Origin of the sequence: Streptomyces sp. NBC_01237 (assembly GCF_035917275.1) — a bacterium.
GTDB lineage: Bacteria > Actinomycetota > Actinomycetes > Streptomycetales > Streptomycetaceae > Streptomyces.
The window spans coordinates 2,988,651-3,045,128 of sequence record NZ_CP108508.1 but is presented as its reverse complement, the minus strand read 5'-3'; the positions used below and the strand labels follow the sequence as shown (position 1 = coordinate 3,045,128).

Annotated in this window: 51 protein-coding genes (2 of these 51 running past the window's edge); 27 read left to right on the top strand and 24 right to left on the bottom strand. The window is 71.0% G+C overall.

Translation table 11 applies throughout. From position 1 onward, the window contains the following. Nucleotides 1–1,600 carry the 5' portion of a glycosyltransferase family 2 protein gene (locus tag OG251_RS13395; protein WP_326677387.1) on the bottom strand. The gene continues 164 nt to the left of window position 1, outside the view, so only the first 1,600 of its 1,764 coding nucleotides appear in the window; it begins with the start codon at nt 1,598–1,600; its stop codon lies beyond the left edge, outside the window. Between the two features lie 715 nt (nt 1,601–2,315). Between OG251_RS13395 and OG251_RS13390 the strand changes: the two genes are divergently transcribed. Beyond that, entirely contained in the window at nt 2,316–3,095 is a 780-nt protein-coding gene (locus OG251_RS13390) for a phosphatase (RefSeq protein WP_326677386.1), read from the top strand. A gap of 88 nt (nt 3,096–3,183) precedes the next feature. On the opposite strand, the gene OG251_RS13385 is transcribed toward OG251_RS13390, so the two are convergent. The 4 genes from OG251_RS13385 to OG251_RS13370 form a co-directional block, all read right to left on the bottom strand. Next, a complete protein-coding gene (locus OG251_RS13385; protein ID WP_326677385.1) occupies nt 3,184–4,281 on the bottom strand; it encodes an LCP family protein in 1,098 nt (365 codons plus the stop codon). A 152-nt stretch (nt 4,282–4,433) separates the two neighbouring features. Next, nucleotides 4,434–5,399 carry a cation diffusion facilitator family transporter gene (locus tag OG251_RS13380; protein ID WP_326677384.1) on the bottom strand — a complete coding sequence of 322 codons (966 nt, stop codon included), beginning with the start codon at nt 5,397–5,399 and terminating at the stop codon, nt 4,434–4,436. A 75-nt stretch (nt 5,400–5,474) separates the two neighbouring features. Beyond that, entirely contained in the window at nt 5,475–6,350 is an 876-nt protein-coding gene (locus OG251_RS13375) for an acyl-CoA thioesterase (RefSeq protein ID WP_326677383.1), read from the bottom strand. 19 nt (nt 6,351–6,369) lie between these two features. Continuing rightward, nucleotides 6,370–7,527: an acyl-CoA dehydrogenase family protein gene (locus tag OG251_RS13370; RefSeq protein WP_326677382.1), complete on the bottom strand. Its 1,158-nt coding sequence runs from the start codon at nt 7,525–7,527 to the stop codon at nt 6,370–6,372. A gap of 222 nt (nt 7,528–7,749) precedes the next feature. On the opposite strand from OG251_RS13370, the gene OG251_RS13365 reads away from it, so the two are divergent. After that, nucleotides 7,750–8,091 carry a DUF5713 family protein gene (locus OG251_RS13365; RefSeq protein WP_326677381.1) on the top strand — a complete coding sequence of 114 codons (342 nt, stop codon included), beginning with the start codon at nt 7,750–7,752 and terminating at the stop codon, nt 8,089–8,091. Nucleotides 8,092–8,152: 61 nt separating this feature from the next. Here OG251_RS13365 and OG251_RS13360 read toward each other — a convergent pair whose 3' ends face one another. After that, nucleotides 8,153–8,443, bottom strand: coding sequence for a mycothiol transferase (locus OG251_RS13360; protein WP_326677380.1), 291 nt, complete (start codon nt 8,441–8,443; stop codon nt 8,153–8,155). A 111-nt stretch (nt 8,444–8,554) separates the two neighbouring features. Between OG251_RS13360 and OG251_RS13355 the strand changes: the two genes are divergently transcribed. Then, entirely contained in the window at nt 8,555–9,499 is a 945-nt protein-coding gene (locus tag OG251_RS13355; protein ID WP_326677379.1) for an MBL fold metallo-hydrolase, read from the top strand. A 74-nt stretch (nt 9,500–9,573) separates the two neighbouring features. On the opposite strand, the gene OG251_RS13350 is transcribed toward OG251_RS13355, so the two are convergent. Continuing rightward, entirely contained in the window at nt 9,574–11,076 is a 1,503-nt protein-coding gene (locus OG251_RS13350) for a PucR family transcriptional regulator (RefSeq protein ID WP_326677378.1), read from the bottom strand. A 124-nt stretch (nt 11,077–11,200) separates the two neighbouring features. Between OG251_RS13350 and OG251_RS13345 the strand changes: the two genes are divergently transcribed. From OG251_RS13345 to OG251_RS13335, 3 genes are all read left to right on the top strand, one after another. Next, complete coding sequence (locus tag OG251_RS13345) at nt 11,201–12,697, top strand: sodium:solute symporter (RefSeq protein ID WP_326677377.1); 1,497 nt, start codon at nt 11,201–11,203, stop codon at nt 12,695–12,697. A 385-nt stretch (nt 12,698–13,082) separates the two neighbouring features. Beyond that, complete coding sequence (speB, locus tag OG251_RS13340) at nt 13,083–14,069, top strand: agmatinase (protein ID WP_326677376.1); 987 nt, start codon at nt 13,083–13,085, stop codon at nt 14,067–14,069. Beyond that, nucleotides 14,066–15,748, top strand: coding sequence for a thiamine pyrophosphate-binding protein (locus OG251_RS13335; RefSeq protein ID WP_326677375.1), 1,683 nt, complete (start codon nt 14,066–14,068; stop codon nt 15,746–15,748). Before speB ends, OG251_RS13335 begins: the two co-directional genes overlap by 4 nt. An 87-nt stretch (nt 15,749–15,835) precedes the next feature. Here OG251_RS13335 and OG251_RS13330 read toward each other — a convergent pair whose 3' ends face one another. After that, on the bottom strand, nt 15,836–16,201 hold the full coding sequence (locus OG251_RS13330) for a hypothetical protein (protein ID WP_326677374.1): 366 nt from the start codon (nt 16,199–16,201) through the stop codon (nt 15,836–15,838). Between the two features lie 190 nt (nt 16,202–16,391). Between OG251_RS13330 and OG251_RS13325 the strand changes: the two genes are divergently transcribed. The 4 genes from OG251_RS13325 (at nt 16,392) to OG251_RS13310 (ending at nt 23,352) form a co-directional block, all read left to right on the top strand. After that, nucleotides 16,392–17,351 (top strand): serine hydrolase, encoded by a 960-nt coding sequence (locus tag OG251_RS13325; protein WP_326677373.1) that lies wholly within the window; start codon nt 16,392–16,394, stop codon nt 17,349–17,351. 179 nt (nt 17,352–17,530) lie between these two features. After that, nucleotides 17,531–21,250, top strand: a complete 3,720-nt coding sequence (locus OG251_RS13320; RefSeq protein WP_326677372.1) for an ABC transporter ATP-binding protein — start codon at nt 17,531–17,533, stop codon at nt 21,248–21,250. Nucleotides 21,251–21,391: 141 nt separating this feature from the next. Continuing rightward, nucleotides 21,392–21,763, top strand: a complete 372-nt coding sequence (locus tag OG251_RS13315; RefSeq protein WP_326681246.1) for a hypothetical protein — start codon at nt 21,392–21,394, stop codon at nt 21,761–21,763. Between the two features lie 104 nt (nt 21,764–21,867). Continuing rightward, the gene (locus OG251_RS13310; RefSeq protein WP_326677371.1) at nt 21,868–23,352 is read left to right on the top strand and encodes a S28 family serine protease; all 1,485 of its coding nucleotides are present in this window, start codon (nt 21,868–21,870) and stop codon (nt 23,350–23,352) included. Between the two features lie 48 nt (nt 23,353–23,400). On the opposite strand, the gene OG251_RS13305 is transcribed toward OG251_RS13310, so the two are convergent. The 3 genes from OG251_RS13305 to OG251_RS13295 form a co-directional block, all read right to left on the bottom strand. Next, entirely contained in the window at nt 23,401–24,087 is a 687-nt protein-coding gene (locus OG251_RS13305; protein ID WP_326677370.1) for a hypothetical protein, read from the bottom strand. A gap of 252 nt (nt 24,088–24,339) precedes the next feature. Then, entirely contained in the window at nt 24,340–26,166 is a 1,827-nt protein-coding gene (locus OG251_RS13300) for a glycoside hydrolase family 3 protein (RefSeq protein WP_326677369.1), read from the bottom strand. A 295-nt stretch (nt 26,167–26,461) separates the two neighbouring features. Continuing rightward, a complete protein-coding gene (locus tag OG251_RS13295; protein ID WP_326681245.1) occupies nt 26,462–27,385 on the bottom strand; it encodes a LysR family transcriptional regulator in 924 nt (307 codons plus the stop codon). Nucleotides 27,386–27,487: 102 nt separating this feature from the next. Here OG251_RS13295 and OG251_RS13290 point away from each other — a divergent pair, with 102 nt between their 5' ends. Next, entirely contained in the window at nt 27,488–28,516 is a 1,029-nt protein-coding gene (locus OG251_RS13290) for an EamA family transporter (protein WP_326677368.1), read from the top strand. A gap of 22 nt (nt 28,517–28,538) precedes the next feature. Here the strand turns inward: OG251_RS13290 and OG251_RS13285 are convergent, their stop codons facing one another. Then, complete coding sequence (locus OG251_RS13285) at nt 28,539–29,327, bottom strand: sugar phosphate isomerase/epimerase family protein (protein WP_326677367.1); 789 nt, start codon at nt 29,325–29,327, stop codon at nt 28,539–28,541. 259 nt (nt 29,328–29,586) lie between these two features. Next, nucleotides 29,587–30,651 (bottom strand): LacI family DNA-binding transcriptional regulator, encoded by a 1,065-nt coding sequence (locus OG251_RS13280; protein ID WP_073723426.1) that lies wholly within the window; start codon nt 30,649–30,651, stop codon nt 29,587–29,589. 132 nt (nt 30,652–30,783) lie between these two features. On the opposite strand from OG251_RS13280, the gene OG251_RS13275 reads away from it, so the two are divergent. The 5 genes from OG251_RS13275 to OG251_RS13255 all read left to right on the top strand — a co-directional run bounded on the left by OG251_RS13275 (nt 30,784) and on the right by OG251_RS13255 (nt 36,417). Continuing rightward, complete coding sequence (locus OG251_RS13275; protein ID WP_073723425.1) at nt 30,784–31,935, top strand: Gfo/Idh/MocA family protein; 1,152 nt, start codon at nt 30,784–30,786, stop codon at nt 31,933–31,935. Nucleotides 31,936–31,966: 31 nt separating this feature from the next. Then, nucleotides 31,967–33,115 carry a dihydrodipicolinate synthase family protein gene (locus OG251_RS13270; protein ID WP_326677366.1) on the top strand — a complete coding sequence of 383 codons (1,149 nt, stop codon included), beginning with the start codon at nt 31,967–31,969 and terminating at the stop codon, nt 33,113–33,115. Then, the gene (locus OG251_RS13265; protein ID WP_326677365.1) at nt 33,112–33,945 is read left to right on the top strand and encodes a sugar phosphate isomerase/epimerase family protein; all 834 of its coding nucleotides are present in this window, start codon (nt 33,112–33,114) and stop codon (nt 33,943–33,945) included. The genes OG251_RS13270 and OG251_RS13265 overlap by 4 nt, the downstream gene beginning before the upstream one ends. A 316-nt stretch (nt 33,946–34,261) precedes the next feature. Next, entirely contained in the window at nt 34,262–35,662 is a 1,401-nt protein-coding gene (locus tag OG251_RS13260; RefSeq protein ID WP_326681244.1) for an AAA family ATPase, read from the top strand. Next, nucleotides 35,659–36,417, top strand: a complete 759-nt coding sequence (locus tag OG251_RS13255; RefSeq protein WP_326677364.1) for an HNH endonuclease — start codon at nt 35,659–35,661, stop codon at nt 36,415–36,417. Before OG251_RS13260 ends, OG251_RS13255 begins: the two co-directional genes overlap by 4 nt. A 33-nt stretch (nt 36,418–36,450) precedes the next feature. On the opposite strand, the gene OG251_RS13250 is transcribed toward OG251_RS13255, so the two are convergent. Both OG251_RS13250 and OG251_RS13245 read right to left on the bottom strand, forming a co-directional pair. Next, nucleotides 36,451–36,675, bottom strand: a complete 225-nt coding sequence (locus OG251_RS13250; RefSeq protein ID WP_326677363.1) for a DUF397 domain-containing protein — start codon at nt 36,673–36,675, stop codon at nt 36,451–36,453. Continuing rightward, nucleotides 36,662–37,486, bottom strand: a complete 825-nt coding sequence (locus tag OG251_RS13245; protein WP_326677362.1) for a helix-turn-helix domain-containing protein — start codon at nt 37,484–37,486, stop codon at nt 36,662–36,664. The genes OG251_RS13250 and OG251_RS13245 overlap by 14 nt, the downstream gene beginning before the upstream one ends. 183 nt (nt 37,487–37,669) lie before the next feature. On the opposite strand from OG251_RS13245, the gene OG251_RS13240 reads away from it, so the two are divergent. Then, nucleotides 37,670–38,011, top strand: coding sequence for a hypothetical protein (locus tag OG251_RS13240; protein WP_326677361.1), 342 nt, complete (start codon nt 37,670–37,672; stop codon nt 38,009–38,011). After that, complete coding sequence (locus OG251_RS13235) at nt 38,008–38,367, top strand: hypothetical protein (protein ID WP_326677360.1); 360 nt, start codon at nt 38,008–38,010, stop codon at nt 38,365–38,367. Before OG251_RS13240 ends, OG251_RS13235 begins: the two co-directional genes overlap by 4 nt. A 78-nt stretch (nt 38,368–38,445) precedes the next feature. Here OG251_RS13235 and OG251_RS13230 read toward each other — a convergent pair whose 3' ends face one another. Continuing rightward, a complete protein-coding gene (locus tag OG251_RS13230) occupies nt 38,446–39,687 on the bottom strand; it encodes a DUF2254 family protein (RefSeq protein WP_326677359.1) in 1,242 nt (413 codons plus the stop codon). A 312-nt stretch (nt 39,688–39,999) separates the two neighbouring features. Between OG251_RS13230 and OG251_RS13225 the strand changes: the two genes are divergently transcribed. Together OG251_RS13225 and OG251_RS13220 are read left to right on the top strand one after the other, a co-directional pair. Continuing rightward, nucleotides 40,000–40,185 (top strand): hypothetical protein, encoded by a 186-nt coding sequence (locus OG251_RS13225; RefSeq protein WP_073723417.1) that lies wholly within the window; start codon nt 40,000–40,002, stop codon nt 40,183–40,185. Beyond that, nucleotides 40,175–40,915 (top strand): hypothetical protein, encoded by a 741-nt coding sequence (locus tag OG251_RS13220; protein ID WP_326677358.1) that lies wholly within the window; start codon nt 40,175–40,177, stop codon nt 40,913–40,915. The genes OG251_RS13225 and OG251_RS13220 overlap by 11 nt, the downstream gene beginning before the upstream one ends. A 64-nt stretch (nt 40,916–40,979) precedes the next feature. On the opposite strand, the gene OG251_RS13215 is transcribed toward OG251_RS13220, so the two are convergent. The 4 genes from OG251_RS13215 to OG251_RS13200 all read right to left on the bottom strand — a co-directional run bounded on the left by OG251_RS13215 (nt 40,980) and on the right by OG251_RS13200 (nt 43,534). Further along, entirely contained in the window at nt 40,980–41,546 is a 567-nt protein-coding gene (locus OG251_RS13215; RefSeq protein WP_326677357.1) for a hypothetical protein, read from the bottom strand. A 149-nt stretch (nt 41,547–41,695) separates the two neighbouring features. Then, complete coding sequence (locus OG251_RS13210; RefSeq protein WP_326677356.1) at nt 41,696–42,487, bottom strand: SMI1/KNR4 family protein; 792 nt, start codon at nt 42,485–42,487, stop codon at nt 41,696–41,698. A 178-nt stretch (nt 42,488–42,665) separates the two neighbouring features. Next, nucleotides 42,666–43,022 carry a winged helix-turn-helix domain-containing protein gene (locus tag OG251_RS13205; protein WP_326677355.1) on the bottom strand — a complete coding sequence of 119 codons (357 nt, stop codon included), beginning with the start codon at nt 43,020–43,022 and terminating at the stop codon, nt 42,666–42,668. After that, nucleotides 43,019–43,534 carry a hypothetical protein gene (locus OG251_RS13200; RefSeq protein ID WP_326677354.1) on the bottom strand — a complete coding sequence of 172 codons (516 nt, stop codon included), beginning with the start codon at nt 43,532–43,534 and terminating at the stop codon, nt 43,019–43,021. The genes OG251_RS13205 and OG251_RS13200 overlap by 4 nt, the downstream gene beginning before the upstream one ends. 166 nt (nt 43,535–43,700) lie before the next feature. On the opposite strand from OG251_RS13200, the gene OG251_RS13195 reads away from it, so the two are divergent. The 4 genes from OG251_RS13195 (at nt 43,701) to OG251_RS13180 (ending at nt 49,147) form a co-directional block, all read left to right on the top strand. Continuing rightward, a complete protein-coding gene (locus OG251_RS13195; protein ID WP_326677353.1) occupies nt 43,701–44,315 on the top strand; it encodes an RNA polymerase sigma factor in 615 nt (204 codons plus the stop codon). Then, entirely contained in the window at nt 44,312–45,325 is a 1,014-nt protein-coding gene (locus OG251_RS13190; protein WP_326677352.1) for a CU044_5270 family protein, read from the top strand. The genes OG251_RS13195 and OG251_RS13190 overlap by 4 nt, the downstream gene beginning before the upstream one ends. Nucleotides 45,326–45,408: 83 nt before the next feature. After that, the gene (gene recD2 / locus OG251_RS13185; RefSeq protein ID WP_326677351.1) at nt 45,409–47,634 is read left to right on the top strand and encodes an SF1B family DNA helicase RecD2; all 2,226 of its coding nucleotides are present in this window, start codon (nt 45,409–45,411) and stop codon (nt 47,632–47,634) included. Between the two features lie 214 nt (nt 47,635–47,848). Then, complete coding sequence (locus tag OG251_RS13180; RefSeq protein ID WP_266931154.1) at nt 47,849–49,147, top strand: citrate synthase; 1,299 nt, start codon at nt 47,849–47,851, stop codon at nt 49,145–49,147. A 637-nt stretch (nt 49,148–49,784) separates the two neighbouring features. On the opposite strand, the gene OG251_RS13175 is transcribed toward OG251_RS13180, so the two are convergent. Next, nucleotides 49,785–52,139: a heavy metal translocating P-type ATPase gene (locus OG251_RS13175; protein WP_326677350.1), complete on the bottom strand. Its 2,355-nt coding sequence runs from the start codon at nt 52,137–52,139 to the stop codon at nt 49,785–49,787. A 115-nt stretch (nt 52,140–52,254) separates the two neighbouring features. Beyond that, complete coding sequence (locus OG251_RS13170; protein WP_326677349.1) at nt 52,255–52,563, bottom strand: heavy-metal-associated domain-containing protein; 309 nt, start codon at nt 52,561–52,563, stop codon at nt 52,255–52,257. A 515-nt stretch (nt 52,564–53,078) separates the two neighbouring features. Between OG251_RS13170 and OG251_RS13165 the strand changes: the two genes are divergently transcribed. Further along, nucleotides 53,079–54,128: a zinc-dependent alcohol dehydrogenase family protein gene (locus OG251_RS13165; protein ID WP_326677348.1), complete on the top strand. Its 1,050-nt coding sequence runs from the start codon at nt 53,079–53,081 to the stop codon at nt 54,126–54,128. 12 nt (nt 54,129–54,140) lie between these two features. On the opposite strand, the gene OG251_RS13160 is transcribed toward OG251_RS13165, so the two are convergent. Beyond that, nucleotides 54,141–54,332 carry a helix-turn-helix transcriptional regulator gene (locus OG251_RS13160; RefSeq protein WP_326677347.1) on the bottom strand — a complete coding sequence of 64 codons (192 nt, stop codon included), beginning with the start codon at nt 54,330–54,332 and terminating at the stop codon, nt 54,141–54,143. 243 nt (nt 54,333–54,575) lie between these two features. Between OG251_RS13160 and OG251_RS13155 the strand changes: the two genes are divergently transcribed. After that, nucleotides 54,576–55,106 carry a DinB family protein gene (locus OG251_RS13155; protein ID WP_326677346.1) on the top strand — a complete coding sequence of 177 codons (531 nt, stop codon included), beginning with the start codon at nt 54,576–54,578 and terminating at the stop codon, nt 55,104–55,106. Between the two features lie 59 nt (nt 55,107–55,165). Here OG251_RS13155 and OG251_RS13150 read toward each other — a convergent pair whose 3' ends face one another. Beyond that, nucleotides 55,166–56,092 (bottom strand): sugar phosphate isomerase/epimerase family protein, encoded by a 927-nt coding sequence (locus tag OG251_RS13150; RefSeq protein WP_326677345.1) that lies wholly within the window; start codon nt 56,090–56,092, stop codon nt 55,166–55,168. A 179-nt stretch (nt 56,093–56,271) separates the two neighbouring features. Here OG251_RS13150 and OG251_RS13145 point away from each other — a divergent pair, with 179 nt between their 5' ends. Continuing rightward, nucleotides 56,272–56,478: the beginning of a 5-dehydro-2-deoxygluconokinase gene (locus OG251_RS13145; protein WP_326677344.1), read on the top strand. Its footprint extends 921 nt past the window's final position; only the first 207 of its 1,128 coding nucleotides appear in the window; the start codon lies at nt 56,272–56,274; the stop codon falls past the right edge of the window.

Here is a 56,478-nt window from a genome sequence, read left to right as displayed (position 1 = left end):
CGGTGCGGCCGGCGGGCCGAAGGGCGCCTGGGGCCTTCGCGGTTGCCCCGGTGCGGGACTTCGCCCTCGCGGGCTTCTTCGGGCGCAGTTCGGCCAGCAGGTCGCGGATCAGCGGCACGTTGATCTGGCACTGCACCAGGAGGTAGAGGAGCAGCCCCCAGTTGGGCTCCCAGCCGTTACGGGCGACGGCCAGCGCGAGCCCCGCGGCGGCGGCCCCGTTGGACACGACGAGCCAGACCAGCGAGACGCCCACCACCCGCCGGGCCATCCCCCCGGAGGCCCCGGTGCCACGCGCGCCGGTGGGCACCCAGGCGGCACTGCGGCCCCGCAGGGTGTGCACGAACGCGGTCGCGGCGGCCACGCTCGTCAGGACGTTGGCGCGGATCACCTCCACCCGCCAGCGGGTACGGCTGACGCGCGGCAGCAGCACATGCCAGAGCCAGAGCGGTGCGAGGAGCGGCAGCACGTGCCAGGGGCGGATGTGGTCCGGGAACAGGAACATCATCACCAGCGGCGGCAGCGGCGCCGCGAAGGTGTTCACCGCCGTGGCCAGGTATCCGACGATGCCTTCGTAGAAGCACAGCCGCATCCGCCAGGGCGCCCGCATCCGCCGCAGCACGGGCGTCCCGAGCAGATGGAGATTGCCCATGGCCCAGCGGTACTGCTGGTTGACGAAGGCGGTGAGGTGGTCGGGGGAGGTGCCCTTGGCCACCAGTACCGGCACGTACTGGGTGCGGAACCCCTGTTCGTACAGGGCGAGTCCGGTGTACAGGTCCTCGCTGTGGTCGAGCCGGGCGAAGCCGCCCGCCAGGTCGATCGCGCTGCGCCGGTAGACGGCGTTGCTGCCGCAGCAGATGGCGGCGTCGCTCGCGTCGCGCGAGGGCTGGATCCAGCGGAAGAACCACTCCTGCGCCGACCCGGCGGCGCGCTGGATCCAGTCCATGCCCTCGTCGGTGTCGAAGCACTGCGGGCTCTGCACGATGCCGACGCCGGGGTCGGCCAGGTACGGCACGAGGTGGCGCAGGAAGTCCGGGCGGGGCGCGAAGTCGGCGTCCAGGATCGCGATGAACTCGGAACTGCTCAGGGTGAGCGCGTGGTTGAGGTTGCCCGCCTTCTTCAGGTGCCCCCGGTCGGGCCGTACGACATAGGTGTAGCCGTGCTCGGCCGCCAGCGCGGCGACCTCGGGCCGGTCGGCGTCGTCCAGCACCCAGACGGTCAGCGCCCCCGGCCAGTCCACGGCGGCGACGGCACGGTAGGCGTTGGCCAGCACGGGCAGCGGTTCGCCGCAGGTCGGCAGGTAGAGATCGACGCCGGGCAGCTCGGCGGGCCGCCAGGCGTGCACGAGCACGTCGTGCGACTGCCGGGTCAGCCGGCGCTGACGCAGGCTGTTCAGCGAGGAGAGCAGCAGGGCCACGACGTTCAGCCCGAGAACCGCGAGGAACACCCACAGGGCGGGTGTCCGCAGCGCGAAGGTGAACATCGTCGCCGCCGTGAACACGAAGGCGAGCGAACTGCTGACCAGGACCCAACGCCGTTGTGGGCCGAAGTACCAGTAGAGCTCGTCGTCGGACGGTGGTTGCGGAAGATGACACACGCTCATAAAGCCCCCCACGGCTGCGTATGTGGCAGTTTCAGGTGGCCCACCCTAGTACCAAAGGTATAGACCACTTCTCCGGGAGGGCGGGAACTGGCGGAATCGGACACGGAATTGGCGTGACTCCGGTGGTCCAGACCTCTGTGTGGCTCCATTCGAGCGGCCGGGCCCGTCCGGACCGCGAAGGAGCAGGTCACACGGGGGTGAACAGTCCGGGAAGACTTCCGCCACGGGACACCGGGCCGCGGTATCCGGGACCGGGAAGCCGCCGGAGCCGGGGGCCGGAGGGCCGGGGAGCGACCGGAGCCCGGACCGGGAACCGCCCGGTCCGGCCTGGACCGCGACCGGCCGATGTCCGCGACCGGTAGACGCTCGCGACCGGCGGGCGTCCGCCGCCCCGGTGATCGTCCGATTCCGCCTGGACCGCGACCGGCCGACGTTCCGCCCGGCGCCGGACCAGGTGAGCGCCCGGCGCCGGACCCGGTGGGCGTCCGACGTTCCGCCCGGTGACCGGCCGCCCCGCCCGGCAGCCGGCCGACGTTCCGCCCGCCGACCGCCCGGTGACCGGTCCACCCCGCCCGGTGACTGCTCGGCGCCGGACCAGGCGACCGCCCGGCGCCGGACCCTGTGGGCGTCCGACGTTCCGCCCGGTGACCGGCCCGTCCTGCTCGGCGGGCAGGACACCCGGCGCGCGGCGCGCACCGGACGGCACAATGGGTCCATGCCGATACCCAGCCGCGCCGCCCTCGTCGACCACCTCGTCCGCACGCGTATCGCCGGGGATGTCGCCACGCCCCGCGACAACAACCTCTCCCACTACCGCAAGCTCGCCAACGGCGACCGCCACTACTGGCTGGGCCTGGAGCTCGGCGACCGCTGGTCCGACGAGCAGGACGTCCTCGCCGTCATGGCCGAGCGGTGCGGTGTCAACGACGACCCCGCGCACCGGCAGGGCCAGGACACCATCGACCCGGAGCTGACCGTCGACGGCCTGGAGCGGATGGCGGCCCGGCTGCGCAAGGCGGCCGCGGGCTCCGAGCGCGTCCTGTTCGCCACCGGCCACCCGGGCGGCCTGCTGGACGTGCACCGCCAGACGGCGGACGCGCTGCGCCGGGCGGGCTGCGAGATCGTCCGGATCCCGTCGGGGCTGATGGCGGACGAGGGCATGGTCTTCCAGTTCGCGGACGTCGCCGTGCTGGAGCGCGGGGCGACCCTGTGGCACACGCACTCCCCGGCCCCGATGGCGGCCATCCTGGACGCCACGGAGCAGCAGGGCCGGCCGCTGCCCGACCTGGTCGTCGCCGACCACGGCTGGGCGGGCTGCGCGGGGCAGCGCGGCCTCGACTCGATCGGTTACGCGGACTGCAACGACCCGGCGCTGTTCCTCGGCGAGTCCGAGGGCACCCTCCAGGTCACCGTCCCCCTGGACGACCACGTCACCGACCCGCGCTTCTACGACCCGATGACCGACTACCTCCTGGACGCGGCCGGACTGCTCTGAACCCGCGGGCGCGCCTGCGTACGTGTCCGGGCCCGCACACGCTGACCGATCCCGCTGAGGGCTGTCCCGTAGTCCCTGGCGGGACGGGTCAGCCGCAGCCGATGCGGGAGCCCTTCACGGGCACGAACTCGCCCTGGCGCGCCGTGGTGGGACCGGGCCGGGACGGGAGCGCGGACTTCGCCGAGGACAGGGGCCGGTCCTTCCGCATGGTCGCGAACACGGCGTCCGCCTTCGCCTCGTCCCACGCGAGCGTCGATCCGACACCTTCGATGTCGGCGTTGAAATCCCGGATGGGTACGGAGGCGAATTCGAGCGACGACAGCTTGATGTCGTGCATGTCCTTGGCCAGGGAAACCAGATCCGGCAGCGTGACGGACTTTTCCGTACGGGGCCCGGCGAGCAGCACATCGGCGAGTTTCGCGAGCCGGACCGGGTCGCGCATCGTTCCGTCGGCGCGGAGTTTTTTGATGAAGGCCACGACGAACCGCTGCTGCCGCTGGATACGGCCGAAGTCCGCGGAATTGTCGACCTTGCGGGCGCGGGCGTACTGAAGGGATTCGCCGCCCTTGAGCCGGTGCGTACCGGGGGAGAGGTCGAGCCCGGTCACCGGATCCCGCAGCGGGCGGGCGGTACAGATGTCTACCCCGCCGACGGTGTCGACGGTCTTCATGAAGCGGGAGAAGTCGACGCCGAGGAACCGGTCGATCTTCACCCCGGTCATTTCCTCGACCGTACGCATCGAGAGGTCCGCGCCGCCCTCCGCGTACGCTCCGTTGATCTTCGACGGGTGCCTCCCGTGCCGCTCGCCCGTGCGCCGGTCCTCGTGCGGGGAGAGCTGGGCGAGGGAGTCGCGCGGGATGCTGACGAGACCGGCCCTTTTCCGGTTCGCCGAGATATGGATCAGCATCATGGTGTCCGTGCAGTCGCAGGCGACACCGCCCAGGCGGAATTTCTCCTTTTCCTGCCGTGTGATCGTGTCCCGGCCGTCCGTTCCGACCAGCAGGATATTCATGCCGTGCCCCTGGGCGCGGGCACTGCCGGACCGCGGAAGCGCGTCGCCCGTCCGCATGATGCCCAGAACGAGCAGGGGAGTGAGTGCGGCGGCGGCCAGTGGGACGGGGCGGACCATGCGCCGTTTCGGTCCGGCGGGCGGAAAGGACGGTGTCGGCCGAGGGAATTGGGTCATGGGCGTCGCTCTCCCCGAAAAGTATTCCTGAAGGCTTACATTTTCGGAGAACCGTATGATTTCGCGGACGCGCCCGTGCCGCGCCGCGGGCCGAATCGCCCGTGATGCATGCGATTGGACGCGGTCATCCGCATGCGGTTGCCCGGACGAGGTCACCCGGACGCGCGTGCCGCGCGGGCCCGGCGCTGTTCGGGCCCCGGCGTCGGATCGAGATAGACGCGGCGGATGGACGGAAAGCGTTCCCGCAACTGCGCCTCCGCCTCCTCGCAGGCCCACTCGACCTGCTCGGCGCTGGCCATGTCCCGGAAGTCGATCTTCGCGGCGATCAGGATCTCGGTCGGCCCCTGGATGAGCGTGGTCAGCTCCAGTACGTCCACGATGTGCGGGACCGACAGCAGCTCCTCGCGCACCCCCGCCCGCATCGCCTCCGGCAGCGGGCGGCCGATCAGCAGCTGGGCGTTGGACCGGCCGAGCACCCAGGCCACGTACACGAGCAGCGCGCCGATCAGGATCGAGGCGATGCCGTCCCACACCCCGGAGCCGGAGAGCTGCCCGCCGAGCAGCCCGCCCGCGGCCAGCAGCAGCCCGACCAGGGCCGCCGAGTCCTCCATGACGACGGCCTTGACCGCGGTGTCCGGGGTGTGGCGGAGGTAGTACGTGTCCGGAACGCTCAGCTTCGACGCCTCGCGCCGCACCTGTCCGACGCCCGTGCGCAGTGAGTAGCCCTCCAGCAGGAAGGCCACACCGAGCACGATGTACGAGATGAGCGGATCGCCCAGCTCCTCGCCCTCGACGAGTGTGTGGACGCCGTCGTAGACGGAGAAGACGGCGCCGCCGACGAACGTCGCGATGGAGGCGAGCATCGCCCAGATGTACCGCTCGGGGCCGTAGCCGAGGGGATGGTCCTCGTCGGCGGGCTTCTCGCTCCGCTTGAGCGCGGTGAGGAGCATGACCTCGGTGACGGTGTCGGCGACCGAGTGCGCGGCCTCGGACAGCATCGCGCTCGATCCGCTGATCAGCCCCGCGACGGCCTTCGCCACGGCGATGCCGAGATTGGCGACCGCCGCGACGATGACGGTGAACGTGGACTCCCCGCCACCGGAATTCTCGTCACTCATGGTGGGGAGTATGTCCGAATCGGCGGACCGCGGCCTGTTCAGTCCCGGAACACCCGGACCTGGACCGCGGCCTGTTCAGGCCCGGGGGACCCGCACCACGCCCTCCTGGATGACGGTGATCGCCAGCTGCCTGTCCTGTGTGTAGATGCGGGCCTGGCCGAGGCCGCGCCCGCCGGACGCCGAGGGCGACTCCTGGTCGTACAGCAGCCACTCGTCGGCCCGGAAGGGCCGGTGGAACCACATCGCGTGGTCCAGGCTGGCGCCCACCACGTCCCCGACCGCCCAGCCGCCGCGCCCGTGGGCGAGCAGCACCGAGTCGAGCAGCGTCATGTCGGAGACGTACGTGGCCATGCAGACGTGCAGCAGCGGGTCGTCCGCGAGCTTGCCGTTCGTCCTGAACCACACCTGGGAGCGGGGCTCGCGCGGCTCGCCGACGGTGCCGAACGGCGGGGCGTCCACGTACCGCAGGTCGACGGCGGCGCGCGCCTCGATCAGCCGGTCCACGACACCCGGATCGCTGAACCGGTCCGCGTACCGGGGCAGCATCCGGGCGGCCGTGGGCAGCGTCTCCGGATCCGGGGCGGCCGGCATGTCCGCCTGGTGCTCCAGCCCGTCCTCGTACGTCTGGAAGGACGCCGAGAGATGGAAGATCGGCTGCCCGTGCTGGACGGCGACGACCCGGCGCGTGGTGAAGGACTTCCCGTCGCGGATCCGGTCGACGCTGTAGACGATCGGCGCGCCCGGGTCCCCGGCACGCAGGAAGTACGCGTGCAGGGAGTGGGCCCCCCGGTCGGCCGGGACGGTGCGGCCCGCGGCGACCAGCGCCTGGGCCGCGACCTGGCCGCCGAAGACACGGGGCACGACCGCGCTGCGGCTCAGGCCCCGGAAGATGTCCCGCTCGATCTGCTCCAGGTCGAGCAGATCGAGCAGGGAGTCCAGTGGTGCGCTCATGAAGGGAACGTAGCCGCTCTTACAGACCCATGGACTTGGCGATGATCGACTTCATGACCTCGCTGGTGCCGCCGTAGATGCGGTTGACCCGGTTGTCCGCGTACAGGCGGGCGATCGGGTACTCGTTCATGAAGCCGTAGCCGCCGTGCAGCTGGAGGCAGCGGTCGATCACCCGGTGCGCGACCTCGGTGCAGAACAGCTTCGCGGACGCGGCCTCGGCCGCCGTCAGCTCTCCGGCGTCCAGGGCCTCCAGCGCGCGGTCGGCGACGGCCTGTGCCGCGTCCACCTCGGCCTGGCAGGCGGCGAGCTCGAACTTGGTGTTCTGGAACGAGGCGACCGTCTTGCCGAAGACGGTGCGCTCCTGCACGTACTGCTTGGCGAAGCCGACGGCAGCCGCGGCCTGCGCGTACGCGCCGAAGGCGATGCCCCAGCGCTCGGAGGCCAGGTTGGTGCCGAGGTAGCCGAAGCCCTTGTTCTCCTCGCCGAGCAGGTCCTCGACCGGAACCTTGACATCGACGAACGCCAGCTCGGCGGTGTCGGACGTGCGCAGGCCGAGCTTGTCGAGCTTGCGGCCGATCGAGTAGCCCGCGGACTTGGTGTCGACGGCGAAGAGGGAGATGCCGAAGCGGCGGTCGTCCTCGCGCGGGGCGGAGGTGCGGGCGCAGACGATCACACGGTCGGCGTGCACGCCACCGGTGATGAAGGTCTTCGAGCCGTTGAGGACGTAGTGCTTGCCGTCCTCGGAGAGCTTCGCGGTGGTCTTCATGCCCGCGACGTCGGAGCCGGTGCCCGGCTCGGTCATCGCGAGGGCCCACATCTCCTCGCCGGTGGTGAACTTCGGCAGCCAGCGCTTCTTCTGCTCGCCGGTGGCGAGCATCTTGATGTAGGGCAGGCCGAGCAGCGTGTGCACGCCCGAGCCGCCGAAGGAGACACCCACGCGGGCGGTCTCCTCGTAAATGACGGCCTCGTACTTGTGCGAGTCGATGCCCGCGCCGCCGTACTCCTCGTCGACCTCGATACCGAAGACACCCAGCTCACCGAGCTTGTGGTAGAACTCGCGCGGCACCTGGCCGGCGGCGAACCACTCGTCGTAGACGGGCACGACCTCGGCCGCGATGAAGGCGCGGATGGTCTCCCGGAACGCCTCGTGGTCCTCGTTGAATACCGTACGGCGCACGGGTGCCTCCTTGGTGGCTGTCAGCTTCGGCTTCGTCAGCATGGCTAAGCGCTTGCTCAGCCACCTATTGAAGTTACCCGGCAGTCACGGGGCCTGTCCAGGGTGATGCTCGGCACGCACGCACCCCGGACCCGGCGTTGTCAGTGGTGTGGTGCAGGATCGGGGCGTCGGATCTTCGGGCCTTCGGTCTTGGGGCCTTCGAGCGAGCAAGGGGGGATCGCCGTGGCGATCACGAACGAGCAGGTGGCGGCGCACACATTCCTGCTCCCGCTGTACGAGGACGACTACTACCCGGACCATGTGCTCGACAAGGGCAAGGCGGTCCTGCTGCACCTCTGCGAGCGGATCGAGACCGAACACCCCGCGGACCTGACGGCGCTGTACGCGCTGACCGAGGTGGCGACCGAGGCGTTCAACGACCTGGAGGCGGAGTTCGAAGCGGCGGGCAGCGACATCGAGACGGTCGCCCGCGAGGAGATAGGCGAGGCGTTCTGGTTCATCGCGATGGCGTACGGCTTCGAGGACGCGGACGGGGAAGAGCTGATCTCCGCCCGGGAATGGTGACACCTGCGCACCACATGGACGACGCGCAGGGGCGGACGCGCCACGAGGTACTGCGACGCGATCACCGTTGAGCGGTGGTGCCGGCCCCGTCCAGCGCTTCCCGGCCGATGTCCGCGTGCCCGGCGTGCTGGGCCGTCTCCCTGATCGGGTGCGGCGGAGTCCGGCGCGCCGGCCGGCGGACCGTCTCCGGCGGGGACCCGGGAGTCCTGGGCAGGGGCACGCTCCTGTCCAGGTCCGGCCGAGCCCTCACGGCCCCTTCGACCGCCCGTGTCGCGTCCGCGTACAGCTCCAGCAGTCCCGGGAGCGTTTCGTGAAAATTTGGGGCTTTTCGGTATTTCCCGCGCTCGCCCACAGAGCGGGCTCCTTTGGGAAGCACAAGCACCGGTCCCTCTTCCTCTTTTCCTTCGGAGCGGGATACCCCTTGAGGAGACGTACAGCCTGCGCGATCCAGGACGGAGCCACCATGAACGACGATCTGTTACCCGAATCAACGGGAGACCGGGGTGCGGCCACCGAAGCGGAAGAGCCGAGCGCGGGGGACGGCGGCTGGTATGTCGACACCCGCTGTACGAACTGCGATGTCGCGCGTCAGCTGGCCCCTGAACTGATACGCGAGACCGCCGGCCGCTCCGAGATGATCCGACAGCCGCGGAACGGGGCGGAGGCACGGCAGTTGCACGCTGCCGTGTTCGCCTGTCCCGTCCGGTCGATCCGTCACTCCGGCCGTCGACTCGACGATGCGCTGGATCCCTTCCCCCTGGCCCTGGACGACGCTGTTCACCTGTGCGGGCACAACTCCACTCGCACGGCCGGAGCCAACTCCTACCTGCTGCGCCGGCCGTCCGGCACCCTGATGATGATCGATACACCCCGCTGGAGCGGCACGCTGGCTGCGCGGTACGAGGAACTGGGTTCCGTCACCGACGTCCTGCTCACCCATCGCGACCACGCCGCGCACGGCCGCCGCTACGCCGACCGCTTCGGCGCCCGGCTGTGGATTCACGAGGACGATCTCGACGCCGCACCCGACGCCGACCATGTCCTGCGCGGCACGGATCCGGCCGAGATCGGTGAGGGCGTGACAGCTCACCCGCTCCCGGGTCACACCCGGGGCAGCGTGCTCTACATCGCCGACGAGCGGTACTGCTTCAGCGGAGACAGCCTGTACTGGTCGCGTACGACGGCCGATCTGGAGGTGGCCGAGAGCGTCACCTGGTACTCCATCGAGGAGCTGGGCGCTTCCTTGGCGCGTACCACCGACCGGCTGCACTTCGAGTGGCTCCTGCCGGGCCACGGCGACCGCAAGCGGCTCCCCGCCCGGGAGATGGCCAGGCGAATGAAGCAGCTGACGGCCCGAGTCCAGACGCTCCGGCCCAGGCCCATCGATTTCACCGCTATGCGCTACTGACGGGTTCGTCGGTCGGTCAGGGTTGCCGCAGCCAGTGAGTTCGCCGTACGTCCTCGCTGTCCCGCGCCCCGGTCTCACGTTCGCCGCAGTGCGAACCACAACTCCGTGCGTACGTCCATGTCGTCCAGGTCCATGGCCAGCAACTCCGCGCACCGCCCGATGCGTTGGCGGACGGTGTTGCGGTGGACGGACAGGGCCACCGCCGTGCGGTCCCAGCTGCCGTGCAGGGACAGCCAGCAGCGCAGGGTGTCGGCCAGTGGCGGGGTGAGCGGGGCGAGGAGGGTGCGGGCGTGGGCGGCGGCCCGGTCCGGGGGGATCAGGGCGGCGAGGCCCGGGGCGGGGGAGTGGACCTTCAGGGGGGTGCGGGTCGCCTCGGCGTGGCCCAGGGCGCGGGCCGCCCGGGTGTCGGCGGCGTCGAGGTCCGTGACGGGTACGGGGTCGGAGGCGCCCAGGGTCCAGCCCGGTTGCGGGGTGAGCGGGGCGGGGGTGGTGAGCAGGACCCGTACCGCGTCGCGGCCCTTCCCCGCGTCGACCAGGGCCGAGCCGAGGGACGCGCCCAGGGCTCCGGCGGTGAGCGGGTCGGCGGTGGCGCCGTCGCCGCGGCGGGCGTGCACCACGGTCCATGGGCCCTCGCCGCCCAGGAGCGGGGTCACGTCCCGCGGGCTCGCGCCCAGCAGCATCCGTACGAGCGCCGCCGAACGGCCCGCCGCGTCGGCGCCCTGGTGCGGGGCGGCCAGCAGGGACAGCAGGACGACCGCGATGCCGGCCACCGTCCGGTCGCCCGCCTCGCGCTGCCGGGACGCGAGGGTGAGGACCAGCCCCTGACCGCCCCCGAGCGCGTACGCCGACAGCTGGGCGTCGCCGCACGTGTCCGTCGCGGAGGTGGGAGCCGGGGAGAGGGGGACGGGAGGGTGAGGGGATGCGGACGGGGATGAGGAGGGGAGGGGTGCCGGTCCGGCCGGGGCGACCACCCCGGCCAGCCGCGCCAGTGCCTCCCGTACCTCCGGGGCCGGGCGGCGGCCCGCCGTGTGCAGGACCTCGCCCTCCGCCGTCAGCAGCGCGGCCCCGCCCGCGAGCTGGGCGGCCAGCTGATGCAGCACCGCGGGCACCGGGTCGGGGCGGGCCGCCGCCGTCGCCAGCGCCTGCTGGGCGCGGGTCACCCGGCGCAGCTCGCGATGCCTCGCCTCGGCCATCAGGCGCCACACCGCCCGCGCGATCGCGGTGAACGGGGTGTCCGGCGGCACCTCCAGCAGCGGCAGACCGTGCCGGTCGCACGCCTCGACCAACGCCTGCGGCACCGTCTCGTGCACCGGCCGCACCCCGAAGCCCAGCGCCGCGGCCCCCGCCTCCACCAGCCGGGCGACATAGCGCTCCGGGTCCGTGAGCAGCACCCCGGCACTCAGCAGCAGCTCACCGCCGAGCAGATACGGGTACGGGTCGGCCATCTCCGAGGTGTGCACCCACAGCAGGTCCGCGTGGTCCGGGCCCGCGATCCGGCGCAGCCCCAGCTCCTCCCTGGCGAGCAGCTCCGTCAGGGGGATGGGCGGGGTGGGCGGCCCGGCGGGGAAATCCGGCATGGACGGTCCATCCAGTCAGCGCGTCAAGAATGGATGAAACGTACACTTCAGCGCCGCTTCCCGGCCACCTACCGTCTTCACCACGCACGAACCCGAACCCGCTGAACGAGACGGAGGGAAGCCCATGGCTGTCGACTACGCCGTGATCGTCGTCTACCTGGCCGGCATGCTCGCCATGGGCTGGTGGGGCATGCGCCGCGCCAAGTCCAAGAGCGAGTTCCTGGTCGCGGGCCGCCGCCTCGGCCCCTGGATGTACTCCGGCACCATGGCCGCCATCGTCCTCGGCGGCGCCTCCACCATCGGGGGCGTCGGTCTCGGCTACCAGTACGGGCTCTCCGGCGCCTGGATGGTCTTCACCATCGGCCTCGGCCTGCTCGCGCTGTCCGTCTTCTTCTCCGCGCGGATCGCCCGGCTGAAGGTCTACACCGTCTCCGAGATGCTCGACCTGCGCTACGGCGGCCGGGCCGGCCTGATCTCGGGCATCGTCATGTGGGCCTACACGCTGATGCTCGCCGTCACCTCGACCATCGCGTACGCCACCATCTTCGACGTCCTCTTCGACATGAACCGGACCGTCGCGATCGTCCTGGGCGGTGCCATCGTCGTCGCGTACTCGACGCTCGGCGGTATGTGGTCGATCACGCTCACGGACATGGTGCAGTTCGTCGTGAAGACCATCGGGGTGCTGCTGCTCCTGCTGCCCATCGCGGTCGTCAAGGCCGGTGGCTTCAGCGAGATGAAGGCACAGCTGCCCACCGAGTACTTCGACCCGCTGGGCATCGGCGGCGAGACGATCTTCACCTATGTGCTGATCTACACCTTCGGCATGCTGATCGGCCAGGACATCTGGCAGCGGGTGTTCACCGCGCGCAGCGACCGGACGGCGCGCTGGGGCGGGACGGTCGCCGGTACGTACTGTCTGGTCTACGCGATAGCCGGAGCCGTCATCGGCACCGCGGCCAAGGTGATGTACCCGAAGCTGCCGAGCGCGGACGCCGCGTTCGCGACCATCGTCAAGGACGAGCTGCCGGTGGGGGTGCGCGGGCTGGTGCTCGCCGCGGCACTCGCCGCCGTGATGTCGACGTCCTCCGGTGCGCTGATCGCCTGCGCCACCGTCGCCAACAACGACATCTGGTCGCGGCTGCGGGGAGCGGTGGCCGGAAGCGGAAGTGGAAGTGGAAGCGGGGGCGGAGATGCCGAGGAGCGGGACGAGGTCCGGGGCAACCGGGTGTTCGTCCTGATCATGGGCATCGCCGTCATCCTCATCGCCATCGCGCTGAACAACGTCGTCGAGGCCCTGACCGTCGCGTACAACCTGCTGGTCGGCGGGCTGCTGGTACCGATCCTGGGCGGCCTGCTGTGGCGTCGCGGTACGGCGGCCGGGGCGCTGGCGGCGGTGTCGGTGGGCGGTGTCGCGGTGATCGGGCTGATGGCGGGATACGGAATCCTCGCGAACGAGCCGGTCTTCTACGGGTTGTCGGCCTCGCTCGCGGTGTACGTGATCGTCTCGCTGGCGACGAAGCCTACGGATCCGGCGGTGCTGAGTGCGTGGCGGGAGCGGGTGGCGGGGCGGGGGATCGCTGAGCCGGACGCCCCGGCGCGCGAACCGGCCACCACGTAGGACCTGGCCCCGAGCGCCGGACGGGCTCGACGAGCGTCCTCAATCGCCGGACGGGCTCAAACGATGTCCTCAATCGCCGGACAGGCTCCAAAGACGTCCTCAATCGCCGGACGGGCTTGATCTGCCCCCCCCGGGCTTGATTTGCCCCTGCGCTTGATCTGCCCTGAATATTCCAGCCCGTCCGGCGTTTGAGGACGGAACCGGTTCGGTGGGGGGCGTTGCCTCTGTGGCGTCGGGGGCGTCATGATCCAGCCCGTCCGGCGATTGAGGACAGGACGCGGCTGCCGGACGACCCCGGCCCCCCGGCACCCTCCGCACCCCGCACACTGAATAACGTACTAACGCCCACAAAGCGCGCACCCCCCGAAGGAAAGGCACTCCACCCATGAGCAGCAACGAATCGCCGCGCGGCCCCGTCGACTCCTCCCGCGTCCCGCGGTACGCCGGGCCCGCGACGTTCGCCCGGCTGCCCCGGCTCGACGAGGTCGGCACCGCCGATGTCGCCGTCGTCGGCGTGCCCTTCGACAGCGGGGTCTCCTACCGGCCCGGCGCCCGCTTCGGCGGCAACGCGATCCGTGAGGCGTCCCGGCTCCTGCGTCCGTACAACCCGGCGCAGGACGCCTCGCCGTTCGCCCTCGCGCAGGTCGCCGACGCCGGTGACATCGCCGCCAACCCGTTCAACATCAACGAGGCCGTCGAGACGGTCGAGGCCGCCGCCGACGATCTGCTCGGCACCGGGGCCCGGCTCATGACGCTCGGCGGCGACCACACCATCGCGCTGCCCCTCCTGCGGTCCGTCGCCAAGAAGCACGGCCCCGTCGCGCTGCTCCACTTCGACGCCCACCTGGACACCTGGGACACCTACTTCGGCGCCGAGTACACCCATGGCACCCCGTTCCGGCGGGCCGTCGAGGAGGGCATCCTCGACACCTCGGCCCTCTCCCACGTCGGCACCCGCGGACCGCTGTACGGCAAGCAGGACCTGACCGACGACGAGAAGATGGGCTTCGGCATCGTCACCTCCGCCGACGTCATGCGGCGCGGCGTCGACGAGATCGCCGACCAGCTCCGGCAGCGGATCGGGGACCGGCCGCTGTACATCTCCATCGACATCGACGTCCTGGACCCGGCGCACGCCCCCGGCACCGGAACCCCCGAGGCCGGTGGCCTCACCTCCCGCGAGCTGCTGGAGATCCTGCGCGGCCTCGCCTCCTGCCACCTGGTCTCCGCCGACCTGGTCGAGGTCGCGCCCGCGTACGACCACGCCGAGATCACCTCCGTCGCCGCCTCCCACACGGCGTACGAGCTGACCACGATCATGTCCCGCCAGATCGCGGCGGCCAGGACGGCGGACGGGGCCGAAGCCAAGTGAGCCACGACCACGACGACCGGCCCCGGCTCACGCCCGCCCAGGCCGAGGCCGCTCTGAACCCCCCGCCGGGACGCAACGGGGGCGACCTGGTCGTCGAGTCCCTCCAGGGCCTCGGTGCGACCACCGTCTTCGGGCTGCCCGGCCAGCACGCGCTCGGCATGTTCGACGCGCTGCGCCGCTCCTCCCTCTCGTACGTCGGCCTGCGCGTCGAGAACAACGCGGGCTTCGCCGCCGACGCCTACGGCCGGATCACCGGGGAAGTGGCGCCCCTGCTGCTCTCCACCGGCCCCGGCGCGCTCACCTCCCTCGCCGCGCTCCAGGAGGCGGCCGCCGCGTCCGCCCCGGTGCTCGCGATCTCCAGCCAGGTCCCGACGGCGGGTCTGGGCGGGGGCCGGCACGGCTATCTGCACGAACTCCGCGATCAGCGGGCGTCGTTCCGCGACATCGTGAAGTCCGTGCACACCGTGCGTACGGCGTCGCAGATCCCGTCCGCGATCGCCGCCGCCTGGGAGTCCGCGCTGACCGCCCCGCACGGCCCGGTCTGGGTGGAGATCCCGCAGGACGTGCTGCTGGCCGAGACCGTGCTGCCGGTCGTCAGCGCGATGGACGCCACCCCGCGCGAGCTGTACCCGCGCCCTGAACTGACCGTGGCCGCCGCCCACCTGCTGTCGAACGCCGAGCGCCCGGCGATCATCGCGGGCGGCGGAGTCGTACGTTCCGACGCGACCGGCAAGCTGCGCGCGCTCGCGGAGCGGATCAACGCCCCGGTCGTCACCACGTTCGGCGGCAAGGGCGCGTTCCCGTGGGAGCACCCGCTCTCGCTCCGGTCCTGGCTGGAGGACCGGCACACCACGGACTTCCTGGAGTCCGCCGATGTGCTGCTCGTCGTCGGCTCGGGCCTCGGCGAACTCTCCTCGAACTACCACACGTTCGCCCCGCGCGGCCGGATCATCCAGATCGAGGCCGACGCCGGGAAGCTGGAGTCCAACCATCCCGCGCTCGGCATCCACTCCGACGCCCGCGAGGCGCTCGCCGACCTCCTGGAGGCGGTCGACGCCCGTGCGGACGCCACCGCGCCCGAACGGGTCCGTGCGGTGCTGGAGAAGGTCCGGGACCGGATCGCCGGCCAGGACCTCACCCTGGAGCAGCAGGTCCTCGCCTCGGTCCGCGAGGCGCTGCCCGACACCGCGCCCAGCTTCTGGGACATGACGATCCTGGCCTACTGGGCCTGGTCCGCCTTCGACGCCCGCCACCCGAACACCATGCACTCGGCCCAGGGCGCGGGCGGCCTCGGCTACGGCTTCCCGGCGGCCATCGGCGCGGCGGCGGCCGACCCCACGCGGCCGGTGCTCGCGGTCTCCGGCGACGGCGGTGCGATGTACTCGATCGCCGAACTCGCCACCGCCCGCCAGTACGGCCTGCCCGTCACCTGGCTGATCGTCGACGACGGCGGCTACGGCATCCTGCGCGAGTACATGACGGGGGCCTTCGGCGAGGCCACGGCGACGGAACTGGCCCGGCCGGACTTCGTCGCGCTGGCCGAGTCCTTCGGCGTCCCCGCCGTCCGTACGACACCGGAATCACTGGCCGCGGACCTGGCGAAGGCCCTGGCCGCCCCCGGCCCGTCGGTCGTCGTGCTTCCGGCCCTGCTGAGGATGTTCGAGCCGACGCACCTGTAGCCGAACCGACCGGCCGTCGCGGGCCCGCCGTCCCCGCGGCGGGGAGAGCGGGCCCGCGACGGCACCGGGGGAGAGCGGGCCCGCACGTCACGCGTCCTGGAGCGCCTTCACGATCTCGGCCGTCTGCTCCTTCACGCCCTCCTGGAACCGCTCCTGCTTCTCGACGGACCGCAGATCCCCCGGCAGCTCGCGCCGCTCCGGAAGCAGGTCCGGGAGCATCCGGAAGACGACGGCCGCCGCCGCGCCCTTGTCCCGGTTCTTCGCGTCGAGCAGATACTTGCCGGCCCTCTCCAGGTGCTCGGTCAGATGCTTCCTGGGTTCCTTGGCGACCTGCTCCCTGAGGCCCGAGCTTCCCAACGAGTGATGCGTGCCCGTGCCGAGCTTCTGCAGCTCGGCGAGCGCGGCGTACAGCCGGCCGCAGCGGTACGCCTCCGTGAGTAGGTCGTTGGTCATGTGCGCAACCCGTCCTGGTTCGTCCGTCCCGTGCCGGCCCGTTCGCCTCCGGCCGTCCTCCACTACCCGCCCCGCACCGTTCCAGAACACCTCACGGAGCCGCGTACAACTATTCGGCCGGTCAGCAGTCGTCTGTTTCGGGTGTGCCGGGGGGCGCATCCGTACGTATCACGCAGGGACGGGAACTCTCATGACCACACACCGCATCCGGATGTCCCGGGGCATACTCTCCGCCGCGCTCGCCACCGCCGTGCTCGCGCCCATGGCCGTCGCCGCCGCTCCCGCCGCGGCTGCCACACCCACCGTGAGCTGCACCTCCGACAGGACGCGGCTGGCCGTCAAGCTGACGAGGGACATCACCGCCGCGCTCAAGGGGCGCAAGTCGACGGCGGCCGTGGCGCTCTACGACCGGACCACGAACACGTCCTGCACCCTGCGCGGCACGCAGACGTACGACTCCGCGAGCGTCGTGAAGGCGACGGTCCTGGCCACCCTGCTCTGGGACAGCCAGAAGAAGGACCGCTCCCTGACCAAGCGCGAGAAGAGCCTCGCCACATCCATGATCACCAAGTCCGACAACGCCGCGACCTCCGCCCTGTGGAAGCAGCTCGGCGCGACCAAGGTCAAGGCGTTCCTCAAGGCGGCCGGGATGACCCGCACCGTGCCCGGCTCCGACGGCTACTGGGGTCTCACCCGGATCACCGCACAGGACGAGCTGCGGCTGCTGAACCTGCTGACCACCGAGAACAAGGTGCTCACCGACGCCTCCCGCGGCTACGAGCTCGGCCTGATGCGCAAGGTCGTCGCCGCACAGCGCTGGGGAACGCCCGCCGGGGCCCCGGCGGGAGCGGCCGTCCAGGTCAAGAACGGCTGGCTGCCGCGCGCCACGCACGGCTGGCGGGTGCACAGCATCGGCGCCTTCACGGGGAAGGGCCACGACTACGCCCTCACCGTGCTCACCCACGACAACAAGACGATGAACGGCGGCATCGACACCATCCAGGCCGTCGCCCGCGCCGTCCACCGCGATCTGAACCCGACCACCAAGTCCTGGCGCTCCTCGACCCTGCCCATGGCCCCGCAGGAGGCCGTCCCCGCGGTGCCCGAGGCCCCCGCCGTACCCATGCTCACGGCGAAGCCGCGGTCGTAGGACCTGCCGCCCACCCGGCCCGGTCCCCGGGACCCACCCGTACGCCGTGGGTCCCGGTTCCGCCCCGTTCGGCCTACGCCATGGGGCCCCCTTTTGTTGCGGCGGGATGAAATCCACTGCTCGCGGCGTTGGTGCCTTCCGGTAGATCAGGTGGACATGGGGTCGAACGGGAGGCATCGGTGACGGGCGCAGACCAACAGGGGTGGGGCCGGCGGCTGACCGGCTACGCATGGCGGTACCGGCGCAATGTCATGCTCGCGCTCGGCTCCTCGCTCGCCGGAATGGCCGTGATGGCGCTCGTCCCGCTGATCACCAAGGTGATCATCGACGACGTCGTCACGGACCACACCCGCTCCCTGGCCGTCTGGACCGGCCTCCTCATAGCCGCGGCGGTCCTCGTCTACATCGCCACGTACATCCGGCGGTACTACGGCGGCCGCCTCGCCCTCGACGTACAGCACGATCTGCGTACGGAGATGTACGCGACGATCACCCGCCTGGACGGACGGCGGCAGGACGAACTGTCCACCGGCCAGGTCGTCGGACGCGCCACCAGCGACCTCCAGCTGATCCAGGGCCTGCTCTTCATGCTCCCGATGACCCTCGGGAACGTCCTGCTCTTCCTCATCTCCCTGGGCATCATGGCGTGGCTGTCGCCGCTGCTGACGCTCGTCGCCCTCGCCGTCGCCCCCGCGCTCTGGTTCATCGCCCACCGCTCGCGCAACCGTCTCTTCCCCGCCACCTGGTACGCCCAGAGCCAGGCCGCCGCCGTCGCCGGAGTGGTCGACGGCGCCGTCTCCGGCGTCCGGGTCGTCAAGGGGTTCGGGCAGGAGGAGCAGGAGACCGGCAAACTCCGCGAGGTCGGGCGCAGGCTCTTCGCCGGGCGGCTGCGCACCGTCCGGCTGAACGCGCGCTACACCCCCGCCCTCCAGGCCGTGCCCGCGCTCGGCCAGGTGGCCATGCTGGCCCTCGGCGGCTGGCTGGCGACGAAGGGCGAGATCACCCTCGGTACGTTCGTCGCCTTCTCCACCTACCTTGCCCAGCTCGTCGGCCCCGTCCGGATGCTCGCCATGGTCCTCACCGTGGGCCAGCAGGCACGGGCCGGTGTGGAGCGGGTCCTGGAGCTGATCGACACCGAGCCGACGATCGACGACGGTACGAAGGAGCTCCCGGCCGACGCCCCGGCGAGCATCGAGTTCGACGACGTACGGTTCGGCTACGACCACGAGCGGCCCGTCCTCGACGGCTTCTCGCTCACCATCGAGCCCGGCGAGACCGTCGCCCTCGTCGGCGCCTCCGGCAGCGGCAAGTCCACCGTCTCGCTCCTGCTGCCCCGCTTCTACGACGTGACGCACGGCGCCGTCCTGGTCGGCGGCCACGACGTCCGCGAACTCACCCAGGCATCGCTCCGGGCCGCCATCGGCCTCGTACCGGAGGACAGCTTCCTGTTCTCCGACACCATCCGCGCCAACATCGCGTACGGCGCCCCGGACGCCACCCAGGAGCAGATCGAGCAGGCCGCCCGCGCCGCCCAGGCCGACCGGTTCATCGCCGAGCTGCCCCGCGGCTACGACACCACGGTCGGTGAGCACGGGCTCACCCTCTCCGGCGGTCAGCGCCAGCGCGTCGCGCTCGCCCGCGCCATCCTCACCGACCCCCGGCTGCTCCTCCTCGACGACGCCACCTCCGCCGTCGACGCCCGCGTCGAGCACGAGATCCACGAGGCGCTCAAGCAGGTGATGGCGGGCCGCACCACCCTGCTCATCGCCCACCGCCGCTCCACCCTCGGCCTGGCCGACCGGATCGCCGTCCTCGACGGCGGACGGCTCGCCGACATCGGTACGCACGAGGAACTGGAACAGCGCTCCGCCCTCTACCGCCGCCTGCTCACCGACCCGGACGAGCTGGGCGGCACCTCGCCGGGCCACCTGCCCGTGGACACCGGTGCGACGGCCGAGGATGACCGCGCGTTCCAGGAGGAGCTGGACGCCGATTTCGACGCCGAGCGGGGCATCACCCCCGATCTGTGGATCCGCGAGGAAGTACCGCGCGACACGGCGCTGGCCGGCATGCCCGCCACCCCCGAGCTGCTCGCCCAGGTCGACGCGCTGCCGCCCGCCACGGACACCCCCGCCATCGACGAGGCACGCGCCGTGCAGGCCGAGGAGTCCTACGGGCTGCGCCGGCTGCTGCGCGGCTTCGGCCTTCCGCTGCTCGTCAGCCTGGCGCTCGTCGCCGTCGACGCGGGCATGAGTCTGCTCCTGCCCGTACTGATCCGCCACGGCATCGACGAGGGCGTCAACCGGCTCGCGCTCGGCGCGGTCTGGGCGGCCTCCGCCATCGCGCTGCTCGTCGTATTCGTGCAGTGGGTGGCCCAGGTCGGCGAGACCCGGATGACGGGCCGCACCGGCGAGCGGGTGCTCTACTCCCTGCGTCTGAAGATCTTCGCGCAGCTCCAGCGGCTCGGCCTCGACTACTACGAGCGCGAACTGACCGGCAAGATCATGACCCGGATGACGACGGACGTGGACGCGCTGTCCACGTTCCTCCAGACCGGCCTGGTCACCGCCTTCGTCTCCGTCGTCACCTTCTTCGGCATCATGGTCGCGCTGCTGGTCCTCGACGTCCAGCTGGCCCTGGTCGTCTTCGCGACGCTGCCGGTGCTCATCATCGGAACCGTCTTCTTCCGCCGCAAGAGCGTCCAGGCCTACGAACTGGCCCGTGAGCGCATCAGCGCCGTCAACGGCGACCTCCAGGAGTCCGTCTCCGGACTGCGGATCGTGCAGGCGTTCGGCCGCGAGCGGGACGGTGTCCGGCGGTACGCCGAGCACAGCGACCACTACCGCCAGGCCCGCGTGCGCGGCCAGTGGCTGATCTCCATCTACTTCCCGTTCGTCCAGCTGCTGTCCTCGGTCGCCGCGGCGGCCGTGCTGATCGTCGGCGCGGGCCGGGTCGACAACGGCACGCTGACCACCGGTGCGCTGGTCGCGTACCTCCTCTACATCGACCTGTTCTTCGCCCCCGTGCAGCAGCTCTCCCAGGTCTTCGACGGCTACCAGCAGGCCACCGTGTCGCTCGGCCGCATCCAGGAACTGCTCCAGGAGCCCACCTCGACCGAGGACCCCGACGAGCCGATGGACGTGCTGTCGCTGCGCGGCGAGATCGCGTTCGAGGACGTGTCCTTCGCGTACGGCGGTGAGGAGGAGGCCCTGACCGGCATCGACCTGCGCATCCCGGCCGGTCAGACGGTGGCCTTCGTCGGGGAGACGGGCGCGGGCAAGTCGACCCTCGTCAAGCTCGTCGCCCGGTTCTACGACCCCACGGGCGGCCGGGTCACGGCCGACGGCACCGATCTGCGCAGGCTCGACATGACCGCCTACCGGCACCGCCTCGGGGTCGTACCGCAGGAGGCGTACCTCTTCGCCGGTACGGTCCGTGACGCCATCGCCTACGGGCTGCCCGACGCCACCGACGCGCAGGTGGAGGCGGCGGCCAGGGCGGTCGGCGCGCACGACATGATCGCCACGCTGGACGGCGGCTATCTGCACGAGGTCGCCGAGCGGGGCCGCAACCTCTCGGCCGGCCAGCGCCAGCTCGTCGCGCTCGCCCGCGCCGAACTCGTCGACCCGGACGTCCTGCTGCTCGACGAGGCCACCGCGGCCCTGGACCTGGCGACCGAGGCCCTGGTCAACCAGGCCACCGACCGGCTCACCGGCCGCCGCACGACGCTGGTGGTGGCTCACCGCCTGACCACGGCCGCCCGCGCCGACCGGGTCGTGGTGATGGACCACGGCCGGGTCGTCGAGGACGGCACGCACGAGGAGCTGCTGGCCAGGGACGGGCAGTACGCCCGGCTGTGGCGCACGTTCATCGGCGAGGACGAGCCGGCGGGGGTCTGAGGGCGCGCGCCACGTGCAACCGTTGGGCGGTCTCCCGCGTCGTACGCGTATACGCGCATGGGGCGGGTGGAGATACATATGTTCGATGGGGTGGTGAGACCGCTGAGTACGTCGAAGCCGTCCGGACGGGTGGGCAGACCGATGCTCGTACGGTTGCTCGTCCTGCCGCTCCTCGCGGCCGTGGGCCTGGTGCTCGGCACCCCCGCGGGCCCCGCCGCGCACGCCGCCTCGTCCTGTTCCGGACGCCCGGCGAAGACGGTGACGTTCGCCAAGGGGGAGCTGCGCGTCTACAAGAGCCGTGCGTACGCCTGCGCCGTCACCGTCGCCAAGAAGCCGGGCAAGCGGCGGGCGATGAGCGTCTCGCTCCAGCCGCGCGGCGGCCGGGCGGTGACCGACAGCGGCACCTACACCCAACTGGCGGGCCCGGTGACGGCCCATGCGCTGAACCGCTGCGTCCGGGCAACCGGCTCGATCGGGGGCTCGTCGGCCTCCACCGGATGGATCCTCTGCTGACGTTCCGCGAGGACCCCGTGAAGTATGTGGTCAATCAGGTCTGGCGTGGCGCGTGTTGCCCCGGCTAGGTTCACGGCGAATGTCGTGAAACTAGGGGAGGGTGCATGCGCAAGGCGCTCAGAGGGGTTCTGTCGCTCGCGGTGCTCATAGGCACAGTGAGTGCGACGGGTGCCTCGGCCGGTGCGGCCACCGCCGCGGAACCGACCGCGAAGCAGGGCAGCAGCGTTGCCGGAAGCAGTGAGTCCAGCAGCGAGGACATCAAGGACCGCGTCCTGGCGATCCCGGGAATGAGTCTGATCGAGGAGAAGCCGTACCCCGGTTACCGCTTCTTCGTCCTCAACTACACCCAGCCGGTCGACCACCGGCACCCGTCCAAGGGCACGTTCCAGCAGCGCATCACCCTGCTGCACAAGGACACGAGCCGCCCGACGGTCTTCTTCACCGGCGGCTACAACGTCTCGACCAACCCCAGCCGCAGTGAGCCGACGCAGATCATCGACGGCAACCAGGTCTCCCTGGAGTACCGCTTCTTCACCCCGTCCCGCCCGGCGCCCGCCGACTGGTCCAAGCTCGACATCTGGCAGGCCGCCAGCGACCAGCACCGGGTGTTCAAGGCGCTGAAGAAGCTCTACTCGAAGAACTGGCTGACCACCGGTGGCTCCAAGGGCGGCATGACCGCCACGTACTTCGAGCGCTTCTACCCGAAGGACATGGACGGCGTCGTCGCGTATGTCGCGCCCAACGACGTGGTCAACAAGGAGGACTCGGCGTACGACCGGTTCCTGGCGAACGTCGGCACCAAGGAGTGCCGCGACAAGCTGAACGGGGTCCAGCGCGAGGCGCTGATCCGCCGCGGGCCGCTGGAGAAGAAGTACAAGGAGTACGCCGCCGCGAACGGCCTCACCTTCAACACGGTCGGCTCGCTCGACCGTGCCTACGAGGCCGTCGTCATGGACTACATCTGGGCGTTCTGGCAGTACAGCCTGCTCGCCGACTGCGCCGACATCCCCGCCGACGCCAAGAACGCCACCGACCAGGCGATCTGGGACTCGATCGACGGGATCTCCGGCTTCTCGGCCTACGCCGACAAGGGCCTGGAGACGTACACGCCGTACTACTACCAGGCGGGTACGCAGCTCGGCTCGCCCGACATCAAGCAGCCGTGGCTCGGCAACCTGAGCCGCTACGGCTACCAGCCGCCCCGCAACTTCGTGCCGCGCACCATCCCGATGAGGTTCCAGCCGTCGGTGATGCGGGACGTGGACACGTGGGTGAAGCACAACGCCAAGCGGATGATGTACGTCTACGGGCAGAACGACCCGTGGGGTGCGGAGCCCTTCCGCCTCGGCCACGGCGCCCGTGACAGCTACGTCTACACGGTGCCGGGCGGCAACCACGGTTCCAAGGTCTCCGGTCTCGTCGCCGACGAGAAGGCGAAGGCCACCGCCGCCATCCTGCGCTGGGCGGGGGTCGCCCCGGCGGCCGTCGACGCGGACCCGGCGAAGGCGAAGCCGCTCGCGAAGTTCGACGCGCGGCTCGACCAGCGCAACGGTGAGGTCGAGCGCGGTCAGGGCACCCTGCGCCCGTAACCGCGGCTGATCACCGAAACAGTGGGCTGTGCCCGCCGGTTCCGTACCTCAGATCCGGCGGGCACAGCCCACGGCCCTGTCGCCGCCCAGCGTGACGAAGAGGTCCGTGGTGTCCGGGCAGAGAGCGCGCCGCCGCACCGCCGACACGACCTCGAACTCCGGTGCCCGCGCGCCCGATCCGTCGCACGCGGTCTCCTCCATTTCGCCCGTGTCCGCACCCTCGCCCGGGCCCCCGCGTGAGTGACGGACGCAGTCACCGACGCGCGTCAGCGGCCCGCCGCCCTGCCCCGGGTCGCCCGGATGCGGTGGCTCCAGATTCCGCATGCAGGCGTAGCCACGGGTGAGGCGGCTGGGCGTGCTGTCGCCGGTCTCCGAGATGTGCAGGACGAAGTCGGTCGGGGGAGGGCAGTGCGGGCCCGCGGTCGCGGCTCCGAGATGCCGGGCCAGTACCCGGGCCATGGCCTTCTCGCTGCGGCAGGACACCTCATGCACCTCGGCGCCGCGCGAACTGCAGTCGGCGGGCCCGAGGAACACCACCCCGTACGCCGTCGGCGCGGAGCCGCCCCGCGCAGGCCCCCGGTCGTCCGGGGTGTCGACGGGCTGCCCGCAGGCGGTCAGCGAGAGCGCGGCGGCAGCGGCGGCCACCAGCACCAGCAGGGGTACGCGTGCGGCGCGCGCCCCTCGTCCCACCGCGGAGGAACGGCGCCCGTGGCGTCGCCTGTGCGTGCTGTGCATAAGAGGAACCCCCGATACGTCCCGTCAAGACGTACACCCGGCGTGGTCCGCCGGAGCGGGAACACGCCGGGTGCCGGGGCAACTCGGCGCCGGTCGCGGTGTGCGCGGTGGTACGCCGGTGGTACGCGGCGGCGCGATCGACGTGTGGAGGTGGCGCGACGACAGCGCGGCCGATGTGCGCGGTGGCACGACGACAGCGCGGCCATCGTGCGCGGTGGCACGACCGTCGCGCCGTCGCCGTCGGGCGTACGCCTAGTAGGACAGCCCGTAGCCGACCGGGTACAGCACCCGGGCCGGGTCGTCCGCGCGCTGCACCGGGACCGGGAGCCTGCCCTCCGGTTCGGCGCGGCCCGCGATCACCCGTGCCGCCGCCCGCAGTTCGACGTCCGTCCAGGAGTACGCGGCCAGGCTCGCCGCGACACCCGTACCGGTCAGCTGGGCGATGTCGTACGGGTTGCGGATCGCCACGGTGATGACCGGGACGCCGGTCGCCACGAGGGCCTTGACCAGGGTTAGCTGGCTGCTGGCCGCCGAGAGGTTGTACGTCCCGACGATCACCGCGTCCTTGCCCCGCGCGGCGGCCACCGCCTCGGCGATCTTCGCCTGGTCCGGGGCCGTGCCGGTGGACAGGGCGGTCGCCGTGTACCCCAGCTCGCCGAAGGCACCGGCGAGCGTGGTGGTCGGCGGGCCCGTCGTACCGGACGGCGAGGCCGGGTCGGCGCCGACCACGAGGAGCTTGCGGTGGGAGCGGCGGGACAGCGGAAGCAGCGCCCCGGGGTTGGTGAGCAGCGTGGTCGTACGCTCGGCGATGCCATCGGCGGCGGCCAGGTGCGCGCGGGTGCCGACGGTGCGGTCGACGCCCCGGTGGGTGACGAACGGGTCGCGGAACAGGCCCAGTTTCGTCTTCAGCCGCAGGATGCGCAGGATCGATTCCTCGATCCGGGCCTCGCTGATCTCCCCGCTCCTGACGGCCGCCAGCACGGCGTTCCAGGCGACGGCGAGGTTCGGCGGGTTCAGCAGCTGGTCGACGCCCGCCTGGAGCGCCAGGACCGGGACGCGGTCGTCGCCGTACTTCTCCCGTACGCCCTTCATGTCGAGCGCGTCGGTGACCACGACCCCGTCGTAGCCCAACTCCTCGCGCAGGACGCCGGTGAGGATGGGCCGGGACAGTGTCGCGGGGTCCTCGGCGGCGTCGAGCGCGGGGACCACGATGTGCGCGGTCATGATCGAGTCGATGCCCGCGGCGATCGCGGCACGGAAGGGCGGGGCGTCCAGCTCGGCCCACTGCTCCCGGGTGTGGTGGATGAACGGCAGCCCGCTGTGGCTGTCGGTGTTGGTGTCGCCGTGGCCGGGGAAGTGCTTGGCCGTGGCGGCGATCCCGGCGCCCTGGTACCCCTTCACCTGGGCGGTGGCCATCCCGGCCACCGACCGCGGGTCGGAGCCGAAGGAGCGTACGCCGATCACCGGGTTGGCCGGATTGACGTTCACGTCGGCGTTCGGCGCGTAGTTCTGCACGATGCCCAGGGCGGCCAGCTCGTCGCCCGCGATCCGGGCGGCCCGGCGGGTGTCGGAGTGCGAGCCGCCCGCGCCGAGCGCCATCGCGCCCGGCAGCAGTGTGGCGGGCTCGCCGACGCGGCAGACGATGCCGTGTTCCTGGTCGGTGGAGATCAGGAGCGGTACGGAGTGAGGGCCGGCGAGCCCGGCGCGCTGGATGCCATTGGAGAGGTCGGCGATCTGGTGCGGGTCACGGGTGTTGTGCGCCCAGACGAAGTAGATGATGCCGCCGACGTGGTACTTGTCGATCAGCTCGGCGGCGGTGCGTACCCCGATCTCCTTGAGGTTCGCGTCGATGTCCGCCTGGTCCGGGTCGGTGGCGGAGTGCCCGTACACCCGCATCACGAAGAGCTGGCCGACCTTCTCCTCCAGGCTCATCCGACTGATGAGCCGCTTGAGGCGGCGGTCGGTGGAGGCGCTCGCGGACTGCGCGGCGGCGGGGACGGCGACGACGCCGGTGGCGGCCGCGGCGGCGGTGGCCGCGGTAGCGGTGAGAAGAGTGCGCCGGGAGGTGCGGTGGTGCACGTGGGCTCCTTCCTGGGACTGAAAGAAACTTCCAAGAAGGTACGGATATATGGAAAGTAACTACCGGTCAAGGGGCCCCGCCCGGCCACCTTCGGCGAACGGTGCCGATTGAGGGGCAAACCATCATGGGCCGGCACGCGCGGGGGCCAACGGCTGTCCCGTCATCCCTGGCGGGCGCACGACGACGGCTACGGCACCTCGCGGCGTTGTCGGAACGCCTGAATACATCCCGTATGCGGACGTCCCTCCGCATGCGATGCACCGCATCCGACGCCGTGCGCTGATCCATCAGGGATTACGGGACAGCCCTTCGGACCAGCCCCGCCGCCACCCCGTGCGCCTGGAGCGCCGAGACCGCCGCGGTGATCGCGGGCCGACGGGCCGCCTCCGTACGCCACAGCGCGTACAGCCTCCGCACCGGTACGGGATCGAGGGGCACCGCCACCACCCCCGCGGGCAGCGGCCCCCGCCCCAGCCGGGGGATCATCGCGACCCCGAGCCCGGCCGCGACCAGGGCGAGCTGGGTGTGGTTCTCCTCGGCCCGGTGCCGGATGTCCGGCTCGTAGCCCGCCGCCCGCAGTGTCCGTACGAGCCAGTCGTGGCAGACCGTCCCCGGCGGCTGGCAGATCCACCGCTCCTTCGCCAACTCCTCCCGCCGCACCGCGTCCCGACCGGCGAGGGCGTGCCGCTCGGGCACCAGCAGATCGCACCGGTCGTCCCCGATCACCGCCTGTGCCACCCCCTCGGGGGCGGGCAGCGGCGCGATGTCCCAGTCGTGCGCGACCGCCAGATCGATGACGCCCTTGGCCACCAGGTCGACCGAGAGATGCGGGTCCACCTCCGTCATCCGGACCTCCAGCGCGGGGTGGTCCCGGTCCAGCTCCGCCAGCACGCCCGGCAGCAGGCCGCGCGCCGCGGAGGCGAAGGCGCCGATCGACAGCAGCCCCGTGGGCCGCCCCCTGCGCTCCTCCAGCGTCGTCTCGGCCCGCTCCACGATCGCGAGCAACTGCTGGGCCGCGGTGACCAGATGGAGGGCCTCCTCGGTCAGCGAGACACCGCGCCCGCGCCGCTCCAGCAGCGTGGTCCGGGTCTCCCGCTCCAGCTTGGTGATCTGCTGCGAGACCGCCGACGGGGTGTAGCCGAGCGCTGCCGCGGCGCCCGCCACGGAGCCGTGGACAAAGACGGCGTGCAGGGCGCGCAGCCGGGACAGATCGAGCATCGTGACCTCGCGGGAGCCGGTCGGAATCATTAGCGATGCTCAATTCCACCATGAAGAAATCCGCGCTGGTGCTACATGGTCCCCGCGGCCGATGCTCGATCCATGCGTCCCCTCCACATCGCCCTGGCCGCGCTCGTCGCCGCCGTCTGGGGTGTGAACTTCGTCGTCATCGAGATCGGTCTCGACCACTTCCCGCCGCTGCTCTTCTCCGCCCTGCGATTCCTGGCGGCCGCACTCCCGGCCGTCTTCTTCGTCGGCCGGCCCAAGGTCGCCTGGAAGTGGATCGTGGGGGTCGGGCTCGTCCTCGGAGTGGGGAAGTTCGGCCTGCTCTTCCTCGGCATGGACCGCGGGATGCCCGCCGGGCTCTCCTCCCTCGTCCTCCAGGTCCAGGCGGTCTTCACCGCCCTGTTCGCGGCCCTGGCGCTCGGTGAACGGCCGGGAAGGACGAAGGTGTGGGGGATGGGCGTCGCTCTCGTGGGCATCGGAGTGGCCGCGGTCGACGAGGGCGCGAGCGGGCCGGTGCTCGCCTTCGTCCTCGTGATCGCGGCGGCCGCCTGCTGGGGCGTGTCGAACGTGCTGACGCGCAAGGCGTCCCCGCCCGACTCCCTCAACTTCATGGTCTGGGTCTCGGCCGTGCCCGTGCTCCCGCTGCTCGGCCTGTCCCTGCTCTTCGAGGGGTGGGACCGCGACGCCGAGGCGCTGGCCGCACTCGACTGGAGCGGCGCCGGGATCATCCTCTACGTCGCCTGGATCACCACGGTGTTCGGCTTCGGCGCCTGGAGCTTCCTGCTCGGCCGGTACCCGGCCTCGTCCGTGGCCCCGTTCACCCTGCTCGTCCCGGTCTTCGGGATGTCCTCGGCCGCGCTGCTGCTCGGCGAACCGGTCGGCCCGCTGCGCTGGTGCGCGGCGGCGCTGCTGGTCGGCGGCGTGGCGCTCACCTCACTGGCGGGCGCCCGCCGCACGCCGACCGCTCCGACCGATGCGGCTGCTCAGGCAGCCGCGACTGCTCCGACCGTTCCGACCGTTCCGACCGTTCCGACCGCTCCGGTGGCGCCGACGGGGCAGCGGACGGAGCAGCCGGAGCGCGCGGAACGGCCGGAGCGGAAGCCGGACGCGCTGGAGGCCCGCTAGGTCACCGGCCGCCCGCGCTCCCCTACTGCTTCGGCGCTCCGAGCCGCAGCAGGTGCTCGCGCCCCGCCCCCAGCAGCCCCGCCAGCGCCGGCGCATCCGGGTGCCAGCGCTTCTCGTACTCCCAGCACACCCAGCTGTCCGGGTCCAGCGTGTCCAGGCACGCGCGCAGCGGCAGCACCCCGGCGCCCAGCCCCAGCGGCGCGATGTCCTCCGCCGACGCGATGTCCTTCACCTGGACGTAGCCCAGGTGGGGGGCCAGGACGGCATGGCTCGCGGCCGGCTCCTCGCCCGCCAGCCAGGTGTGCATGATGTCCCAGAGCGCACCGATCTGCGGGTGTCCGACCGTACCGACGACCCGGGCCACGTCGACGCCCGCCCGGTGCGAGTCATGGGTCTCCAGCAGGATGCGTACGCCCATGTCCGCGGCGTCCGGCGCGGCGGCCCCCAGCCTGCGGGCGGCGGTCGCGTCGGCCACGTCCTGGTCCTGGCCACCGCCGCCGGGGAAGACCCGGACGTTCTTCGCACCCAGGTCGCGGGCCAGCTTCAGCAGCTCGGCCAGCTCGGCCAGGACCGGCTCGTCGTCACCTTCGGACGCCACCCGCACGTACCCGGCCAGGGTCAGGATCTCGACCCCGCCCGCCTTGAACTCCTCGACCACATCGGCGCGTTCGAGCAGCGAGAGCCCCGGGTGCACCGGCTCCTCCGGATGGGTGCGCAGCTCCACCCCCTGGTACCCGTGCTCGTTGGCGAGCCGGATGACCTCGGCTATCGGCATCCCCGGCACTCCGAGGGTCGAGAAAGCGAGCTTCACGTGCGTGTTCCTTCCACATCGGTACGTGCCACCGCCCCGGGCGAGACGGGCGGCGACGCCCACATCATCGGCCCGGGGTGTCCCGTACACCTACCCCTGCTCGGGGAGCCGACGCACGTGACAACGCCATTGGAGCAGTGCGGCGGGGCGGCGGTACGGCCAGGGGTGGCAGCTCGGCCGGGGCAGCGGGGGCGGCCAGGGGCGTACGCCGGGACAGCGGGGTCCCGGGCGCGGCGGGGCCTTCGTGGGTTACGCGGGGTCAGGCCCGAGGCGGTGCCGTCGACCCCCGCACCATCAGTTCGGCCGCGATCGTCGCGACGCCGCCGGGCGGCGGGGTCTCCTTGCCCATCGCGAGCCGGCCCGCGCGGGCACCCGCCTCGAAGAGCGGCAGCCGTACGGTCGTCAGGGCCGGTACGGCGTCCACCGAGAACGGCAGGTCGTCGAAGCCCGCCACCGAGACGTCCTGGGGGATGCGCTGCCCCCGGTCCCGTACCGCCGCACTGGCACCCAGCGCCACCGTGTCGTTCGCGGCCACGATCGCGGTCACTTCCGGTTCGCGGCGCAGGAGTTCGAGGGTGGCCTCGTAGCCGGAGCGCCGGTCGTACGGGCCGTGGACGGTGAGGCGGTCCTCGTCGCCGGTCAGCCCGGCCGCGCGCATCGCGTCCCGGTGGCCTTCCAGACGGTGGCGGGTGGTGGTCCGCTCCAGCGGGCCCGCGACATAGCCGATCCGCCGGTGGCCGAGCGAGATCAGGTGCTCGGTCAGCCGCCGCCCGCCGCCCCGGTTGTCGAAGGCGAGGGCCGCCAGCACCGCGTCGCTGTCCGGCAGCGGGGGCCGCCCGCAGAAGACGATCCGGGTGCCCGCGTCCGCGAGCTTGGCCAGCTTCGCGGACATCGCGGCCCGGTGGGCGGGGCTCTCCACCGCGCCGCCGGTGAGCACGACGGCGGCGGCGCGCTGGCGCTGGAGCAGGGTGAGGTAGGTGAGCTCGCGCTCCGGGGAGCCGCCGGTGTTGCAGACGACGGCCAGCTTCTCGCCGCCCGCACGGCCCGAGCCGTCGCCGGGCCCGCCGATCTCGGTCTGGGCGGCCCCCGCCATGATCCCGAAGAACGGGTCGGCGATGTCGTTGACCAGGATGCCGACCAGATCCGAGGTGGCCGCAGCGAGCGAGCTGGCCGGCCCGTTGAGCACGTAGTCCAGGTCGTCCACGGCACGCAGGACCCGTTCCCGCGTCGACGCGGCCACCGGGTAGTTCCCGTTCAGCACGCGGGAGACGGTGGCCGGGGACACCCGGGCGCGGGCCGCCACGTCCGCCAGGGTGACTGTCATCACTGTCCTCCGAGAGGTCACGGGGAGATACCGAGGAGTTATCGGCGCGTCCCCTCTTGTCCGGGCCGCTGTCGGCAGGCTAGCGTCATCCTCGATAGAAAGCGCTTGCTACGGCTGTATGGAGGGAACTTCGTGACACGCAGGACAGTGCGCATCGCCATGAACGGCGTCACGGGTCGCATGGGATACCGGCAGCACCTGGTGCGCTCGATCCTCGCGATCCGCGAGCAGGGCGGCCTCGACCTCGGCGACGGCGAGGTGCTGTGGCCCGAACCCGTGCTCGTCGGCCGCAGGGCCCACGCGCTGCGGGAGCTCGCCGAGCGGCACGGTCTGACCGAGTGGTCGACCGATCTGGACGCGGTGCTGGCCGACGACACCATCGACATCTACTTCGACGCCCAGGTCACCTCGGCGCGCGTCGAGGCGATCAAGAAGGCGATCGCGGCGGGCAAGCACATCTACACCGAGAAGCCCACCGCCACGGACGTCGAAGGCGCCCTGGAGCTGGCCCGGCTGGCCCGTGACGCCGGGATCAAGCACGGTGTCGTCCAGGACAAGATCTTCCTGCCGGGCCTGCTGAAGCTGAAGCGCCTCATCGACGGCGGCTTCTTCGGCGAGATCCTCTCCGTGCGCGGCGAGTTCGGCTACTGGGTCTTCGAGGGCGACTGGCAGGAGGCCCAGCGACCCTCGTGGAACTACCGCGCCGAGGACGGCGGCGGCATCGTCGTCGACATGTTCCCGCACTGGGAGTACGTGCTCCACGAGCTGTTCGGCCAGGTCACCACCGTCCAGGCGCACGTCCAGACGCACCTTCCGCAGCGCTGGGACGAGCAGGGCAAGCCCTACGCCGCGACCGCCGACGACGCCGCGTACGGCATCTTCCAGCTGGCGGGCGGCGCCGTCGCACAGATCAACTCCTCCTGGACGGTACGCGTCAACCGCGACGAACTGGTCGAGTTCCAGGTCGACGGAACCCACGGCTCCGCCGTCGCCGGACTCCGCAACTGCCGCGTCCAGCACCGCTCGGCCACGCCCAAGCCGGTCTGGAACCCGGACCTCCCGGTCACCGAGTCGTTCCGCGACCAGTGGCAGGAAGTCCCCGACAACGCGGTCTTCGACAACGGCTTCAAGGCCCAGTGGGAACTGTTCCTGCGCCACGTCGCGCTGGACGAGCCCTACACCTGGGACCTGATGGCCGGCGCACGCGGCGTGCAGCTGGCCGAGCTGGGCCTCAAGTCGTCGGCGGAGGGCCGTCGCTTCGACGTCCCGGAGCTGACGCTGTGACGACCCGCTCACCGCACCCGGAGCTGACCCCATGAGCACCATCCACCTCCCGCAGGGCCCCTACGAACCCCGCGCCACCCCGCTCGACCTGGCCCCGGGCAAGGCCCCGCTCGCCTCCCGTACGGTCTTCTCCGCCGCCCATGTCGTCGCCGACCCGTACGCGGACATCAGCGCCGACGACCCGGCGGCCGTCGACTGGGACGCCACCCTCGCCTTCCGCCGCCACCTGTGGTCGCACGGCCTGGGCGTCGCCGAGGCGATGGACACCGCCCAGCGCGGCATGGGCCTGGACTGGGCGGGCGCGGCCGAACTGATCCGCCGCTCGGCCGCCGAGGCGAAGGCGGTCGGCGGACGCATCGCCTGCGGCGTCGGCACCGACCAGCTCCCGGCCGGACCGGCCACGCTCGCCGAGGTGCGCGCGGCGTACGAGGAGCAGCTCGCCCTGGTCGAGGAGAGCGGGGCCCAGGCCATCCTGATGGCCTCCCGCGCGCTCGCGGCGGCGGCGAAGGGTCCCGAGGACTACCTGGAGACGTACGCACACCTGCTGCGCCAGGCAGCCGAACCGGTCGTCCTGCACTGGCTCGGCCCGATGTTCGACCCCGCGCTGGACGGCTACTGGGGCAGCGCCGACCTCGACGCCGCGACCGACACGTTCCTGAAGGTCATCGCCGAGCACCCGGACAAGGTGGACGGCATCAAGATCTCCCTCCTGGACGCGGAGCGCGAGATCGACGTCCGGCGCCGCCTTCCCGGCGGGGTCCGCTGCTACACCGGCGACGACTTCAACTACCCGGAACTGATCGCGGGCGACGACCGGGGCTTCAGCCACGCACTGCTCGGCATCTTCGACCCGCTCGGCCCGCTGGCGGCGCACGCGGTACGGGTACTGGACACCGGTGACACCCAGGGCTTCCGGGATCTCCTGGACCCCACGGTCGAGCTGTCGCGTCACCTGTTCCGGACCCCCACCCGCTTCTACAAGACGGGCGTGGTCTTCCTCGCCTGGCTGGCGGGCCACCAGGAGCACTTCACGATGGTCGGCGGGTTGCAGTCCGCCCGCTCGCTGCCGCACCTGGCGAAGGCGTACGAACTGGCCGACCGGCTGGGCCTGTTCCCCGACCCCGAGCTGGCCGAGTCCCGGATGCGGGCCCTGCTCGCGGTCCACGGAGGAACCCGATGATCGACGACCTCACCCGCCTCTCCCTCAACCAGGAGACCATCAAGCAGTGGTCGCTGCCCGAGCTGACGGAGGGCTGCGTCAAGGCGGGCATCGGCAAGGTCGGCCTGTGGCGCGCGCCGGTCCAGGAGTACGGCGTCGAACGCACGGCGAGCCTGCTCAAGGACGCGGGGATCTCCGTCACCAGCCTGTGCCGGGGCGGCTTCTTCACCGCGCTCGACCCGGCCGAACGGGCCCGCGCCCTGGACGACAACCGGGCGGCGGTGGACGAGGCGGCAGCCCTGTCCACCGACACCCTGGTCCTCGTCTCGGGCGGCCTCCCGCCCGGCAGCCGCGACCTGCACGGCGCCCGCGAACGCATCGCGGACGCCCTCGCCGAACTGGGCCCGTACGCGGCCGAGCGCGGCGTACGCCTCGCGATCGAACCGCTGCACCCGATGTTCGCCTCGGACCGCTGCGTGGTCTCCACGCTCGGCCAGGCCCTCGACATCGCGGAACGCTTCCCCGCCGACCAGGTCGGGGTCGTCGTCGACACGTACCACATCTGGTGGGACGACCAGGCGCCCGCGCAGATCGCACGGGCGGGGGAGGGTGGCCGTATCCACTCCTTCCAGCTGGCGGACTGGATCACCCCGCTTCCGGCGGGCGTGCTGGTGGGCCGCGGCCAACTGGGCGACGGCAGCGTGGACTTCCGCGCCTGGCGACGCCTGGTCGAGTCGGCGGGCTTCGACGGGCCCATCGAGGTGGAGATCTTCAACGAGGCCCTGTGGGCCCGCGACGGCGCCGAAGTCCTCGCCGAAGTCGCGGCCCGGTACCTGGAACATGCCTGTTGAGAGCCCTGTGAACGGCCCGGGGTAAAGAGATCGCAAAGGGATGCAACCTTTACGTACCCTGCCGGGTCACACAGGGCGTCGGGACTTCCGGGGAGGGGTCCGGGGGGATCGGGAAGCCCGACGGGAGGGGAAAGCGAGGGGGGTCCGGCCGCGAGGCCGGGCCCCATTCCGTTTATCCGGGGGCGGTCTCCCCCCGGCCCGTCCGCACCGGATCGAGAGCCCTCCGTACCGTACGGTGGCCGAGGAGCGCTTCGAGGGCCGGCCGCTGCGCAGCGACTTCCGCCCCCGCCCCTCCCCATGGACGGAACAGCCACCCATGTACGTCTCCCGTGTGCGCGTCGAGAACATCAAACCGTTCCACGGCCCGCGCGTCGTCGACCTGACACTGACCCGCCCGGACGGCTCGCACGCCGGCTGGACCGTACTCGCGGGACGGAACGGCGCGGGAAAGACGACGCTGCTCCGGGCGCTGGCACTGGCACTGAGCGGACCGGTGGCGGCGCGGGGCCTGGTCCAGGGGTTCGAGAACTGGGTGTCACGCGGGACGACCGTCGGCGAGGTGCACGCGAAGATCGTCAGGGATCCGGCCTTCGACGGGTTCTCCGCGTCCGGGCAGACCCTGACCGACTTCTGGGCGGGCCTGCGGTGGACGGTCCCGGCCGAGGGCGGGGGCGGTCGCAGAGGTGCCCGGCCCGCGCTGGAGGGGACCATGGAGCGCCACGCCGCGAAGAGCGACACCCCCGCCCGGCGCGGCCCCTGGGCCGACAACCCGGTGGGCTGGTTCTGCGCCGCCTACGGCCCGTTCCGGCGCTTGGCCGGGGGCTCGGGGGAGGTGCAGCGGCTGATGCTGGCCTCCGGCCCGGTGGCCCGGCAGGTGAGTCTGTTCCACGAGGACGCCTCACTGGCCGAGGGCGTCGCCTGGCTGATCGAGCAGCATCTGCGCGCGCTCGAAGGCCGGGAGGGCGCCGCGGCGCTCAAGGGGTCAGCGCTTTCGGTCCTGGGCGACGGACTTCTCCCTGACGGCTACCGGGTGGAGGACGTCGACTCCGAGGGACTGTGGGTCACGCGTGACGGCCACCGGTATTCGCTGCGGGAGATGAGCGACGGTTTCCGCTCCGTGGCGGCGCTCGTCGTCGACCTGCTGAAGCAGATCCACGACGCCTTCGGCGACGAGGTGTTCCCCGGAGAGGGCGGCGGGGGCGGACCCAGCCCCTTTCAGGTGCCCGGCGTTGTGATCATCGACGAGATCGACGCCCACCTCCACGTCTCCTGGCAGCGCCGCATCGGCCCCTGGCTGACCTCGCACTTCCCCCGCATCCAGTTCATCGTGACGACCCACAGCCCGTACATCTGTCAGGCGGCCGACCCCGGCGGCCTGATCCGGCTGCCAGGTGTGAGGGAGAACGCGGCACCCGAGGTCGTACCGGAGGACCTCTACGAGCGAGTGGTCTACGGCAGCGGTGACGACGCGGTCCTCTCCGACCTCTTCGGGCTCGACACCCCCTACTCGGAGCGCGCCGAACACTTCCGGGCCGAGTTCGTCGCCCTGGAGTCCAAGGTGTACGAGGGCGACACCTCACCGGGCACCGTCGCGCGCTACAAGGAACTGAAGGGCCTGCTCACCAGCTCTCCCACAGCGCGCGTGCACGAGATGTCCGCTCAACTCCACCGCATCGCCGAGGAGATCGAGAACGGAGAGGCGGGCGAGGCGGAGTGATCCGGCTGGAACGTGCCGACCTGCCCCCGGACGCGGCAGCGCACCTGAAGACGTACACCCAGGAGATCGAGCGGACCGCCGAGTCGAAACGCAAGGTGAAGGCGGCGGACCTGTGGGCCCATTCGACCGTACGGAGGCGAGTACGGGAAGGTCTCCTCGCCGCCCTGGCGGACATGGCCCCCGGCCACCAGCGCTGCATGTACTGCGGCGACGGTCAGGGCACGGACATCGACCACTTCGAGCCGAAGAGCCTTGCTCCACTGCGTACCTTCGAGTGGCTGAACCATCTGCTGGCCTGTTCGTACTGCAACAGCAACCAGAAGCGGAACAAGTTCCCCCGGTCCGAGGAGGACGGGAGCCCGCTCCTCCTGGACCCCACACTGCAAGACCCGCTGGCCCACCTGAGACTGGTGCTGCCGCTCTGTACGTACAAGGGCCTGACGGCCCGGGGCGACGCGTGCATAGAGGTGTTCGGCCTCAACTCGCGCGGGGTCCTCGTCGACGGCCGCAGGACGGCGTACGAAACCGCCAAGCAGTCCGTCGAGCTCTGGAGCATCGCCACGGACCGGGGCCGGCACGACAAGGCGGCGAAGATCGTCAGGGTCGCGTGGGACCGCCCGCTCGCCGACGTACTGGCGGCGATGTTCCACCAGTCGGGCCACCCGGCGGCGGACCTGCTCTTCGACGGCGAGGAGGAGACCCTTGGTTTCCTCCGTGACCGGGCCTTGCGCGCGGCCTTCCTGGCACGGGCATGACGTCGCCCCGGCGTACGGGGGTCCGGGTGTGGGTCAGGCGGTGAGGTGGCCGTTCTTGAGCGCTGTGACGAAGGTTGACCAGCCGTCCACCGAGAAGACGACGCCTGGGCCGGTCGGCGTCTTGCTGTCGCGGACGGGGACGGAGACGGAGCCATGGGCGACTTCAAGGCAGTCTCCCTGGCTGCCGCCGCTGTAGCTGGACTTGAACCACCCGGTGAGAGTGGACGAGTCTGCAACGCTCCGCCTACTGCTGACCATGTTCGTGTTCCTCTGCTGCCGCTCGCACAAGGGCAAGTGATTCCTGATGCGACATCGCATCGCTCAAGGCAAGATCGTAGACCGTGCGACATGCCTTCACTAGCGTCGGATCGTCCATCAAATTACCCGTCAAGAAGCCCTCGACGTAGGCCACTGGCTGGGAGTCCGGGAAGCTCATAAGGGATGCCAAACCCTCTTGAAGTGCGTGCGCTCCTACTCCGAATGGAAGGACATGCAGCCGAAGTCGCCCGGCTTCAGCCATGCCCGCGATCTTCCATAGTTGGTCGGCCATGACCTGCGGACCGCCAACCTGCCGCCGGACTACGGCCTCGTCCATCATCGTCCACAGCACCGGGTGCATCGGACCGTCGAGGATGCGGGCACGCTCCGTTCGAATGACAACGTCTTTGTCAATTTCATCCTGGCGGTAGTTGGGCCGCAGTGCCTGGAACAACGCACGGGCATAGCCGTCGGTCTGGAGTAGCCCAGGCACCAGCGAGAGCGCGAACTGCTGGATCAGCGTCGCCTGCTTCTCCAGCTCCGCTACCACGGCGAAATGGTCGGCGTACTTCGTGTCCAGGTCCTCCAGCCACCGTGCGAAGAACCCGTCCGTCCCCAGGGCGCGGTCGATCCGCTGGGCGTCGTCCGGGCTCGGCAGCCGCCGACCCGCCTCGAAATGGCTGATCAATGTGGGCGAGCAGACCACCAGTTCTGCCAGAGCCTCCTGCGTCAGCCCGGCCGCCAGCCGTCGAAGCCTCAGCTCCTCGCCGTACTTCTCCCGCGGCGTGCGCGGCCTTCGGTTCGTCCTCATGCAAGCCCAACTCCCTGACTTGACCAGCGTGCTGTCATCCCCGACCCCCTGGAAGCGTAGCGACTCATGACCCCACTCTGTGATGGGTTGGCTACGGAAAGAAGCGACGCCGACGCACGAAGAGACCCCCGCGACCGACGCAACCGGTCCGGGGGCATGGTCATCCCGAGAGAGCAGGCTGACATGAAGCACGCTATCGCCCGGTTCCTGGAGCCGGTGCTGCGATTGCTGATCCCCGTACGGCGCCAACGGCACCCGCTGGACACCTACGTGTACGTCCACCCCTACTCATGCGACTACGTCGGCGGGCCGACCGCCTACCGCACCGGCGAGCGTCCTCCGCGCGGGGAGGACAGCCCACTGGTACGTCCGTACTTCGTCGCGTACGAGAGGGGGCAGGCCGAAGAGCTGGCGGCTGACCGGCGACGGCAGCGCGTCCGTCGCGGGGGACTGCTGGTCGCCGTACGCGGTGTGGACATCGAGCCCCAGGCCCAGCCTCCGCACCGCGCCGGGGCCGCCGCGTGAGCGAGGAGAGGGAGCAGGGCGAGCACCACACGTTCAGGCTGCTGCCCCGCACAGGGGCGGAGGGCAAGCCGAGTTACGTCCTTGGCGATGGCACCGGCTATGTGTCACGGATGGCGGACGACGTGGAGCACGTACAACTCGACATGGCGGACGACCTGCTCGGGCACGCCGCAGATCTGCTGGCGGACCAGAGGGTTACCGGAGCGGAGCTTCACTTCCTCGCCAGCCGGCTGAGTGAGTCGCTGGAAGAGGTCAAACGTGTCGCGGAGAGCCGGGGTTCGCGGCTGAGTGCGTTCGGCTCCGGGGCGGACAACGGCCCACCGGGGGATCGAGAACCGGATGTCGGGAACCGGTGAGCCGGCCGACGGCCTGACGAGTCCCCCGGGCCGTTGCCGGCCCCCGCCCATCTCCGGGGCACGGGGCGCAGGGCCGGTTCAGGTCCTGCCGGGCGGCTCCGGTGAGGTTTCCCGCCACAGCACGGGGAACCGGTCGGCCATCTCGCGCTCCACCCACGCGCGTCGCCGGTTCAGCAGGTCCCGGCCGTGAGGGTGGGCGCCGGGTTCCAGATCCGCCAGCAGGGTGCGGAGGCGGGTGAGGACCAGAGGGGAGTTCAGCGCGGCCACGATGACGTCGTCGATGCCCGTACGCATGAAGTCCTCCCATGTGGGCCGCCGGATCACGACCCGCACCACACCGTCGGGGCCGGCGACCCGCAAAGGACCGGCGTCCCTCGCCCGGCTCGCGGCGGAACCGCTGAGCAGATCCTCCACACCGTCCAGGGCCTGCACGGCGGTCGCGGGGTCGTTGATACTGGAGGAGAGGGCCCTGAGCGCGATGTCGGCCAGCAGGCGGAAGGCGAGCATCGGGTCCTGCTCGAATGTCGGCTCCAGCCCGGTGGCCAGCGCCCCCAGGACCGTGGCGTCCACCACGGCGGAGCCGTACACGTCGGCGATCTTCGCCCCCCGGTGCAGGGTGGCCCCCGGAGCCTTGTCCAGCACGATGATCGCGCCCGCTTCCCGGGCCGCCTTCCGCAGCTCTTTCACGTCGATCTGCTGAAGCACGGCCGTGGGTTTCGGCCAGCTGACGGTGGCAGCCGGCGGCCCCTCGGTCACAGGGGGGTCCGAGGCGTCCGGAGCGGCTCCCGAGGGGTAGAGCGTGTCCAGGGCGGCAGTCCCCCGCTCAATGATCGAGTGCAGGACCGGGGCGAGCTGGATCGAGGCGAGAGCGCGCAGCAGCAGGGTCCGCAACAGGGTCAGCATCGCCAGCAGCAGAATCGCGGTGACGACCGGAACGGCGAACGTCACGGACCGGCCGTCGCCGATCGTCATCGCGGCCGTGACACAGAAGACCGCCAGGCCGATCGCCAGGGCGAAGGTCCGCCAGACGATCGGGGACCGGCGGAACAGGGTCAGGCGGGGGGTGAAGCTGGTGTGCGCCCACTGCACCACCAGGAACAGCAGTGAGAAGATCACGGCCGTCGTGCCGAGCACGCCGAAACCCAGAGTCAGCAGCAGATCGGCCACCTGGTGCGCGGGCATGTCCGGGCCACCGCTGATCCTCGGAACGAACAGGCCCAGGGCCACCCCCGAGAGGGCGCACAGCAGCTGTACGGCTCCGGCCCGAGCCTGTCGGCTGCGTCGCAACGGGGCAGGCCCGCCGCCGGGGATCACGCTCATCGTGCCGGTCCTCTCACGCCCGTCACCTGTGCTGCCTTCCGCCGCCTGAGGACGGCCGCTCCCCGCACGGAGAACAGAGCGGTCCGCATAGGGACAGTCTCTCCCCCCGACGGCCGGACGGCCTCCCGGCGCACCTGAGCGGCGGCGCGAAACGGCACCGGTGCGCGAGGCCGCCCAGGTATCCCCGGGTTCGTGCGCCGGGTTACGGGCAGCGAGTTGTTGAGCCCCATGAGGGTGACATTTCGCTGGGGCGGCAACACCATTGTCAGTGGGCCCTGCTTCACTGAGGCCATCGATACCGGGGAGCGAGTTATGCCGACTGTGATCCACAAGACGCGTGATCAGCTGGAGACTCAGCGCGCACAGCTGCTGGCCGACGTGAACATGAGCTACGACCAGCTTGCCGAACGCGCCGCCATGTACAGCCTCAGCATGGACGAGTTGGACGTGTGGCACACCATCGAGGGTCTCGACTACCTTCTCGAAGGTGACAGCTGAAGAGGCGAAGGCCCTTGACGAGCTGGCGGCCGGGTTCGCCGACCAACTGACTGACCTGACGCGGGGCGTCCTCGGTGCGGACACCCCGCGTTTCCATGCGATCAACATGGGCTCCAAGATCAGGGTCTCGCCCATACGTGACGACGAGGTCATGCAGCGGATCCCGGTCAGCATCGGCGGCGAGCCCAGGCTCAGCCTCATGGCCCGCTTCTACTGCTGCTGGGACGGTTCGAGCACGTTCATGGCGACGGACCAGGCGGACGTCCACGTCTTCTACGAGGGGGTCCCGGATCCTCTCCTGCGGTACGAGTACGTGCGCAACAGCAAGGAGCCGCCGGGCGCGCACGTACAGGTCCACGCGCACCGGGACGAGATGGCGTACCTCCTGCGCCTGGCGGACCGGGGGCGGCCGAAGCAGGGGCTGAGGCGGGACAAACTGCCCCGGCTGTCGGAGATGCACTTCCCGGTCGGCGGTCACCGGATGCGCCCTTCGCTGGAGGACGTGCTCCTTTTCCTTCACCGTGAGTTCGCGATCGACACCGCACCGGGCTGGAAGGCGGTGATCGAGAGGCATCTGCGCATCTGGCGGACCATGCAGCTCAAGACAGCGGTGCGGGATGCCCCCGACGCGGCGGCCCGGGTGCTGCGTCAGCTGGGATACACGGTGACCGAGCCGGCCATTCCTGCCGCGCGCCCGGCCGCGGACGACGTCAAGCTGTACTGGCCGTAGGGGTCCGTTCAACACCGGTCGTCTCAGGCGGAGCTGTCCCGGACGGGGCGACGCCGGCGCCGCGTCAGGCTGCGGAGCCCGAGGGGTCGGAGGTGTTTCCCGGATCGGGCAAGTACTCATGCCCGTACCGCAGTTCGTAGGTGCGGCGCTGTCGGTCCTGGCGGAACTCCACGACCCAGATCGCCACGTTCACCACCAGCACCGAGGTCGCGATGAAGCTGAAGATGCCCACGAGTTGCCATACGGGCGCGGCCGAGGGGTAGGCCCAGCCCTCACCGGCGAAGACGGTGTCCCCCCTCACGACCGATGAGCTCGGGACGGTGCCGCTGCTGATGTGACCGTCGGGGAATTGCCAGGTCGCGTGACAGGAAGGCGGCGGTCCCGCGTGGCCGCCGCCCTCGTGGCACCCGCCGGCACCGATGACGGTCGCGGTCCGTCCGTCGCGCAGCTCCTGGACGTGCGACTCGGCGAAGAGCCACAGAACACCCAGGAGAACGGCAGGAGTTCCCAGAATCACCAGCCACTGCTGGGCGGACGGCCAGGTGCGCGGAGCTTCCGGCAGCGGGTTCCTTCTCTCCTTGAGGCCGACGCCGTCCCTGCCGTCGTTCGTGTCGTCGTCCCCCGTGCGCATGCCGCCGCCTCCGCTCAGTCACGGAACACCCCCGCTGCTGTTCCCGACGGCGCGGCGGATGTCGGCGGTTCCCATGATCGCCCCGTGCGCCGGACAGGGGACAGCGTGCCGCCCCCCCCCATCACTGCCCCCCCCGCCCCGGCCGAGCGTCAGAACGGAGAACGCGGGTCACCGGCCGACGACCTGAGCCAGCCGAGCAGGTCGTCCGTCACCGGTTCGCCGTCCGCTTCGATGTCCGGGCCGATCGCGCCCAGGTCCAGGTGGAACACGCGGGTCCGGTCGCGGCCGTGGCGCCGCATGAGCAGCCCGCCGCCCCCGCTGTCGTCCCCGACCAGTACCCACTCGGGCGCGTAGTGGGCCACCTCGAAGGTCTCGTTCCGCTCCCCGATGGCATGCGGACCGTAGACCAGGACGCCGTTGTCGAGCAGTGCGCCCGGTGTCGACCGCCACAGACGGGCGACAGCGGGGTTGGGCCCGTCCCCGAGCCCGCGCAGGCGCGCCGCCCGGACAGCGAGGAACCCGGCGAAGGACTCCGCCACCTGCTGCTCGTCTCCGTCGAGACCGTCACGGCACACCACCGGGTACTCGCCGCCCCCGTGCTCGCCGCCGCGGTCGAGGGCGAAGGAGTAGGTGTCACCGCAGTCGGGCTCGACGCCGAAGCACAGCCGGTCGCCGTCCCTCCGCCACTCGGCGGTGATGTCCTCGTACGCATCGTCGGCGAAACCGTCCGGCCCGCCCGGCGCCACCGTCGCGATGTCCGCGTCACCGGCCCGGCCGTGCCCGAACTCGGCCAGCCACCAGCGGTACGACGGCGGCAGCGGGCGGCCGATGCGTGCCTCGGCATCGCGGATCGCCGCGTCCGGTACGGCGACGGCCGGTCCGCGGCCGAACTCCGGTGACGCTTCGACCAGCTCGCGCAGTTGTGTCAGGTCAGGTTTCACACAACCGAGTCTGCCAGGGGGCCATCAGCCCAGAAGCTCCTGGAGCCGGGCCGGGTCGTCGTCCACCGGCTGCCGCTCGAAGTCGGCCACCGGCTCGATCAGCTGTGTCCGGCAGGGCAGGAGCGGGATGGGCTTCTCGGTCATGCCCCCGCAGAGTAATAAAATTTGACTAGTACGGTCAGCGGTCTCCGGCGGGCGCGGTGGCCCCCGCGTCCGCGCCCGCCTGCCGGGCCGTGGCGGCGATGCCCTGGAGTGCGGCGATGTGCAGCGCCAGCGCCTGCCTGCCCTCGGGTGTGAGGGACAGCCAGGTCCGGGGGCGCTTGCCGACGTAGCCCTTGCGGACGCCGAGGTATCCGATCCCCTCCAGTGCGGAGGCGATCTTGCTCAGCATCGAGTCGGACACCTGGCAACTGTTGCGTACGGAGGCGAAGTCGGCCTCGTCGCACGCGGAGAGGAAGGCGACGACCGCCAGCCGGGTGGGGTGGTTGATCGCCGCGTCGATCGTCGGCTGTCCGGGCGGGGAGGCTTCGCTCATCCGATGTCCCGGAGCTTCCGCCCGATCGACGCGTTCCGGGCGGCGAACACCGCCCAGGTGCCGAGTCCCAGGACGGCGAACAGGGCGATCTTGGTGGCCCCGCAGTCGGCCCCGAACACGTGGCACAGCCCCCATGTGGCGAGCCCCGCGACGAGGAGGGCCGACAGGGGTACCGCCGCGCGGCGCAGCCGTGCGGACAGGGGCCTGGTCACGGTCACTTCCGCCCGCCGCGCGGCGGCGTTGACCAGTGCGAGCAGCAGGGCCAGGCCCGCGAGCGCGATCGCCAGGGAGAGGGCGGCTCCCCAGCCGCCGCGCCCCTCGGCCCACGCCTGCCCGAGACCGGAGGCGATCAGGGCCGCCGCGGCCGCGGGGCCGTACCAGGAGGGAGTCAGCCCGGCCCGGAGGCGGGCACCGGCCCTGGCTGATTCGACGCTCCGCAGGGCGTCCGTCGCGCGGTCGGCGGATACGTCCGTACCGCCTGAACGGGTGGGGGTGTTCTCCTGCGGGGACATCGTGTTTCCCGGACCTCTCGTCAGCCGTGTGCGTGGTCTGCTCGCTCATACTGGCATGTACTTTCCTCAAAGGAAAGTACTTTCTCAGGGCGGCTCGACCCTTCGGGGCCGGGCTGTGACGGGGGTCACGGGAACTGCCCCCGAGCCGCCGGACAGGCCAAGAGGTATGGAGACACCACTGCGGGCCCGGATACGGGACGGGGACGACGACGCCTTCGCGGAGTTGTTCGACAGGTATGCACGCTCCGTGTACAACCACGCGTTCCGGCTGACGGGGGACTGGTCGACCGCCGAGGACAGCGTCTCGCTGACGTTCCTCGAAGCCTGGCGGCTGAGCGATCGGGTCGATACCGAAGGCGGTTCGCTGCGCCCCTGGTTGCTGGGGATCGCGACCAACGTCGTACGCAACACCAGACGCGCCGCGGGCAGGCACGCCGCGGCGATGTCCCGGCTGCCTCCGGGGAGCCCGGTGGGCGACTTCGCGGACGAGGTCGCGAGCCGCGTCGACGACGCCGAACTGCTGGGCGCCGTACGGCTGGCCCTGGCCACCCTGCGGCGCGGCGAACGCGAGGTGCTCGCCCTCTGCGTGTGGTCGGGGCTCGACTACGGGGCGGCCGCCGAGGCGCTCGGGATCCCTGTCGGCACGGTCCGCTCCCGGCTGTCCCGGGCCCGGAAGAAACTCGCCGCCGCCGCCGAGAACCGGGAACCGCCCCGCCGCCCGCGACAGATGAGAGAGAGCCGCACACAAGCGGCCCAGCCCCTACAGGAGGGAAACCGATGAACGACCGCGCGTCGCTCCCCGAGCAGGACCTTCCGCCGGGCCGTCACCGCCATCTCAAGGAGCACCTGATGCGAGAGATCCGGCAGCACTCCGTCCGGGAAGGGAACACGGCCCGCCGCCGGAGGTGGCTGCGCCCCGTCGTCGCCGGTCCGGCCCTCGCGGGAGCACTGACCCTCGCGGTCATCGCGGGGATCGCGGTCACCGGAGCCGACAGTTCCGCCACCCCGGTCGGCAGCGACGGCAAGGCCACCTACGCCTTCGCCCCCAGGGTGAACGGCGACACCACCGGTGGCGCGGCCGACCTCCTCGACCGCATCGCGACGGTCGCGGCACAGTCTCCGGCGGGTGACCCCGTCCGCGACGACCAGTTCGTCTACATCCGCAGCAGGGTGGCCGCCGCGACGGTGGGCGAGGGCATCGGGACGAAGCTCGCCGCCCTGCACCGGCGGGAGGTGTGGCTGTCCGTCGACGGGACCCGCCCGGGGCTGCTCCGCGAACCGGGCGCCGTCTCCGACGGGGAGGAGCTGGAGCGCGCCCCCGCTCCCGGCGAGCCCGGCTATGAGCAGAGCACCCACTACCGCCACCTCCAGACCCTGCCCACCACCCCGGACGCGATGCTCACGTGGCTGCGTTCCCCGGGGGAGAAGGGGAACGAGGAGCGCGATCCCGACCAGGACGCGTTCGTCCTCGCCGCTGGTCTCCTCGACGAGTCGCTGATGCCGCCGGACGTCGGCGCCGCGCTCTTCCGCGCCACCGCGAGGATCCCGGGGGTGGTCGTGGTGCCCGACGCGGTGAACGCCGCCGGGAAGCACGGGGTGGCCGTCGCCCGCTACGACGCGTACAACCCCGGCCTGCGCGATGAGTTGATCTTCGACAGGAAGACCCTGGAGTTCATCGGCAGCCGCAGCGTCGCCACGAAGGCCACCGACAGCATCGAGGCGGGCCAGGTGCTGTCCACCTCGGCCGTCCTCGAACGCGCGGTGGTGGACACGAGGGGCCGACGGCCGTAGGAGGAGTCATGCGGTCCGGTCCGGGGCCGGCGGAGTCGGACCGGGCCGGACCGCCTGTCAGCGGGACCCGGTAGCGTCGGCACATGTCCAACATGGCCGTCCTCGAAGGGGTCCTGGAGCGGATCACGTACGCCAACGAGGAGAACGGGTACACGGTCGCCCGTGTCGACACCGGGCGCGGTGCCAACGATCTCCTCACGGTGGTCGGTGCGCTGCTCGGCGCACAGGTCGGCGAGTCGCTGCGGATGGAGGGCCGTTGGGGGTCGCACTCCCAGTACGGCAAACAGTTCACCGTCGAGAACTACACGACGGTCCTGCCCGCCACCATCCAGGGCATCCGCCGCTACCTCGGCTCCGGTCTGATCAAGGGCATCGGCCCCGTCATGGCCGACCGGATCACCACGCATTTCGGCGTCGACACCCTCGACATCATCGAGCAGGAGCCGAAGCGCCTCGTGGAGGTCCCCGGCCTGGGGCCGAAGCGGACGAAGATGATCGCCGCCGCGTGGGAGGAACAGAAGGCGATCAAGGAGGTCATGGTCTTCCTCCAGGGCGTCGGCGTCTCCACCTCCATCGCCGTCCGTATCTACAAGAAGTACGAGGACGCCTCCATCTCCGTCGTGAAGAACCAGCCCTACCGGCTGGCCGCCGACGTCTGGGGCATCGGTTTCCTCACCGCCGACCGGATCGCGCAGGCGGTCGGCATTCCGCACGACAGCCCGGAGCGGGTCAAGGCGGGACTCCAGTACGCCCTGTCCCAGTCCTCCGACCAGGGGCACTGCTTCCTCCCCGAGGAACGGCTCATCGCGGACGGGGTCAAGCTCCTCCAGGTGGACACGGGCCTGGTCATCGAGTGCCTGGCCGAACTGGCCGGCGACCCGGAGGGCGTCGTACGGGAGAAGGTGCCGTCGCCGGAGGGCGGGGAGCCGGTCACGGCGGTGTACCTGGTGCCCTTCCACCGCGCCGAGATCTCGCTGGCCGCGCAGGTCCGGCGGCTGCTGCACACCCCGGAGGACCGGATGCCGGCCTTCCGGGACGTGGCCTGGGACAAGGCGCTGGCCTGGCTCGCGACGCGTACGGGGGCGACGCTGGCGCCCGAGCAGGAGGCGGCGGTACGGCTGGCACTCACCCGGAAGGTCGCCGTCCTGACCGGCGGGCCCGGCTGCGGAAAGTCGTTCACGGTCCGCTCCATCGTCGAACTGGCCCGCGCCAAGCGCGCCAAGGTGGTGCTGGCCGCACCGACCGGGCGGGCCGCCAAGCGGCTGTCCGAGCTGACCGGAGCCGAGGCGTCCACCGTGCACCGGCTGCTGGAACTGAAGCCGGGCGGGGACGCGGCCTACGACCGGGACCGTCCGCTGGACGCCGACCTCGTCGTCGTGGACGAGGCGTCGATGCTCGACCTGCTCCTCGCCAACAAGCTGGTGAAGGCGGTGGCACCCGGTGCCCACCTCCTGCTCGTGGGCGATGTCGACCAGCTTCCCTCGGTCGGCGCGGGCGAGGTGCTGCGCGATCTGCTCGCGGACGGCGGGCCCGTCCCGGCCGTCCGGCTGACCCGGATCTTCCGCCAGGCCCAGCAGTCCGGCGTCGTCACCAACGCCCACCGGATCAACGCGGGACAGCCGCCCCTGACCGAGGGCATGAGCGACTTCTTCCTCTTCGTCGAGGACGAGACCGAGGACGCGGGGGTGCTCGCCGTGGATGTCGCGGCACGCCGCATCCCGGCGAAGTTCGGCCTCAACCCCCGCCGTGACGTGCAGGTTCTCGCTCCGATGCACCGGGGCCCGGCCGGTGCCGGCCATCTCAACGGCCTGCTCCAGCAGGCCATCACCCCCGGCCGCCCCGACCTGCCCGAGAAGCGTTTCGGCGGCCGGGTCTTCCGCGTCGGCGACAAGGTCACGCAGATCCGCAACAACTACGACAAGGGCGAGAACGGCGTCTTCAACGGCACGGTCGGCGTCGTCACCGCCCTCGACGTGGACGAGCAGAAGCTGACCGTCCGCACCGACGAGGACGAGGAGATCGGCTACGACTTCGACGAGCTGGACGAGCTGTCCCACGCGTACGCCATGACGATCCACCGCTCCCAGGGCAGCGAATATCCGGCCGTCGTCGTTCCGGTCACCACCAGCGCCTGGATGATGCTCCAGCGGAACCTGCTGTACACGGCGGTGACGCGGGCCAAGAAGCTCGTCGTGCTGGTCGGGTCGCGCAAGGCGATCGGCCAGGCGGTACGCACGGTTTCCGCAGGCAGACGCTGTACGGCACTGGATTTCCGGCTCAGGGGCGCCGACGGCGAAGACTTCGCGTGAGCCCCGTACAAAAATGATCGATCAAATCGGTGGGAAACATCACGGAGGTCTTCCGGAACCGGATTCAAGGGGGCAGGATGAGTAAGTTGGCGGCACTCAGTGCCGCCAGTAGGTCCAATGGACGACCCCGAGTGCACTCTCCTGAGCCAAATGGGGGAGGGTGGAGACAGTCAGGGCACCTCGAAGAAGAGGCACTACGTCGGTGAGGGATGACGTGAGCGAGCACACCAACAACGCTGTAGTACTGCGGTACGGCGATGACGAGTACACCTACCCGGTGATCGACAGCACCGTCGGCGACAAGGGCTTCGACATCGGGAAGCTCCGGGCCAATACCGGCCTGGTGACGCTGGACAGCGGATACGGCAATACCGCCGCCTATAAATCCGCCATCACGTACCTCGACGGCGAGCAGGGCATTCTGCGCTACCGCGGATACCCGATCGAGCAGCTCGCCGAGCGCTCGACGTTCCTTGAGGTCGCGTACACGCTGATCAACGGTGAGCTTCCCAAGGTCGACGAGCTGTCGACCTTCAAGAACGAGATCACCCAGCACACGCTGCTGCACGAGGACGTCAAGCGGTTCTTCGACGGCTTCCCGCGCGACGCCCACCCGATGGCCATGCTGTCCTCGGTCGTCAGCGCGCTGTCCACGTTCTACCAGGACAGCCACAACCCGTTCGACGAGGAGCAGCGCCACCTCTCGACGATCCGGCTGCTGGCCAAGCTCCCGACGATTGCGGCGTACGCCTACAAGAAGTCGATCGGTCACCCCTTCGTCTACCCGCGCAACGACCTCGGGTACGTCGAGAACTTCCTGCGCATGACCTTCTCGGTCCCCGCCCAGGAGTACGAGCTGGACCCGGTCGTCGTCTCGGCCCTGGACAAGCTGCTCATCCTGCACGCGGACCACGAGCAGAACTGTTCGACCTCCACCGTGCGTCTGGTCGGCTCCTCGCAGGCGAACATGTTCGCCTCGATCTCCGCCGGTATCTCGGCGCTGTGGGGCCCCCTGCACGGTGGCGCCAACCAGTCGGTGCTGGAGATGCTGGAAGGCATCCAGGCCAACGGTGGCGATGTCGACTCCTTCATCAACAAGGTGAAGAACAAGGAGGACGGCGTCCGCCTGATGGGCTTCGGCCACCGGGTGTACAAGTCCTTCGACCCGCGCGCCAAGATCATCAAGGCCGCGGCGCACGATGTGCTGTCCTCGCTCGGCAAGTCCGACGAGCTGCTCGACATCGCGCTCAAGCTGGAGGAGCACGCGCTCTCCGACGAGTACTTCGTCTCGCGCAACCTCTACCCCAACGTGGACTTCTACACGGGTCTGATCTACCGGGCCATGGGCTTCCCGAGCGAGATGTTCACCGTGCTCTTCGCGCTCGGCCGGCTTCCGGGCTGGATCGCCCAGTGGCACGAGATGATCAAGGAGCCGGGATCCCGCATCGGCCGCCCGCGCCAGATCTACACCGGCGAGGTCCTGCGCGACTTCGTCCCGGTCGAGGGCCGCTGAAGCCGAACCCCGGCCCCACCGAGCCGCGTTCGCGGTTCACGCTTTTCGTCGGGCCCGTTTCGCAGGGCCCGCTGTGTGCAGGTCCCGTTCTCCCTCTCGTGGCGGACGTTCGCCACGTGACTCCGTAGTACCCGGCCTCTTCGGCCGACTGCCTTCGCCCCGCGTACCGCGCTTTCGCACAGAGCGCGGTGTCCGGGGCGATTCGGCGTTCCGGGGGCGGATGTCCGCGTTCCGGGGCCCGGTCCGGAGTGGGAGCGGTCCGGAGGGAGAAGCGGTCGGGGGGGAGCGGTCCGTCCGGCAGATGGTGCGAGAAACGCCCCGCCGCCGATCCCCCCACGGGTCGACGAAACGGGGCGCTTCCCATATCCCGGAGCGGATTCCCCCCACGGGATCCGGCCGGGCGTCTGCAGGGAGCCGAAGCTCCCGTTGTTGTGCTGCGGTCTGCCGGGGAACGTACGCACGGGAGGGCCGCTCAAAGCTCCCCGGTGCACGCGCCCCGGCCAACGCTTGCCAGGAGCGTCCCCCAAGACACTCCATCGGACGTCCCCCAAGACATCCTTGGCATCGCACTCTTAGACTCGCGAACCCACCGGATGGTTACCCCTGAATCGGTGTGATCTAGATCTCTTTGTGGAAGTTACGTGAAGGAGCGCAACCTCAGGCTGTTGGTGACGACGAACACGGACGAAAACGCCATGGCGGCTCCCGCGATCATAGGGTTGAGCAGGCCAAACGCAGCCAGAGGCAACGCAGCGACGTTGTACCCGAAGGCCCAGAAGAGGTTGCCCCTGATGGTGGTCAGCGTACGCCTGGACAGCCGGATTGCGTCAGCCGTCACCTTGAGATCTCCACGAACCAGCGTGAGATCGCTCGCCTCGATCGCCGCGTCGGTGCCCGTTCCCATCGCCAGCCCCAGGTCCGCGGTGGCCAGCGCCGCGGCGTCGTTGACTCCGTCGCCGACCATCGCGACCGAACGGCCCCCGGCCTGGAGCCGCCGGACGACGTCCACCTTGCCCTCGGGCAGTACCTCCGCGTAGACCTCGTCGATCCCGACCTCACGCGCCACCGCGTCGGCCACGGCCCGGTTGTCGCCGGTCAGCAGGACGGGCCTGAGGCCCAGTCCGCGCAGCTCGGCGACGGCGTCGGCGCTGCCGGCCTTGACCGCGTCGGCGATCGTGAGCACGCCCCGCGCCCCGCCGTCCCAGGCGACGGCGATGGCGGTACGCCCCTGCTCCGCGGCGTCCGTCAACGCGGTGGAAAGGTCCGGTGGGAGGGCGATCCCGGCCTCGGCGAGCAGCTTCGGGCGGCCGACGAGGACGGAGCGGCCCTGGACGGTGCCGCGGACTCCGAGACCGGGGACGTTGGTGAAGTCCTCGGGGGTGGGGAGTTCGCCGATCTGGGCGGTGGCTCCGGCGGCGACGGCCTGGGCGATGGGGTGTTCGGAGGAGTGTTCCAGGGCTCCGGCGAGGCGCAGGATGTCGGTTTCGGTGGTGCCTTCGGCGGTGTGGACGGCGAGGAGTGTCATCTTGCCGGTGGTGACGGTGCCGGTCTTGTCGAGGACGATGGTGTCGATGCGTCGGGTGGTTTCGAGGACTTCGGGTCCCTTGATGAGGATGCCGAGCTGGGCGCCGCGTCCGGTGCCGACCATGAGGGCGGTCGGGGTGGCGAGTCCGAGGGCGCAGGGGCAGGCGATGATCAGGACGGCGACGGCGGCGGTGAACGCGGCCGTCACGTCGTCGGTGATCAGCAGCCAGGCGATCAGTGTGCCCAGGGCGATCACCAGCACCACGGGGACGAAGACGGCGGAGATCCGGTCGGCGAGGCGCTGCACCTCGGCCTTGCCGTTCTGGGCGTCCTCGACCAGCTTCGCCATCCGGGCGAGCTGGGTGTCGGTGCCGATCCGGGTCGCCTCCACGACGAGCCGGCCCGAGGTGTTCACGGTGGCCCCGGTGACGGAGTCGCCGACGGCCACGTCGACGGGGACGGACTCGCCGGTGAGCATGGCGGCGTCGACGGCGGAGGCGCCCTCGACCACGGTGCCGTCGGTGGCGATCTTCTCGCCGGGGCGGACGACGAAACGGTCCCCGACGACGAGCCGGCCGACCGGTACACGTACCTCCCCGCCGTCCCTGAGCACCGCGACATCCTTGGCGCCCAGGTGCATCAGCGCCCGCAGCGCCGAACCGGCCTTCCGCTTGGAGCGCGCCTCCAGATAGCGGCCCAGCAGGATGAAGGTGACGACCCCGGCCGCGACCTCCAGGTAGATCGTCGAGGACGCGTCGGCGCGCGAGACGGTGAGGTCGAAGCCGTGCCGCATGCCGGGCATGCCGGCCTGCCCGAAGAACAGGGCCCACACCGACCAGCCGAAGGCGGCGAGCGTGCCGACGGAGACCAGGGTGTCCATGGTGGCCGCACCGTGCCGCAGATTGGTCCAGGTGGCGCGGTGGAAGGGGAGTCCGCCCCAGATGACGACGGGGGCGGCGAGGGTGAGGGAGAGCCACTGCCAGTTGTCGAACTGGAGGCCGGGGATCATGGCGAGCAGGACGACGGGGAGGGCGAGGACGGCGGAGACGACAAGACGCCGGCGGAGCGGGGCGAGGGCGGCGTCCGCCGCATCGGTGGTGTCCGGGGCGTCCGCGGGGCCGTCGGGCTCTGTGGCCTCATCGCCGGCCCCACCCGTCTCTCCGGACTCCTCGGCCTCTTCGGTGCGGGGTGCGGCCGATGGTGACGGGGCGGGGGCCGTCGTCCGGGTCGGGAGGGCGGTGTAGCCGGTCTTCTCGACCGTGGCGACGAGGTCCGCCACCTCCGTCCCCTCGCCGAAGGTGACGCGCGCCTTCTCGGTCGCGTAGTTGACCGTGGCGGTGACGCCGTCCATCCGGTTGAGCTTCTTCTCGACGCGGGCCGCGCAGGACGCGCAGGTCATTCCGCCGATCATGAGCTCGGCCTCGGAGGCGTCCGGGGTCGGAGCCTCGGGGGCTGTGGTGCTGGCCATGTCCGCACTCCTGGGTAACGCAGGTCGGGCCGTACCCCACCAGTATGTGCTGGTGGGCCCGGCCCGACGGCAATGCGGTGGTGGGCGCCCCGGCAGGTGCCCTGCGGCGCCGGTCTCAGGCGGCGGTGCCGACCAGTTCGTAGCCCGCCTCGTCCACGGCGGCGCGGACGGCGTCCTCGGCCAGCGGGGCCTGAGAGGTGACGGTGACCAGGCCGGTGGAAGCGACGGCCTTGACCGAGGTGACGCCCTCGATGCCGGAGACCTCCTCGGAGATGGCGCCCTCGCAGTGGCCGCAGGTCATGCCCTTCACCTGGTACACGGCGGTGACCGCACCGGCCTGAACGTCGGACGCTCCGTCGTTGCAGGTCCCGGCGGGCGTGCAGCAGGAGCCGGTGGCCTGGGGGGTCTCGGTCTCGGCGGACATGACGTTCTCCTCTTCGGTAAACACAAAGGACGTGACACGAGGGGCCACCGGGAGACCCGGTGTCCTCGTATGCCCACACACTATACCCCTAGGGGGTATAAATGCGAGCCTCGCGTCCCCGGCGTGAACTCCGTGCCGGTGAGTGCAGCCGGATCGGGTTGAGGTGTGCCGAGTCCCAGGGGGAGTGCAGCACGGCGAGGTCCGGGTAGGTGCCGATGGCGGGCGCGGCGAAGTGGAAATGACCGTTCGGCTTACGCAACGGCAGCGGGGCGCGGGCGCCACCGGCGATGGCGGTCCACAGGCCGTGCCCGAACGGGGCGAGCACGCCCAGGATTCCGCCGGTCGGGAAGCGGCCCGGGATGATTCCGGCGCCGAGGCGTGGCCATGGCGCTCGTGGGCCCGGAGGGCGAGGGCGGCAGAACCGGAACTCATGGACGCACTCCTCCGATTCGTACGGCCGTGGGCCAGGATGAATGAGCCCGGCCGGCCGGTCGGCGGGACGAAGGGCGGGGCCGATGCGGGCAGTGGTGTTCGAGGAGTTCGGGCAGGAGGCTCGGATACGGGAGCTGCCGGATCCCGTCCCCTCCGCGCAGGGAGTGGTGGTGCGGGTCGAGGCCACGGGGCTGTGCCGCAGCGACTGGCACGGCTGGATGGGCCACGACCCCGACATCACCCTCCCGCACGTACCCGGACACGAGCTCGCCGGAGTGGTCGAGGCTGTCGGTGCCTCCGTGGTCAACTGGCGCCCCGGCGACCGGGTGACCGTGCCCTTCGTCTGCGCCTGCGGCCGGTGCGCCGCCTGTGCGGCGGGGGCCCAGCAGGTCTGTGAACGCCAGACCCAGCCGGGCTTCACGCACTGGGGCTCGTTCGCCGAGTACGTCGCGCTGGAGCAGGCGGACGTGAATCTGGTCGCCGTGCCGGAGGGCCTGTCCTTCGCCACGGCGGCGGGGCTCGGCTGTCGCTTCGCCACGGCGTTCCGGGCCGTCGTCGGCCGGGGGAGGGTGGCGCCGGGGGAGTGGGTCGCGGTGCACGGGTGCGGCGGCGTCGGGCTGTCGGCCGTGATGATCGCGGTGGCGTGCGGGGCGCGGGTGGTCGCCGTCGACGTGTCGCCGGACGCCCTCGAACTGGCCCGGAAGTTCGGGGCGGCGCGGTGCGTGGACGCCTCCGCGTACCCGGACGGCGCGGACGGAGCGGTGCGCGAGCTGACGGGCGGCGGCGCGCATCTGTCGCTCGACGCGCTGGGCTCCCCGGTCACCTGCGCCGCTTCGGTGCGGAGCCTGCGCCGCCGGGGCCGCCATGTGCAGGTGGGCCTGCTGCCCACGGCGGCCGGCGACCCGGTCGTCCCGATGGCGCGGGTGATCGGCCTCGAACTGGACATCCTCGGCAGCCACGGGATGGCCGCGCACGACTACCCGCCGATGATGGACATGGTCCGGTCGGGCACCCTGCGCCCCGATCTGCTGGTCACCGCGACCCTTCCCCTCGACGCGGCTCCGGCGGCCCTCGCCGCGATGGGTACGGCACGTGGGGCGGGCGTGACGATCATCGAACCGGCGGCGGGCTGAGGGGGGCCGGCGTCAGCGGCTCCGGTTGCGGGGGCGGGCGGCGATCCAGGCGTGGACGGTGTCCCCGTACCAGTAGGGCTTGCCGTTCCGCACATGGTCGGGCGGGGGAAGGAGGCCGTGCTTGCGATACGAGCGAACGGTGTCCGGCCGGACCTGGATGTGCCCGGCAATGTCCTTGTAGGACCACAGTGTTCTGTCCGTCATCAGTGACACCTCTCTGTACTGCTCCGCGTTTCCCGGTGCGCCCCCGCGCTCTCTCCCAAAGCCTGTGGCTCGTTGAACGCCGTTGAGCGGCAGGTGGGATGGGTCTGTTGAGCACTTGTGACGAAACGCCCATGTAACGGAGATATGTATGACGAATAGGGATTCCTGTGGCGAAATGACGCTAACCTCGCGGCTTCCCCTGGTCGGAGCGCGTTGTCGGACCCCCGTGCCAGGCTGATGACCATGAGCACATCCGAACGCACCATGCCCCCCATGGACGCCGACGAGCGGATCTCCCTGGAGAGCTGGCTCGACTTCTACCGCACCACGCTCGCCCGGAAATGCGACGGTCTGGACGAGGAGCGGCTGCGGGAGGCGTCCGCGGCGCCCTCTCCGATCACCTTGCTCGGCCTCGTCCAGCACATGGCGGAGGTCGAACGGAACTGGTTCCGCCGGGTCCTGGCCGAGGAGGACGCGCCGCCGCTCTTCACCTCGGCGGCCGAGGCCGAGGCCAAGGCCGACGGGCAGGGTGCCGACGGCGGCTTCGTCCTCGACGAAGGGGCCACCCATGAGCGGGCGTTGTCCGCCTGGCAGGCCGAGATCGGCCGCGCCCGGGAGAACTGTGCCGCCCGTGCCCTCGACGACACCAGCCCCTTCATGGGCGGGCGGGTCACGCTGCGCTGGATCTACACCCACATGATCGGGGAGTACGCCCGCCACTGCGGCCACGCCGACCTCGTCCGCGAGCGCATCGACGGCCGCACGGGGGTCTGAGCCGCACCGGAAGCGGCCCCACGGCCCCGGAACCGTGGGGCGCTATCCGCGACGGGGTGTCAGAGCGGCCGCGAGGGCGTGCCGCAGGTGCGGAGGTAGTCGCGGGTGCGGCGCGCGATCGGGAACGGCTTGTCCGGCGGGCACGGATACATGTCCTGCTCCACGATCGCGAACAGCTCGGCGTCCAGCGCGCGGGCGGCCTCCAGGACCGGCCCCAGCGCGGGCACCCCGCCCGGCGGCTCGCACATCACGCCGCGTGCCACGGCCGGGCCGAACGGCACCTCGTCCGCCACGACCGCGGCCAGGATCGCGGGGTCGACCTGCTTGAGGTGGAGGTAGCCGATGCGCTCCCCGTACGTCTCGATGAGCTTGACGCTGTCCCCGCCGCAGTACGCGTAATGCCCCGTGTCCAGGCAGAGCGAGACCAGATCGGGGTCGGTGGCGTCGAGGAAGCGGTTCACGTTCTCCTCGCCGTCGATATGGGTGTCCGCGTGCGGGTGCACGACGATCCGCAGCCCGTAGCGTTCCCGCACCTCGCGGCCGAGCCGTTCGGTCTGGGTGGTGAGATCGCGCCACTGGGCCGCGGTGAGGGTGCGGTCCTCCAGCACCTCGCCGGTCCGGTCGTCGCGCCAGAAGGACGGGATGACCACCAGGTGCTCCGCGCCCATGGCCCGGGTGAGCGCCGCGATGTCCGCGACATGCGCCCAGGTCCGGTCCCAGACGTCCGGCCCGTGGTGCAATCCGGTGAAGACGGTGCCCGCCGAAACCGAGAGCCCGCGGCTGCGGGTCTCGTCCGCCAACCGGGCCGGATCGGTGGGCAGATAGCCGTACGGTCCGAGCTCGATCCACTCGTAACCGGCCTCGGAGACCTCGTCGAGGAAGCGGTGCCAGGGCACTTGCCGTGGGTCCTCGGGGAACCACACCCCCCAGGAATCGGGTGCCGAGCCGATACGGATGCGGGCCGGGGACGGTGCGGAGGCGGTCATATCGCCCACCCTCCGGCCCTCGCGCAAGGGTGTCAAGAGTTCGTCCGAATGTCCGGACAAAATGTTGACAGGGCTCCGGGGGAGGGCTAGACCTGGGACCAGCCGTCCGGTCGCGGCCGGACGGCGGCGGGACAGGGCGGGTGCGGTCGGAGCGGGTGCAGCGGGCCGAAGGGACAGGTATGCCTGAGCCGTACGACGTGATCACCATGGGGCGGATCGGGGTGGACATCTACCCGTTGCAGACCGGCGTATCACTCGCGCGGGTCGACACCTTCGGGAAGTTCCTCGGCGGCTCCCCGACCAACGTCGCCGTGGCGGGCGCGCGCCTGGGCCGCCGGACGGCCGTGATCACCCGTACCGGACAGGACGCCTTCGGCGAGTATCTC

What these genes read in the sequence shown, in the direction of transcription:
- OG251_RS13390 (WP_326677386.1), top strand. Translation starts at nt 2,316, where the DNA reads ATGCCGATACCCAGCCGCGCCGCCCTCGTCGACCACCTCGTCCGCACG.
- OG251_RS13385 (WP_326677385.1), bottom strand. Translation starts at nt 4,281, where the DNA reads ATGACCCAATTCCCTCGGCCGACACCGTCCTTTCCGCCCGCCGGACCG.
- OG251_RS13380 (WP_326677384.1), bottom strand. Translation starts at nt 5,399, where the DNA reads ATGAGTGACGAGAATTCCGGTGGCGGGGAGTCCACGTTCACCGTCATC.
- OG251_RS13375 (WP_326677383.1), bottom strand. Translation starts at nt 6,350, where the DNA reads ATGAGCGCACCACTGGACTCCCTGCTCGATCTGCTCGACCTGGAGCAG.
- OG251_RS13355 (WP_326677379.1), top strand. Translation starts at nt 8,555, where the DNA reads ATGAACGACGATCTGTTACCCGAATCAACGGGAGACCGGGGTGCGGCC.
- OG251_RS13350 (WP_326677378.1), bottom strand. Translation starts at nt 11,076, where the DNA reads ATGCCGGATTTCCCCGCCGGGCCGCCCACCCCGCCCATCCCCCTGACG.
- OG251_RS13345 (WP_326677377.1), top strand. Translation starts at nt 11,201, where the DNA reads ATGGCTGTCGACTACGCCGTGATCGTCGTCTACCTGGCCGGCATGCTC.
- speB (WP_326677376.1), top strand. Translation starts at nt 13,083, where the DNA reads ATGAGCAGCAACGAATCGCCGCGCGGCCCCGTCGACTCCTCCCGCGTC.
- OG251_RS13330 (WP_326677374.1), bottom strand. Translation starts at nt 16,201, where the DNA reads ATGACCAACGACCTACTCACGGAGGCGTACCGCTGCGGCCGGCTGTAC.
- OG251_RS13325 (WP_326677373.1), top strand. Translation starts at nt 16,392, where the DNA reads ATGACCACACACCGCATCCGGATGTCCCGGGGCATACTCTCCGCCGCG.
- OG251_RS13315 (WP_326681246.1), top strand. Translation starts at nt 21,392, where the DNA reads ATGCTCGTACGGTTGCTCGTCCTGCCGCTCCTCGCGGCCGTGGGCCTG.
- OG251_RS13310 (WP_326677371.1), top strand. Translation starts at nt 21,868, where the DNA reads ATGCGCAAGGCGCTCAGAGGGGTTCTGTCGCTCGCGGTGCTCATAGGC.
- OG251_RS13305 (WP_326677370.1), bottom strand. Translation starts at nt 24,087, where the DNA reads ATGCACAGCACGCACAGGCGACGCCACGGGCGCCGTTCCTCCGCGGTG.
- OG251_RS13295 (WP_326681245.1), bottom strand. Translation starts at nt 27,385, where the DNA reads ATGCTCGATCTGTCCCGGCTGCGCGCCCTGCACGCCGTCTTTGTCCAC.
- OG251_RS13290 (WP_326677368.1), top strand. Translation starts at nt 27,488, where the DNA reads ATGCGTCCCCTCCACATCGCCCTGGCCGCGCTCGTCGCCGCCGTCTGG.
- OG251_RS13280 (WP_073723426.1), bottom strand. Translation starts at nt 30,651, where the DNA reads ATGACAGTCACCCTGGCGGACGTGGCGGCCCGCGCCCGGGTGTCCCCG.
- OG251_RS13270 (WP_326677366.1), top strand. Translation starts at nt 31,967, where the DNA reads ATGAGCACCATCCACCTCCCGCAGGGCCCCTACGAACCCCGCGCCACC.
- OG251_RS13265 (WP_326677365.1), top strand. Translation starts at nt 33,112, where the DNA reads ATGATCGACGACCTCACCCGCCTCTCCCTCAACCAGGAGACCATCAAG.
- OG251_RS13260 (WP_326681244.1), top strand. Translation starts at nt 34,262, where the DNA reads ATGTACGTCTCCCGTGTGCGCGTCGAGAACATCAAACCGTTCCACGGC.
- OG251_RS13250 (WP_326677363.1), bottom strand. Translation starts at nt 36,675, where the DNA reads ATGGTCAGCAGTAGGCGGAGCGTTGCAGACTCGTCCACTCTCACCGGG.
- OG251_RS13245 (WP_326677362.1), bottom strand. Translation starts at nt 37,486, where the DNA reads ATGAGGACGAACCGAAGGCCGCGCACGCCGCGGGAGAAGTACGGCGAG.
- OG251_RS13240 (WP_326677361.1), top strand. Translation starts at nt 37,670, where the DNA reads ATGAAGCACGCTATCGCCCGGTTCCTGGAGCCGGTGCTGCGATTGCTG.
- OG251_RS13230 (WP_326677359.1), bottom strand. Translation starts at nt 39,687, where the DNA reads ATGAGCGTGATCCCCGGCGGCGGGCCTGCCCCGTTGCGACGCAGCCGA.
- OG251_RS13225 (WP_073723417.1), top strand. Translation starts at nt 40,000, where the DNA reads ATGCCGACTGTGATCCACAAGACGCGTGATCAGCTGGAGACTCAGCGC.
- OG251_RS13215 (WP_326677357.1), bottom strand. Translation starts at nt 41,546, where the DNA reads ATGCGCACGGGGGACGACGACACGAACGACGGCAGGGACGGCGTCGGC.
- OG251_RS13205 (WP_326677355.1), bottom strand. Translation starts at nt 43,022, where the DNA reads ATGAGCGAAGCCTCCCCGCCCGGACAGCCGACGATCGACGCGGCGATC.
- OG251_RS13200 (WP_326677354.1), bottom strand. Translation starts at nt 43,534, where the DNA reads ATGTCCCCGCAGGAGAACACCCCCACCCGTTCAGGCGGTACGGACGTA.
- OG251_RS13195 (WP_326677353.1), top strand. Translation starts at nt 43,701, where the DNA reads ATGGAGACACCACTGCGGGCCCGGATACGGGACGGGGACGACGACGCC.
- OG251_RS13190 (WP_326677352.1), top strand. Translation starts at nt 44,312, where the DNA reads ATGAACGACCGCGCGTCGCTCCCCGAGCAGGACCTTCCGCCGGGCCGT.
- recD2 (WP_326677351.1), top strand. Translation starts at nt 45,409, where the DNA reads ATGTCCAACATGGCCGTCCTCGAAGGGGTCCTGGAGCGGATCACGTAC.
- OG251_RS13175 (WP_326677350.1), bottom strand. Translation starts at nt 52,139, where the DNA reads ATGGCCAGCACCACAGCCCCCGAGGCTCCGACCCCGGACGCCTCCGAG.
- OG251_RS13170 (WP_326677349.1), bottom strand. Translation starts at nt 52,563, where the DNA reads ATGTCCGCCGAGACCGAGACCCCCCAGGCCACCGGCTCCTGCTGCACG.
- OG251_RS13165 (WP_326677348.1), top strand. Translation starts at nt 53,079, where the DNA reads ATGCGGGCAGTGGTGTTCGAGGAGTTCGGGCAGGAGGCTCGGATACGG.
- OG251_RS13160 (WP_326677347.1), bottom strand. Translation starts at nt 54,332, where the DNA reads ATGACGGACAGAACACTGTGGTCCTACAAGGACATTGCCGGGCACATC.
- OG251_RS13155 (WP_326677346.1), top strand. Translation starts at nt 54,576, where the DNA reads ATGAGCACATCCGAACGCACCATGCCCCCCATGGACGCCGACGAGCGG.
- OG251_RS13150 (WP_326677345.1), bottom strand. Translation starts at nt 56,092, where the DNA reads ATGACCGCCTCCGCACCGTCCCCGGCCCGCATCCGTATCGGCTCGGCA.